This is a genomic window from Pseudomonas sp. B611 (assembly GCF_055407965.1).
The window spans coordinates 450,423-507,963 of the sequence record NZ_JBUZST010000003.1 but is presented as its reverse complement, the minus strand read 5'-3'; the positions used below and the strand labels follow the sequence as shown (position 1 = coordinate 507,963).

Sequence of the window (57,541 nt, the reverse complement as noted above, 5' to 3'; positions counted from 1 at the left end):
CGCTGATCGCCACGCCGTGGGTCTTGGCCTTTTCACGGTCGATGGCGGCATCGACCTGGGGCACGTTGACCGTGTAGCTGGTGAACAGGCCGAACAGTTCCGGCACGTTGTGGCTCTTGGTGATGACGTTCTGCACTTCTTTGTACAGCTCGTCGTAACCCAGGTTGCCACGGTCTTCGATTTGCAGGCGGAAGCCGCCAATCGTACCCAGGCCCTGTACCGGCGGCGGTGGGAAGATCGCCATGTAGGCTTCCTGGATGTCGCTGTACTTGCCGTTCAGCGCGCCGGCAATCGCACCGGCGGACATGCTTGGGTCTTTACGCTCATCGAACGGCTTCAAGGTGACAAACACGATGCCGCTGTTCGGGCTGTTGGTGAAGCCGTTGATCGACAGGCCCGGGAACGCTACGGCCGCTTCCACGCCCGGCTGCTTGAGGGCGATATCGGACATGCGTTTGATCACATCTTCGGTACGGTCCAGGCTGGCGGCGTCCGGCAGTTGGGCGAAGGCCACCAGGTATTGCTTATCCTGGGCCGGTACAAAACCGGTCGGGGTGTGGGCGAAACCGAACCAGGTCAGCACCATCAGGCCGGCGTACAGGAACAGGGCGATGCCGCTGCCGCGAATCACCCGGCGTACGGTGCCGACGTAACCGTGGCTGGCTTTCTCGAAGAAACGGTTGAACGGTTTGAACAACCAGCCGCCCAGCAATGCGTCGAGTACCTTGGAGAAACGGTCTTTCGGTGCGTTATGGCTCTTGAGCAACACGGCGGCGAGGGCCGGCGACAGGGTCAGCGAGTTGAACGCCGAGATCACGGTCGAGATCGCAATGGTCAAGGCGAACTGCTTGTAGAACTGCCCAGTCAAGCCGCTGATAAACGCAGCCGGGATGAACACCGCACACAGCACCAGCGCCGTGGCAATGATCGGGCCGGTCACTTCGCTCATGGCTTTTTCAGTGGCCGGGAACGGTTCCAGGCCCAGCTCGATGTTCCGTTCGACGTTCTCCACCACCACGATGGCGTCGTCCACCACGATACCAATCGCCAGTACCAGGCCGAACAGTGACAGCGCGTTGAGCGAGAAGCCAAACAGGTGCATCACCGCAAACGTACCGATCAACGATACCGGCACCGCCACCAACGGAATGATCGAGGCGCGCCAGGTTTGCAGGAACAGAATCACTACCAGAACAACCAGGATCAGTGCTTCGAACAGCGTGTGCACCACCGCTTCGATGGAGCCACGCACGAAGATGGTCGGGTCATAGACGATGCTGTAGTCCATGCCCTGGGGGAAGCTCTTTTTCAGCTCTTCCATCTTGCCGCGCACTTCGTTGGAGATCTCGATCGCGTTGGAACCCGGGCGCTGGAAGATCGGGATCGCCACCGCCGGCTGATTGTTGAGCAACGAACGCAGGGCGTATTGGCTGGAACCCAGCTCGACCCGTGCGATGTCTTTCAAACGGGTGATCTCACCGTTATCGCCGGAGCGAATGATGATGTTCTCGAACTCTTCTTCCGTCACCAGACGGCCTTGAGTGTTCACCGACAATTGGAAACTGGTGGCATTCGGCGCAGGTTGCGCACCCAAGGCACCGGCTGCAACTTGACGGTTCTGCTCGCGAATCGCCGTGACCACATCCGTCGCCGTCAAGTTGCGCGACGCGGTCTTGTTCGGGTCCAGCCACACACGCAGGGAATAGTCGCCCATGCCGAACAGCTGCACGTCACCCACGCCGCCCAGGCGCGCCAGCTCATCCTTGACGTTGAGCAAGGCATAGTTGGACAGGTAGAGCATGTCGTAGCGCTGATCCGGGGAGGTCAAGTGCACCACCATGGTCAGGTCGGGGGAAGCCTTGTCCACGGTGATACCGATGCGTGTCACTTCCTCAGGCAATTTCGGCTGAGTCCGCGTCACACGGTTTTGCACCTGCACCTGCGCGTTGTCCAGGTCGGTGCCCAGGGCGAAGGTGATGGTCAGGGTCAGCTTGCCGTCGGCAGTGGATTGCGAGGACATGTACAGCATGTTCTCGACGCCAGTGATGGCTTGCTCCAATGGCGCGGCCACGGTTTCACCAATGACCTTGGGGTTGGCGCCGGGGAAGTTGGCGCGCACCACCACGGTCGGCGGTACCACTTCCGGGTATTCGCTGATCGGCAATTGGAACAGAGAGATCGCACCAGCGATCAGGATCAGCAGCGACAGTACCGCTGCGAAGATCGGCCGCGAAATGAAGAACTTGGAAAAATTCATCTTGAGTCGTATCCCTTAACCGCGTGGAGTCGCAACGGCTGCGAGCTTGGGCGCGGTTTTTTCCGGCGCCACTTGCTCCAGGTTGCTGGCTTCAAGCGCTTGTCGTTGTTGGGCCAAGGCGGCGAGGGTTTCCTTGCTGGCCATCGGGATGGTTTCCGGAGCGACCGGCGAGCCTGGGCGCACGCGTTGCAGGCCCTTGACGATAATGGTGTCTTCTTTGTTGAGGCCGCTGCGCACGATGCGCAAACCTTCGATTTTCGGCCCCAGTTCTACCGAGCGATACGCCGGCTTGTCGCCTTCCATCACCAGTACGAATTTCTTGCCCAGGTCAGTGCCGACGGCTTCGTCGTTGATCAACACGGCGGAGTAGGTGCCGCTGCCGACCAGCTTCAAGCGCGCGTACAGGCCCGGGGTGTAGCGGCCGTCAGTGTTGTCGAACACCGCACGCCCACGGATGGTGCCGGTGGCTGGGTTGACCTGGTTGTCGACGAAGTTCATCTGGCCCTGGTGCGGGTTGCCGCTCTCGTTGGACAGGCCCAGGTACACCGGGGTGGTCGCACCGCGACGGCCTTGGCGCGCCAGTTCGGTGTACTTGAGGAACACGCGCTCATCGGCGTCGAAGTAGGCGTAGACCTTGTCGGTGGAGACCACGCTGGTCAGCGCGGTGACGTCGGCGGTCACCAGGTTGCCGGCGGTGATTTCCGCACGGCTGACACGGCCGCTGATCGGCGAGGTAACTCGGGTGAAACTCAGGTTCAGCTTGGCCAGGTCCAACTGCGCCTGAATCCCGGCGACCGCGGCGCGGGCTTCCTGGGCGGCGGTGGTGCGCGAGTCGGCCAGTTCGGCGGAGATCGCATTGCTCTGGCGCAGGCGTTCACCGCGTTGCGCTTCGTTGTCGCTGCGGCTGGCGGCGGCACGGGTTTGTTGCAGCTGGGCTTCGAGGCGGCGCACTTCAGCCTGGAACGGACGCGGGTCGATCTGGAACAGCAGGTCGCCTTTCTTCACCAGGGCACCTTCGATGAAGGCCACCTGATCAATCTGGCCCGACACCCGCGGACGGATCTGCACGGTCTCCGGCGCTTCCAGGCGGCCGGTGAATTCATCCCACTCGTTGACCGGCTGTTCCAGCACCTTGGCCACGCTGACTTTGGCAGCTGGCATGGCGGCCGCTTGTTCCGGGGTCTTGCCGCACGCGCTCATCACCACCACGGCCAGGATCGCCAGGGGGAAGCGCAAATGTTTGAGTGACTGTTCCATGAGGTGCATCCGCCAATGTATTTGAGATGGGCGGATCATGCGCGGCGGGGTGCTATGTCACGAATCGAATGAAGCAAAGGTAACTATCATTCGGAATGATATAAGCGTCGGGAAAGCCCTCTAGGATGGGGGTTTCGTTAGGGTGCTATCAATGTCGTTGATGACAAAGGACTGTTGCAGGGTATGCAGAAGTCTCTGCCGTACTCGGTCAAAACTGTGGGAGCTGGTTTGTGTGGGAGCGGGCTTGCTCGCGAATGCGGTGTGTCAGTGCCAGATTCATTGGCTGACACTACGCATTCGCGAGCAAGCCCGCTCCCACACAAGTCCGCTCCCACATTTGGATCTCCATGTATCAGGTAGGCAGTGGTTTGTGTGCCCCGGCTACAAAGTGCCGAACCCCACCTGCACCGTCAGCGCTCCCTGGTTATCCCCCAGCCCAATCCCATACCTTCCCTCCAGATCATCATTGATACACAGCTGCAATTCCCCCGTCTCACCCGGCGGAACCAGCGCCAAATCCCCCACCAAAAACGGCGTCCCCCCAGTGCCCACACGCCCAATCAACGCGCCTTCATTGGCCCCCGGCAATGTGTAGCCCGCCTTGGCAACCAACCCAGGGCTGCCATTGCCATCCACCATCCCGCCCACCGGGCTCGCCAGCCATTTGCCGCTCACGTAGCGCACCAGGCGTGGGCTCGGCCCGCTGATCTGCACGCCGGTGCCTTGCCACGGCTGGTTGGCCTGCACCTGCACGGTCACGGCCTTGAGGTCGTTGCACAGGGTGTCGCCGGCCTGGATCGACAGCGCGGCGATGGTCAGGCTGGGGTTGGACGTACCGGTGCTGGGGAACACGCCGTCACCCACCAGGAACAGGTTGGCGTGGTCCCAACTGCGCTGGTACTTGTCCACCACCGAGGTTTTTGGATCGGCGCCCATGCGGTAGGTGCCCATCAAATGCCCGGCGCCCTGGAACGAATAGGATTCGCCCTGATAGTCAAACACCCCCGGCGGGATGTCGGCGGTCAGTTCCGTTGCCCCGAGCAGTTCGGTGATGACGTGGCTGGCGAGGATGCGTGCCTGCTTGAAACCCTCCTTGGTGTAGTCCGACAGGTCGTAGTGGATCTCCGGGCGCGGAATGCCCAGGCGGTCCTTGTATTGGCTGGACGGCACGATGTAGCAGTTGGCGTTGTTCGGGTCCTCCTCGACTTGCTCCACGAGGAAGCCCACGCGAAATTGCCGGGTCAGCAAGTTGTTCAACTGTTGCACCAGCGCCGTGCCGAACAGCACCTGCGAGGCGCCGCCCGTGTCTGGCAACGGGTTGGTGCGGCTGACGTTGGTGCCATCGATCAAGTCGGCGACGGTGGTGTAGGGATCGCCAATCGGCCAGTTGAAGCCTTCATTGCCGATCTCGATGCGCCACGCCGCACGCTGGCTGCGAAACGCACCGTCGCGCAGGCTTTCAATGCCGGACGTAGACACCGGCCCCCGGTACGGGAACACCGTCTTGCCTTCGGGCATCAAGCCCCAAGCCAGGTAGATCGGGTGGTCCGCCAGGCTGCGGCCGACCTGGCCGCTGCTATTGGCCACGCCGTTGGGCCAGGCGCTGCTGGTGGAATTGAGCAGCAGCTTCGGCGTCTCGATGGCATGGGCGGCGATGACATAGCGCTGCCCGATGGCCACACCCGTGCCGGTCGCCGGCCCATCGCCCAGTTGATACTGGATGAACTCGATGCCACTGATGGTCTTGTCCGCCGCCACGGTGACCTTGCTCGCCACGGTTTTGTACAAGATGCGCACATTGCCGGTGTTGAGCGCGTTGTTCATCGTCACCGTGGCGTCGTACTTGGCCTGGATCGGGCAGATCGGCGTGCAGTTGGTGTTGCCCGCACACACCCGCCGCCCGGCATACGGCTGCGAATTGCGCCCGGCCGGGGTCGGGCTGACCACCAGCGGCAAGCCCTGGAACGACTGGCCCTGCACCGCGCTGACAAAGCTGCCGTCCACCAGCGACAGCGGGATGCTGGTCATCGGGAACTCATAGTTGGCGGGGAAGGTGATGCCCAGGTAGCCCTGGTCGGCCACGTTGGCCGCCACGCCGATTTCCGCCTCGGCGCGGCAATACGCGCTTTGCAGGTCGTTGTAGCTGATCGGCCAATCCACCCCGACGCCGTACAGCGACTTCAGGCGAAAGTCATTGGGCAACATGCGCAGGCACGTCGCCACCCAATGCCAGGTGGTGCCGCCGCCCACGCGCTCGTAGGTGCTGGTAAACGGCAGCGGGCCTTTCTGCACCAGGTAGCTGACGTCAGGGTTGTTCCAGCCCAGGATCAGGTCGGCGATGGTCGCACGGGGTGCGTTCTGCTCGGCCGGGTTGCGCGCCGGGCTCAGGGTGCTGACGGGCGGGTAGGGCGACTCCGGGGTTTTCAGGGTGGCGGTATAGAACCGCTCCAGGTACTGGTTACGGTTCGCCGGGATTTCCGGGCCGGATTCCAGCACCAGCACCTTCACCCCGGCCAGACCCAGTTGATAGGCAATCAGGCTGCCCGCAAGGCCCGCACCAACGATCACTACATCTGCTTGTTCAGTACTCATGACGAGGCTCCTGGCTGGGTGCTGGCGGCAACGCCGGTGAACTCCTCAAGGCTCGGCGGTGCGCTGTTCCAGTAGCCAAAGAAGAACTCGCTGTAGCCCATCGGGTGCGCCTGGGCGATGCTCCACGCCCAGCTCTGGGTGTAGGCCTCGGCGCTGACCACGGTTTGCTCATTCGCCGGGAATGCGCCTTGGGGATACGGCTGGTACCACACGCCGAGCAGCCACAGCTTCATGATCGCGCGCGCCGCCTGGGCGGTTTGTGTGGTGGCGGGCTGGCCGTTTTGCATGAGGATCGCGGTGCCGATTTGCTGCGGCGTTTGTTGCTCGGCCAGCAGCGACGCGTATTGGCCGAGCAGGGCGCTGAGCACGCTCTGCCCCAGGCGCGGGCCGATGAAGTCGAGGAAGGTGCTGGGCAGGCCGATGGGGTCCACGGAGGGCGCCAGCAGTTCCTGGTCTATCCCGGTGAGCACCACGCTCAGGCCGGTGAAGTTGTCGAGGTCGGTACTCATGGCTGGCTCCCTGTTGCCCCGGTGGATTGGGCGCGTTCGAGCAGGTAGGTGAAGTCGGCGAAACTGGTGCGCGGCGACTGCGTGACGTGGGTCGCGGCATTGCCGTGGCAGGCGATGCAACTGGACGACGCCTGGGGCACGGTGCCCTGGATGTACGTCTCCAGCGTTGCATTGGCGAGGAACGACGGCGCCGGCTTGCCCAGGGGCACGGTGGCCGAGATCTGGCACGGCGGCTGGCCGCTGAGGGTCGGCCACTGGGTGCTGATCAACTGGTAGTTGGCCCATACGCTGTTGGGGTTAACCGTGCGCAGCAAGGTCTGGTAGGTGCTGTTCAGCGCCTTGGTGGCGTCGGTCAGCGGTATCTCGCGCACGATCTGCGACGGCGTCGCTTTCACCGCCGGGTTCCACGGCCGTGGCGGCGGCTGGTTGACGTCGGCCTGGCTGCTGGCGTTGTAGAACAGGTACGGGCCTTTGCGCTCGGCCGGTGGCGTGGTCTTTTCCGGCACATTGTCGACGTGTTCGAAGGTGGACCACACCCACTGCGGCGCGCTGGTGGTCTTGTGCACGATGTGCAGGCCGACCAGGCCCACTGGCTCGGCCGTGCAGGACTCCGCCACCACCGGCCCCTTGCTCGGGTCGCTGTTGCCCGGCGTATACACCAAGGCATCGACGGTGTGGAAACTGCCGGGCTTATCGTTGCCGTCCAGCACCTTCCACGAGGCCTTGACCATGATCGAGCCCACCTCGCTGGTGTTCGGGTTGCCGCAACTGAACGCCACCGCATTGGTCGGGCTGGCGGCAAAAAACGCCTGCTGGCCCTGCACGCTGTACAGGCCGTTGTTGACGATGCCGTCGAACATCGACTGGTTCACCACGATTTCATTGCGCGTGTACACGCCGCTCTGGTCTACCAGCGGGCCGCTTTCAAAGGGTTGGATAAACTCGTCCAGCACATCCGGGACCTTGCCCATCTGTTGCAGCAAGCGCCCGGAGCCCTTGCCCTCACAGGCCGGTGGCACGGCCGCCGGCGCGCGAAACGGCTGCGGCTTCTGCCCCTGGGGCAGGAAGATCTGGTAACTCTCCCGGTAGCTTTCCCACACCGTGGCGGCGTCCTGCTGGCCGATCTGTACGCCGGTATTGGGGTTGCCGTCGGCCAGGGCCGGCCAGTTGAGCGCAATAAACGTCTGCCACGACATATCGTCGAAGTTCTGTTGCAGGCTGGTGAGGGAAAACGGCGGGGTGGCCGTGACATCGAAGGGGATTTGCGTAGACAGCGTGGGGGCCGCGACGACCAGTGGGCTCAGCAATGCGCCGAACAACGCGCAGCCGAACCCAGGCCGGGGGCGATGGGTTTCCTTTCTCATCGTAATCTCCTAGGCATCAGGCGCCAGGAGACAGTGGGTCCGTCATGGACTCTTCAATACGCCTCCTGGCACGTTCCTGAGCGTAGATAAGACGGCGCAGGCCGGTGTATGGGTCGCTAGATTGTTTCGTAATAAGTCCAATTGCTCACTGTGTGACGTACTAGACACGTCAATACCCGCTGGGTATTCATTGAGACCTTATCCATATTGGACGGCCACCCCCCCAGGCGTCAGCCTGCACCCAATAACTATAAAAGAGGCGCAACCATGACCGTGCTATTGAGTGAGCGCAGCCAGATCTTCCAGCGTGCCGATGCCTACGCGGTATCCGACTACGTCAACCAGCATGTGGGCAGCCACTGCATTCGCCTGCCACCGCGCGGGCGCCCGCAGGCGAGCATCAGCCACCGCACCTTTTCCAGCCTGGACCTGTGCCGCATCAGCTACGGCGCGCCCGTGCAGGTCACGTCCGAGGCGCTGCAGACCATCTACCACCTGCAAATCCTCCTGAGCGGCCACTGCCGCTCGAATGCCCGTGGTGTGGAGCAGGTGTTCCAGCCCGGCGAGATCCTGCTGATCAACCCGGATGACCCGGTGGACCTGACCTATTCCGCCGACTGCGAGAAATTCATCATCAAGTTGCCGGTGCGCCTGCTGGAAAACGCCTGCCTGGAACAGCGCTGGACCCTGCCGCAACAGGGCATCCGCTTTGCCACGGCGCGCCATGCCCTGAGTGAGATGAGCGGCTTCCTGCAACTGCTGGGCTTGATCTGCCATGAGGCAGAAAACGCCGCCGAGCCCGAGGTGCAGGGCCTGTACGAGCGCATCGTGGCGAACAAACTGCTGGCGTTGCTGGCCAGCAACGTCTTGCGTGTGGTCCCGCCAGTGGCGCAGGGCGGCGGGTTCGAAGCGGTGCGCCAGTTTATCGAGGAGCACCTGACCGAAGACATCAGCGTCGAACAACTGATGGCCACCGCCAAGGTCAGCGAGCGCTCGCTCTATACCCTGTTTGAGCGCCAGGTCGGCCTGTCGCCGCGTGATTACGTGCGCCAACGCAAGCTGGAGCGTGTGCACGCACGCCTGCAACTGGCCACGGCGCGCAGCGTGACCGAAGTGGCGCTGGATCACGGCTTCGTGCACCTGGGGCGGTTTTCCGAGGCCTATCGCAAGCGCTTTGGCGAGTTGCCGTCGCAGACATGGAGACGCCGCGCGCCCGGTGGATAGCGAATTGCAGCCAGCGGATATTGACGGTTGAAGCGTGCCCCTACAGTGAAGGCGCCTGATACAAGAACAACCGAGGGCCTACCCCATGATCAGCACGCTCGACCGCCTCGCCCGGCAACTCGGCGAATCCGTCCAGGAAGACCCCGCCACCGGGGTATTCCGCTGCCGCCGCGACATCTTCACCGACCCCGACCTGTTCGCCCTGGAGATGAAACACATCTTCGAAGGCGGTTGGATCTACCTGGCGCACGAAAGCCAGGTGCCCGAGATCAACGACTACTTCACCACCTGGATCGGCCGCCAACCGGTGGTCATCACCCGCGACAAGCACGGCACTCTGCACGGCCTGGTCAACGCCTGCGCGCACCGTGGCGCCATGCTCTGCCGACGCAAACAAGGCAACAAAGGCTCGTTTACCTGCCCGTTCCACGGCTGGACCTTCAGCAACGCCGGCAAGCTGCTCAAAGTGAAGGACGCCAAGACCGGCGCCTACCCCGACAGCTTCGACTGCGACGGCTCCCATGACCTCACGCGCCTGGGCCGCTTCGAAAACTACCGCGGCTTCCTGTTTGGCAGCCTCAGCGAGACGGTGCCGGAACTCAGCGATTACCTGGGCGAAACCCGCGTGATCATCGACCAGATGGTCGATCAGGCGCCCCTGGGCCTGGAAGTGCTGCGCGGCAGTTCCTCCTACGTCTACGACGGCAACTGGAAGCTGCAGATCGAAAACGGCGCCGACGGCTACCACGTCAGCTCGGTGCACTGGAACTACTCGGCGACCATGGGCCGGCGCAACTACGAGGCCGAAGGCACCCGCACCGTCGACGCCAATGGCTGGTCGAAAAGCCTGGGCGGGGTCTACGCCTTCGAGCACGGGCATATCCTCCTGTGGACGCGCCTGCTCAACCCCGAAGTGCGCCCGGTCCATGCCCACCGCGCGGCGCTCGCCGAACGCCTGGGCCAGGAACGTGCCGACTTTATCGTCGAGCAGACGCGCAACCTGTGCCTCTACCCCAACGTCTACCTGATGGACCAGTTCTCCACGCAGATCCGCGTGGTGCGCCCGCTCGCGGTGGACAAGACCGAAGTCACCATCTACTGCATGGCGCCCATTGGCGAAAGTGCCGAGGAGCGCGCCACGCGCATCCGCCAGTACGAAGATTTCTTCAACGTCAGCGGCATGGGTACGCCGGATGACCTGGAAGAATTCCGCGCCTGCCAGACCGGCTACCAGGGCGCGACCACCCTGTGGAACGACCTCAGCCGTGGCGCCAAGCAGTGGGTCGAAGGCGCCGATGAAAACGCCCGCGCCATGGGCATGCAGCCGCAGCTCAGCGGGGTCAAGACCGAAGACGAAGGCCTGTTTGTGCGCCAGCACGCCCATTGGGCGCAAAGCCTGCAACGCGCGATCCAGCACGAGCAACAAAACCTGATCGCCAGCGACAAGGCGGTGCTGTCATGAGCACCTCCCGTGACCGTCTGCTCGACTTTCTCTACTACGAAGCGCGCCTGCTGGATGATCGCCAGTGGGACGAATGGCTGGCGTGCTACTCGCCCAAGGTCGAATACTGGATGCCGGCGTGGGATGACCACGACACCCTCACCGAAGACCCCCAGCGTGAAATCTCGCTGATCTACTACCCCAGCCGTGACGGCCTCGAAGACAGGGTGTTCCGCATCAAGACCGAACGCTCCAGCGCCAGCACGCCGGAGCCGCGCACCGCGCACCTGATCACCAACCTCGAAGTGCTGGCCGACGACGGCGCGCAGGTGCACTTGCGGTTCAACTGGCAAACCCTCAGCCACCGCTACAAGACCACGGACACGTACTTCGGCACCTCGTTCTATCACCTCGACCTGCGCGGCGAACAGCCGCTGATCACGCGCAAGAAGGTGGTGCTGAAAAACGACTACATCCATCAGGTCATCGACATCTATCACATCTGAGGACGCCCCAATGACGTACGCCATTGCCCTGAACTTCGAGGACGGGGTGACCCGTTTCATCGACTGCAAGGTGGGTGAGAAGGTCCTCGACGCGGCCTTTCGCCAACGTATCAACCTGCCCATGGACTGCTCGGACGGCGTGTGCGGCACCTGCAAATGCCGCTGCGAAACCGGCGCCTATGAGCTGGGTGACGACTATATCGACGACGCCCTCAGCGCCGACGAAGCCGAGGAACGCCAGGTACTGACCTGCCAGATGGTGCCGCAGTCCGATTGCGTGATCGCCGTGCCGGTGCCGTCCAGCGCGTGCAAGACCGCCACCGCGCAATTTGCCGCGACGCTCGCCAGCATCACCCGCCACGCCGATGCGGCGGTGGAGGTGAGTTTCGAACTGGACCAGGCGCCGGTGTTCCTGCCGGGCCAATACGTGAATATCGGCGTGCCCGGCAGCGGCCAGACCCGCGCCTATTCCTTCAGCAGCCGCCCCGGCGAGCGCCGTGCGAGTTTCCTGATCAAGCAGGTGCCAGGCGGCCTGATGAGTGGCTGGCTGGCCCACGCCCAGCCCGGCGACGCGGTCGCGATGACCGGGCCACTGGGCAGCTTCTACCTGCGCGAGGTGGCGCGGCCGTTGTTGCTGCTGGCCGGTGGCACCGGGCTGGCGCCGTTTCTGTCGATGCTTGAAGTGCTCGCCGAACGCCAGGAGGCGCGAGCGATCACGCTGATCTACGGGGTGACCCGCGACCAGGACCTGGTGATGCTCGAGGCGCTGCACGGGTTTGCCCAGCGCTTGCCCAATCTCACCGTGGTCACTTGCGTCGCCGACCCTCAGACCAGCCACCCACGCCAGGGCTATGTCACCCAGCACATGCCCGGCGACGTCCTCCACGGCGGTAACGTCGACGTGTACCTGTGCGGGCCGCCGCCGATGGTCGATGCCGTGCGCGAGCACTTCAAGCACCAGGGCGTCAGCCCGGCCAGCTTCCACTACGAGAAATTCACCGCCAACGCCATCGTCACCGGCGATGCAGCCTGAGGAGGCCCCCATGACTTCAAGGTTCAACAACAAGGTGGCGCTCGTCACGGGCGCTGCCCAAGGCATCGGCCGGCGCGTGGCCGAGCGTTTGCTGGAGGAGGGGGCCTGGCTGGTCGCCGTCGATCGCTCGGACCTGGTGCATGAGTTGCAGCACGAGCGCGCGCTGATCCTCACCGCCGACCTGGAGCAACACGCCGACTGCGCGCGGGTGATGGCGGCAGCCCAGGCGCGTTTCGGGCGCATCGATATTCTGGTCAACAACGTCGGCGGCACCATCTGGGCCAAGCCCTTCGAGCACTACGCGGCAGCAGAAATCGAAGCCGAAGTGCGCCGCTCGCTGTTCCCCACGTTGTGGTGCTGCCATTGCGTGTTGCCGTACATGCTGGAGCAGGGCAGCGGTGCCATCGTCAACGTGTCGTCGATTGCCACGCGTGGCGTCAACCGCGTGCCGTATGGCGCGGCCAAGGGCGGCGTGAATGCCCTCACCGCGTGCCTGGCCTTTGAAACCGCCGGCAGCGGCATCCGCGTCAACGCCACCGCACCCGGCGGCACCGAAGCACCACCGCGACGCATCCCGCGCAACAGCCAGGCGCAAACCGAACAGGAACGCGTCTGGTACCAACAGATCGTCGACCAGACCCTCGCCAGCAGCCCGATGCAACGCTACGGCAGCATCGACGAGCAGGCCGGCGCGATCCTGTTTCTCGCGTCTGACGAAGCCTCCTACATCACCGGCGTGACCCTGCCCGTGGGAGGCGGCGACCTGGGTTGAGCCTCCTTTGCACTCACAACAACAATAAAGAGAGCACTGCCATGCGTACCCATGACGTTCATTCAATTATCGATAACGCCCGCTTCAGCCGGTTCCACTGGATGGTGGTGGGCCTGTGTGCCTTGCTGCTGATCTTCGACGGCTACGACTTGTTCATCTACGGCGTGGTCCTGCCGTCCATCATGAAAGAGTGGGGGCTCACACCCTTGCAAGCCGGGGCGCTGGGCAGTTATGCGCTGTTCGGCATGATGTTCGGCGCGCTGGTGTTCGGCAGCCTGGCGGACCGCTTTGGGCGCAAGAAAGGCATCGCCGTGTGCTTCGCGTTGTTCAGTGTGGCCACGGTGGTCAACGGCTTTGCCAGCAGCCCCACGGAATTCGGTATCTGCCGGTTTATCGCCGGGCTCGGCTGTGGTGGGCTGATGCCCAATGCAGCGGCGCTGATGAACGAATACGCGCCGAAGAAACTGCGCAGTACCCTGATGGCGGTGATGTTCAGCGGTTATTCCCTGGGCGGCATGCTCGCGGCCAGCGTGGGGATTTTCATGCTGCCCAGTTATGGCTGGTCGTCGATGTTTTTCGCGGCGGCTGTGCCGTTGTTGCTGTTGCCGATCATCGTGTATTGGCTGCCGGAATCCATCGGCTTCCTGGTGCGCCAGGGCCGCCACGAACAGGCGCGGGGCTTGCTGATGCGCCTGTCGCCGGGCACGCAGATCGAGGCGGGCGATGAGCTGGTGCTCAACGATGTGAAAGCCAAGGGCGCCTCGGTGGTGGAGCTGTTCCGCCACGGGCTGGGCGTGCGCACGGCAATGGTCTGGGTCGCGTTTTTCTGCTGCCTGCTGATGGTCTACGCGCTGAGTTCGTGGCTGCCCAAGCTGATGGCGGGCGCCGGTTACAGCCTCGGTTCCAGCCTGTCGTTCCTCGTGGCCCTAAACCTTGGCGGCATGGCCGGGGCGCTGGTGGGTGGCTGGTTGGGTGACCGCTTGAACCTGATCAAAGTCATGATTGCGTTCTTCCTCACCGGCGTGGTGTCCATCAGTCTGCTGGGCATCAACAGCCCGATGCCGGTCCTGTACCTGCTGATCTTCCTCGCGGGCGCCACCACCATCGGCACGCAAATCCTGTTGTATGCCGCTGCCGCACAGCTCTACGGCTTGTCCATTCGCGCCACCGGCCTGGGCTGGGCGTCCGGCATCGGCCGCAATGGCGCAATCGTCGGGCCGTTGCTGGGGGGCGCGTTGATGTCGGCGGAGCTGCCGTTGCAACTCAACTTCCTGGTCTTTGCCATTCCCGGCGCGATTGCGGCGCTGGCGATGCTGACCTACGCGCTGAATGTGCGCCGGCCGCGCGAACGCCTGGAGGCGGCTGGCGCGCGTTGAATTCCCCATCGTCGATAACAACAATTAAAAGAGCAACGACATGAATCAGCAGACCACCCAGCGACTCTGGCTGTCTCTACTTGGCATGCCCCTCGCCGCCACGGCGGCCGAGGGCGGCTTTTTCGAAGGCTCCAGTGCCACCTTGCAAGCGCGCAACTATTACTTCAGCCGCGACTTCTCCGACATCGTCGGCGCGAATAAACAGTCCAAGGCCGAAGAGTGGGGCCAGGGTTTTATCCTCACCTACAAATCCGGCTATACCCCGGGGCCTGTCGGCTTTGGCCTGGATGCCTTGGGCACCCTGGGCCTCAAGCTCGACAGCAGCCCGGACCGGGTCAATACAGGCTTGTTGCCGGTCAAGGACGATGGCCGCGCGGCAGACGACTACAGCCGCCTGGGCCTGACCTTCAAGGCGCGGCTGTCAGAGACCGAATTGAAGGTCGGCGAATTGCAGCCCAACCTGCCGGTACTGGCCTTCAGCGACATTCGTCTGCTGCCACCGAGTTATCAAGGGGTGAATATCAGCTCCAGTGAGATCAAAGGCCTCACGCTACAGGCCGGCCACCTGACCACCACCAGCCTGCGCAATGAAGCCGGTGACGAGAAGATGCTCGCCATGCTCGGCCACGTGCCGCAGCGCAGTGCCGACAGCGATGCCTTCGATTATGTGGGCGGTGACTACGCCTTCAACGCCAACCGCACCAGCGTCAGCCTGTGGCGTGGCGAACTGCAAGACATCTACGCGCAGAACTTCCTTGGCCTCAAGCACAGCCAGCCGCTGGGCAATTGGCTGCTGGGCGCCAACCTCGGTTACTACACGGCGCGGGAAGACGGCGAAAAACGCCTGGGCAAGATCGACAACCGCGCGTTTTTCTCGCTGCTGTCGGCCCGGCACGGCGGCCACACGGTCTATGTGGGCTATCAGGCCATGTACGGCGACACTGCGTTCCCCCGGGTGTTTGCCAACGTCACGCCGCTGGGCAACGAGGTGCCCACCTACGAGTTCGCCTACACCGACGAACGCTCCTGGCAGGCGCGGTATGACTACGACTTCGCCGCGCTCGGCGTGCCCGGGTTGACCACCACGCTGCGTTATATCAGCGGCGACAACGTGACCACCGGCGCGGGATTCGAAGGCAAGGACCGTGAGCGCGACCTCGACATCGGCTACGCCGTGCAAAGCGGCGTGTTACGCGGCCTGGGCATTCGCGTGCGCAATGTCATGGCGCGTTCGAACTACCGCAGTGATATCGACGAGAACCGGCTGATCCTCAGCTACACCTGGACCCTGCTTTAAACGCCGCCCTGGCACGTGCCCATCACCAGGTAATCGACGGTGTGCTGCACGCCCTGGCTGTCGAGATACACCAGGGTGGCCAGCGCCACCTGGCAACCGCCAGGCACGGCGGTGACGGAAACCACACGCTGCACATCCGGCACGCTGTCGGCGGCGAAAGCGCCGCTGGCGGCGAAGAGCAGGATAAGGCTGCAAAACTTGATGTTCATGGGATGACCCTCTGTCAGTAGGCTTCAGTTTAGCCAGCACAGCGCAGGGTTAAAGACAGGAGCGGGTAAATGACTCATACGTTTTACGTAGCAATCGCGGGGCCGCGCTGATGGACCTGCTCCACGGCATGCAGGTGTTCGCCCGGGTGGTGGACAGTGGCAGCTTTGCGGGCGCCGCCGAGTGCCTGGACCTGTCCGGCGCACAGGTATCGCGGCTGGTATCCGACCTGGAGAAACACCTGCAGACGCGCCTGTTGCAACGCACCACACGACGCCTGTGCCTCACCGAATCCGGCGAGCGCTTTCTGCTGCGTTGTCGCGATATTCTGGAAGACGTCCGCGAGGCCACGGCGGAGGCCCACGGCGCCCATCGCAACCCGCGCGGGCGTTTGCGCGTGCATTGCATGAGCGGGCTCGGCGTCCTGATCACACCCTTGATCGCGCGTTACAGCGAGCGTTACCCCGACGTGTGCATCGAGCTGAGCCTGTCCCAGCACAACCCGGACCCGCTGGAGGAAGGCCACGACGTGGTGATCTCGATTGCCCGCTCACTGCCCGACTCGGCATTGGTCAGCCAGACCCTCGGCCAGTTGTTCAGCGTGCCCTGCGCCGCGCCCCGGTACCTGCTTCAGCACGGCGTGCCCGAACAGCCGGAGCACCTGATGCAACACCGGCGCCTGCACCTGCAAGACTTCCAGGAAGATGCCTGGCTGTTTAAAGGCCCAGCGGGCGACCTGGCCATTGCCCCGGGCGACACCTTCAGGACCAACGTGGCCGACGCCATGGTCAAGGCCACCGAGGAAGGCATGGGCATCAGCCTGCTGCCGTTTTTCAGTGTGCACCAGGCGTTGCAGGACGGCTCGCTGGTGCGCCTGTTGCCGGATCACCGCCTGCGTGAACGCAGCATCTTCGCGCTGTATCCGTCCCGGCGCTTCCTGGACGCCAAGGTGCGCACCTGGGTGGAGTTCCTGCAAGCGCAGCTGCCCGTGCTGCTGGCCGAGCATGTGCGGGTGATTGACGACCCGGCGTATTCGCGACCCACGGGTCAGGCCGGCTTTTCCTCGGTGCTCAGCGATTCGGCTCGGATGTAGCTGCGAAAGATATGGTCCCAGAGCGGGGACGACACCCCGAAGTTTTTCTCGATGCCCTTGCGGTGATGCAGGTCGTGGTTGGCCACCAAACCGGGAATGTAGCGGTAAGCCCAGTGCTCGGGGCGATGCATCACGTAGTGCAGGGAAATGTAGAAGAAGTAACCGGTGACCGCGCCGATAAACACCGAGGTCAACCCGGTGTACCAGGCAAACAGCAGCAGGGCGGCGAAGGTGGAACTGGTCTTCCAGCTCGACACGCCGATATAGGCCAGCACATCGACATGGTGGGTCCAGTGTTCGCGGCGGTACAGCGAGTGGAACAGGAAGCGGTGCGTCGAATATTCCACCAGCGTCCAGGTCAGCAGGCCCAGCAGCGCCAGGCCGACGTCAAATGGCGCGAGGTAAAGGGCCAGGGCGATAAACAGCGGGACGGTGAAAAAGTCGAGGTAATAAGCGACTGATGACATCAGCCATTTATTGGAAGCAGCCATGTGCGCAATATCCTTGTAGTGCCGATGGTTGGGACGAGTTGGCGGCGATTGGATCACACATTGGCGCTTCCTTGCAGCTACCGGAGTCGCAACCCGTCTTGCGACCCTGTTCGCCCTTGGTGAGGATGACGATGGTTGAGCAGGTGAATCAAGGACGGTGAAGACACGTCTGGACGATCTCAAAGGTTTCCTGGAGGCCTGGCTATTAACCCGTGAGGCCGAACCTCTTAGGCTGGTTCTAACGATTTGAACCCGCCTGAGAGGGAAGTGAAGATGAAAAAGCTGCAGAAGAAAATCGCATTGGTCACCGGTGCCTCCAAGGGCATTGGCGCGGCGATTGCCAAGCAATTGGCCAAGGAGGGCGCCACCGTTATCGTCAACTACGCTAACAGTCGCGAGGATGCCGACCGTGTGGTTTCAGAGATCCTGCAAGCCGGCGCCAGGGCTCACGCGATCCAGGCGGACGTGTCCAACAGCCTCGACGTCAAGGCGCTGTTCAAGGCGATTGTGCATGAACACGGGCATCTGGATATCTTGGTCAACAACGCGGGGGTCTATGCCACTGGCCCGCTGGCGCAGATTACCGAGCAGGAGTTTCACCGTCAGTTCAACCTGAATGTGCTGGGTCTGATCCAGTGCACTCAGGCGGCAGTTGCGGTGTTTAATCCGGCTGGCGGCAGCATCATCAATATCAGCTCCAGCGTGACCGCATTCACGCCGGCCAACTCGACGGTTTATACCGCCTCAAAGGGCGCCGTGGATGCGATCACCCGCACGCTGGCCAATGAGTTGGGGCCCAGGAACATCCGCGTGAACTCGGTCAACCCGGGCTTGGTCGTGACTGAAGGCGTGCACGCCAGCGGTTTTTTCGAGGACGCGTTCCGCCAGCAGATCGAGGCCATTACGCCGTTGGGACGTATCGGCGAACCGCAGGATATCGCGCCTGCGGTAGCGTTCCTGGCGTCGGCAGACGCGGGCTGGATCACCGGCGAGGTGTTGGTGATCGGGGGCGGCCTGCACTAAGCGACGGGGCCGCGCAGGTACTGACGCGGCGATTGGGACATGACGCGCTTGAAGGCGGTGCTGAACGCACTCTCTGATTCGTAACCCAGCGAAAACGCGATGGTCGAGACCGAATCATCCGTGTTCTGCAAGCGGTCACTGGCCAGCAACATGCGCCAATGGGTGAGGTACTCCATGGGTGCTGTGCCGACCACCTGCTTGAAGCGCAGGGCGAACGCCGAGCGTGACATGTTGGCCCGTTGCGCCAGTGCCTGCACGGTCCAGCGGTGAGCCGGCTGGTCATGCAGCGCGCTCAGGGCGAGGTTGAGGTTGCGGTCGGCGAGGGCGAAAAACCAGCCGATCCCGTGACTGCCCAGTGTCGCCAGATGGGTGCGAAGGACTTCAACCAACATGATGTGTGCCAGGTGTTCATTCATCAGCGATCGGCCAGGGCGTTGGTGCTGCAGCTCACCGATAAAACGCTCGAGTGCCCAGCGCAGGATCGACGCCTGCGGCTCGTTGCCTGGCACATGCACCACCGAGGGCAGGGTGCCGAGCAGCAACTGGGCAGGCGTGCCGGTGAAGTCAAAGCGGCCACCGACCAGTTGCACATCGTCGCCGCCATAGTGCAGGGAAAGTTCGTTGGCAGCGAGTGTTTGAACGTGCGCGTCGGCGTCCAGAACGCGCTGCGACTCGTCGCTGTAGAGGGTGAAAGGCAGGCCTCGGGTCATCAGGAAGCAATCGCCTTGCTGGAGTTGCTGTGGCAGTTGCTCGCCCTCTACGTGCAGCCAGCAACTGCCTTTGGCCACGGCAGTGAACTTGATGCCTTCCCTACGCGGAAAATGGAACGCCCACGCACCGCCCAAGGTGAGCGAGGCGCTGTGATAGTTGCGAATTCTCAATAAGGACAACACTTCGGACAGCGGGTCCATGCATCACCTGTGGGACGGTCAGTAAAGTCCGCACGAGTCTACACCTCTGGCGGCCTAACGCCTCGGGGGTAACAACAGGGGGTTATCGTCACCGATACAGGGTGAACCTAGACTGGCCGCACGTTCTTCACTCGACGATTGAGAGTAAAAACATGCGTTTACGAGATCTGGGCATCACTATCGGCGACGGCAAGCCGGGGGCGTTCAACGCCATCACTGACGTTCCCGGCGTGCGCGTCGGCCATCACACCCTCAATGCCGAGCACGCCGACCGTTCCATGCACACCGGTGTGACCGTCATCGAGCCGCGTGCGGTTGCCGCGCACCTGGCGCCGTGTTTTGCCGGTGTGCACGTGCTCAATGGCAACGGCGACGCCACGGGCCTGGAGTGGATTCGCGAAGCCGGCCTGTTGACCACGCCCATCGCCTACACCAATACCCACAGCGTCGGCGTGGTGCGTGATGCGCTGGTCGCCGCCGAGCGTGAAATGGGCCAGCAGCACACCTACTGGTGCATGCCCGTGGTGCTGGAAACCTATGACGGCATCCTCAGTGATATCTGGGACCAGCATGTGACGGCCGAGCATGTCCACGCGGCGCTGCGTGACGCCCGTAGCGGCCCGGTCACGGAAGGTTGCGTGGGCGGTGGCACCGGCATGATCTGCCATGAGTTCAAGGGCGGTATCGGTACGTCGTCACGGGTCCTGAGCGAGGAGGAGGGCGGTTGGACCGTCGGCGTGCTGGTGCAGGCCAACTACGGCGCGCGCGGCGCATTGCGGGTGGCGGGTTACCCGGTTGGCAGCGTGTTGCGCGAGGTGCCTTCGCCCTACGACGGCCCGGTGAATGTCGGCGTGCCGGGCATGGGTTCCATCGTGATTACCCTGGCGACGGATGCGCCGTTGTTGCCGCACCAATGCACACGCCTGGCCCAGCGCGCGAGCATCGGCTTGGCACGGGTGGGTGGCGGCACCGAAGACGACAGTGGCGATATTTTCATCGCGTTCTCGGTGGGCAACAGCGGGTTGCCGGTGGCCAACCTGGGGCAGCCAGGGCCGCCGACGACGGCGCTGCAGATGGTCAACAACGATTATATCTCGGCGTTGTTTGTCGCGGCGGCGGACGCGGTTGAAGAAGCGATCCTCAACGCCATGCTCGCCGCCAACGACTTGCACGGCCGGGGCAAGACCGCCCTGGCCCTCAAGCCCGAGCAACTGCTGGCGGCGCTGAAACAGGTTGGCTGGGCGCCTCACTCCTGAGCTTGCAGGAACAGCAGGAACAGTTCGGACTGGGACTTGATCCCCAACTTGTTGTACAGGTGCCGACGGTGCACCTTCACCGTCTCGGCCGAGATCGCCAGCTTGCGGGCGATCTCTTTGTTCGAGCAGCCACTGAGCATTAGCTGGGCCACCTCGGTTTCGCGGCTGGTCAAGGTGGAGCTGATGTGCAGCCCGGGGGAGTCCACGCGTTCCTGCCAGTCTGTGGCGGGTTCTGGCGTGCGCTTGAACCCGTGTTCAAAGGCGCAACGCTGGCGCATCAGCCCGGCGACCCAGGGTTGGATCAACCCGAGCAACGCGAAGTGCTCGTGGCTGAAGCGTGTGCTGCTGCCCAGGGACAGGCTCAGGGTGCGTTCCGCATCGAGTTGCACATTGAAATGGATCTCGTCGGCGACGATATTGAGGCGGAAGTAGCGCTGGTAATAATCGGTCTGCTCAAAGCATTCCGGTGCGACGTCATCCAACTGGAACAAGCCGCTTCGCGGCGATTCGCGATTGGCCAGGTAAAACGGGTCGAGCAAGTACAAGCCCTTGAGATAGTCCTGGAACAGCGAGTCGCTGGCGCTTTCCTGCGCCGGTGACTCGGCCAGCAACTGCGGGCGCCCTGCGCTGAATATCAACACCACCCAGTTGTCCATCGGCACATAACGCCCGAGCAGGCGCGTGAGTGACGTCCAGAAGTTCGGCCGGTCCAGCGTCTCGATCAGCCGGCCTACGGCGTCATGCCAGGCCAGGTCCTGCAAGGTCAGGTGCATCTCGCTACCCATTCGGGGTTACCCCATCGAAGTGATTTTGTGCCATGGGGGTACGGCCCATACTCGTTGCCAGCTTACTGTGCACAAGGATCCACGATGAAGATCGAACTCATGCAACTGGCCGGCCGCGACGGCGACACTGCTTATAACCTGCGACGCGCCCTGGAAGCCATCGCCACGTGTGGCGCGGACACCGACTTGCTGGTGTTTCCCGAAACCCATTTGATGGGCTTTGTCGCCGGCGAACAATTGGCCGAGGTGGCGCAGCCCCTTGACGGCCCGGCGTTGCGTACCATCCAACAGGCCGCCCGCGAGCGTGATGTGGCGGTGGTCATTGGTCTGGTCGAGAGCGATGCCGGCGTGCACTACAACACCTCGGTACTGGTCACGCCCGAGGGCATTGCATTGCATTATCGCAAGACCCATCTGTGGCCTTCCGAGCGCGGCGACATCACCCCCGGCGACCGTTTTGTCACGGCGCTGTGGAAGGGCATCCGCGTCGGCATCCTCATTTGCTACGACATCGAACTGCCGGAAACCGCCCGCGCCCTGGCCCAGTTGGGGGCCGAGCTGATCATCGTCACCAACGGCAATATGGACCCCTATGGCCCGGTGCATCGCACCGCGATCATGGCCCGCGCCCAGGAAAACCAGCTATTCAGCGTGATGGTCAACCGCGTCGGCGAGGGCGACGACGGCCTGGTATTTGCCGGTGGCAGCGCTGCCATCGACCCGTTCGGCCGCCCGTTGTACGAGGCCGGACGCGACGAAACCCGGCAGGTCGTGACCCTGGACCTGTCGCAGCTCCACGCCGCCCGCGCGGACTATCACTACCTCAATGATCGTCGCCTGCACCTGAGCGGCGAGAGCGTGCAGCACGCCGATGGACGCCGCGAACTGCTGCTGCGCTGATCGATCTTGCCCAACCCAAACAATAATCGGGCGGCAACGCCCAGGAGTGCTCGATGATCCTGACTCGATACGTACGATGGGCCCTGGCGTGCGCGTTCAGTGGCGCGGTGACCTGCGCCCAGGCACAAGAACCGCAGGTCAATATCTACAACTGGTACGACTTCATCGCCCCCGACACGCTGAAAACCTTCCAGGCGCAGACGGGCATACACAGCGCCTACGACGTGTTCGACAACAGTGAAGTCATGCAGAGCAAACTCATGGCCGGGCGCAGTGGCTACGACGTGGTGGTGGCCACCGGCGACCTGCTGCCCAACCTGATCAAGGCCGGCGTGCTCAAGGAACTGGACCGCGCGCAGTTGCCCAACGCAACCCACCTTGACCCGGCCATCCTGGCCAAGGTACAGAGCAACGACCCCGGCAATCGCTACGCCGTGCCGTACCTGTGGGGCACCACGGGCATCGGCTACGACGTGGAAAAAGTCCGCGCCATCCTCGGCGCCGACGCACCGGTCAACTCCTGGGAGCTGATTTTCAACGAAGACAACCTCGCCAAGCTCGACACCTGCGGCGTGGCCATGCTCGATGCGCCAGGCGAAATCATCCCCATCGCCCTGCATTACCTGGGGTTGCCCTACAACAGCCAGAACCCGGACGACTACCAGAAAGCCCAGGCACTGCTGCTGAAACTGCGCCCGCATATCCGCTATTTCGACTCATCGCGGTTCATCACCGACTTGGCCAATGGCAACATCTGCGCCGTCGTCGGCTGGGCCGGCGGCGTGATGGACGCCAAGAAAGCCGCCGATGCAGCGGGCAGTGGCCGCCACATCCAATACAGCATCCCCAAGGAAGGCGCGCCGGTGTGGGTCGAAAGCCTGGTGCTACTCAACGATGCGCCGAATCCTCAGCAGGGCATGGCGTTCATCGACTATATGCTGCGCCCGCAAGTGATTGCGCAGACGTCCAATTACCTGAGTTATGCCAATGCGAACAAGGACGCCACTGCGCTGTTGGATGAGCGGGTGCGGGACAATCCTGGGGTGTATCCGGCGAAAGTGGTGTTGGACACGCTGTTTCCGCTGGAGCCGTTGCCGCTCAAGTTGGAGCGGGTGCGCACGCGGGTTTGGAGCAAGGTGAAGAGTGGGACTTGAGGTGTGGGGGGGCGCAATTGATGGCTGCCGGCGCGACGTTTCGAGTGCGTTTGTTTCTATCATGAGCTAGCGTTCATGCGTGCACCTTTCTGATAACTCGCTGGACACCGCCCCTATGAGAGACTTGCCGCCCACCGCGACTTTGCGCGCATTTGAAGCTGCCACCCGGCACTCGACCTTTACCTCAGCCGCGCAGGAGCTGCATGTTACCCAAAGCGCGGTCAGTCACCAGCTCAAGCATCTTGAGGCGCTTTGGGGCGTGCAGTTGTTCGAGCGTAGCAAGGCGTTACGCCTCACGGCAGCGGGGGCAGCGTTGGCGCCCATCGTGCGGGAGTTTTTCATCAGCCTGGAGGCGACGTTGGGTGATTTGCGCGAGCAAAAAGACAGGGTTCGACTCAGCGTCAGCACCACCTATTCCTTCGCTCTCAAATGGCTGCTGCCACGCTTGCCGCGTCTCGCTCGTCAGCACCCCGAGTTGTTGGTCGCGCTGGACACCACGGATAAAATAATCCACTTCTCTCACGGCCAGGCTGATGTTGCGATCAGGCTGGGCAAGGGCAATTACCCCGGTCTGCATTCTGAGTTCCTGTTTGGGGAGCAGGTATTTCCTGTGGCCAGCCCCGAGCTGTTGCGGCGCGTCGGGACTCCGCAGAGCCCCGCCGAACTGTTGCATTTCCCGCTGCTAACGCGTGATGGTGCCGAGTTGGTGCCTAAGTGGGAAGTGTGGTTTCAAGCCGTCGGGCTGGCCTATTTGCCGCTCAAGGAGAGCGTCAGATTTGGCGATACCAACATGACGGTTGAGGCAGCCTTGCTCGGCCAGGGCGTTGCATTGGTGCGCAGCGGGCATGTCGAGAACGAAATCAGCGATGGCCGTTTGGTGCGGCTGTTTGATGTGCCACTGCCATCGCCATTGGCTTACTACTTCGTCTGCCCCAAGGGCATTGAATCGCAACCGCACATCGCCAGCTTTCGCCAATGGCTGGTCAGCGAGGCACTGAAAGTCCAACGACTGGATGATTGAATTATTAGTATCCGTTCATGCTGCGATGAGGAGACTTCGCTTTAGTCCTCGCGCCGTGTTGCCTAAAGTGGCGTATGCCTACTCATATCATCTTCCTTGTGCTTTTCGCCGCGCTCCTGCATGCCAGCTGGAATGCGCTGCTGCGTAGCGGTGCCGATCGGTTGTGGTCCATGACGGTGATGTGCATTGCCATCGCCATTACCAGTGTCGTCGCCGCAGTGTTCGTGGTGCCCCCCGCGATTGAGAGCTGGGGCTACGCGGTGCTCTCAGGATTGCTGCATGTGGGCTACAACTTGTTTTTGGTGCGCAGTTACCGGGTGGGCGACCTAGGGCAGATCTATCCGATTTCACGTGGTTCGTCGCCGGTGCTGGTTACCGTGGGGGCAGCCGTTTTTGCCGGAGAAAGCATCACGCCTGGAGAATTGTTCGGCATTGCGCTGGTATCAGGCGGGATTATTTCGTTGGCCTTCAGAGGGCGCAGTCTGTCGGTTCCCAGCTTGCCCTATGCGCTGGGTACGGGCGCCTTTATCGCGGCCTACAGCGTGGTCGACGGCATCGGCGCCAGGCTCTCCGGCGCGCCGCTTGGCTACACGGTGTGGATGTGCGCCCTGTGGGGCGTACTGATGCCAGTGGTCTACATCGGCCTGCGCGACACCCGCAGCTTGTTCTCCGTCCGCAGTGGCACAGTGACTGCGTTGGTCGGCGGGCTGGTGTCTTTGCTTGCGTATGGAATGGTCATCTACGCCATGAACGAAGCGCCCCTGGGCGCTGTATCGGCATTGCGCGAAACCAGCGTGCTGTTTGCGGCGTTGATCGGCTATGTGTTTCTCGGCGAGACGCTCACCACGCGCCGGATACTGGCGTGCGTCGTGATCGCCAGCGGCACCTTCATCATCGGCTGATACAGCCAACGGCTCAGGAGTCATGTTCAATGGTCAACGTCTCGCAGGCACCGCTGATTCTGGTCACGGGTGGAAGTCGTGGCGTGGGGGCAGCAACGGCCCGGCTGGCGGCCGCTAGAGGTTATGACGTGGCGATCAGCTACGTTGCCAACGAGTCCGCAGCGCTGGCGGTGGTTGCGGATGTAGAAGCGTTGGGGCGTAGGGCCTTGGCGATGCGGGCCGACAGTGCGGCCCCCCAAGAGGTGGCCGCTTTGTTCGTGGCCATCGACCGCACGTTCGGACGCATTGACGTCCTGGTCAATAACGCCGGGATGCTGGCGCATCAGTCCCGTCTGGAAGACCTCGGCTTCGAGCGGATGCAGCGCATCTTTGCGGTCAATGCCATTGGGCCAATTCTCTGTGCCCAACAGGCGGTGAAGCGCATGTCTTACCGTCACAACGGCCCGGGCGGCGTGGTGATCAATGTCTCATCGGCCTCCGCACGCCTTGGCAGCCCCAATGAGTACGTCGACTATGCGGCGTCAAAGGGGGCGCTGGAGACGTTCACCATTGGCTTTGCAAAGGAGGTGGCTCGGGAAGGCATACGCGTTAACTGTATTCGCCCCGGACATATTTATACCGACATGCATGCCAGTGGTGGTGAACCGGGGCGGGTCGATCGTGTCAAGGACTCGATCCCCATGGGGCGGGGCGGACAGCCTGAGGAAGTGGCTCGCGCGATTCTATGGTTGGCTAGCGCGGAGGCATCGTTTGTTACCGGTACATTCCTGGACGTAACGGGCGGTAAATAAGTCAGAGGCATGGATCTTCGGTCACTTGCGCTCGGTTTCAAGTCACAGCGGCCTGCCTCACCTTACGACTCAACCCTGGTGTCTTACCCGTAATGCGCTTGAATGCACGGCTGAAAGCGGCCTGCGATGTATAGCCCAAACGCTGCGCCACCTCTTCAATCGGCAGCCTTTCGAGGGTCAGCCACTGGCTCGCCAGCCGCATGCGCAGTTCGGTGACATAGCGCAGCGGGGTCATGCCAATCGTCACTTGGAAGCGGTCGGCGAAGACCGAGCGTGAGGTATTGCAGTGCGCTGCCAGCTGCGCAACGGTCCAGTCGCGGCCCGGTTGCTGATGGAGCGCAAGCAGGGCACCGGCCAAGCGTGGATCGCGCAAGGCGGCGACCAGGCCTGAGGCATTGCCGCAGGCACACTCCACCCAGCCGCGAACGACCATGGCCGCCACCACATCGGCCAAACGCGCGAGGATACCGGCGTAGCCGATACGTGCGGCGCTGACCTCGCGTTCCATGGTGGTCAGGATCGGCACCAGGCCGGGGTAACGCTGGCCGCCGGCATCAATCAGCATCAGCCCCGGCATCAGCTTGCCCAGGCCATGGATACTGCCCAGTTCAAACTCCATGCAACCACTGAACACAATAGTGCTCGGCGTGGCGCTGGCATCGGCGCCGGTCGCCACTGCGCTGACGGTGTCACCAAGCGGGGCGCCGTCCAGACGGTTGATGTCCAGAACAGCCGCGTCTGGATGTGAAAGGAGTTGATGGGCCGCGCCATGGGAGATGAACACGGCGTTGCCGGCAGACAGTTCGTAGGTGGCGCCATCTTCCATGCGCAGCAGCGCATTGCCGACGGCGATGAAGTGGAACCAGGCGTGCCCGGGTTTTTCCGTGAAGCCCAAGCCGAAGGTAGGGCCGGCCTCGATACGCCGGTATTCGACACCGCGCAGGCGCATGCCGCGCAACAGCTCGTTGATGAGGTCCGAGGAGAGAGCAAACTGATCTGCAGGCATCGTTCAGGTGTTTTAGTCAAAAAGTAGAGATTTTCAATCATAGATCATCCGGATAGCGGCGCCTAGACTTCGGTTCGTCATGAAGATTGGGAGATCCGTACGATGACCGACTGTGTCTGTAATGCCGTACCCGACCACCATCCTGGCGTTGGTTTGGATGTAGAACCTGCGACCCCCGCGTGGATGGCCGTGTTTTCGTTGGCAATGGGGGTGTTCGGGTTACTGACCGCCGAGTACCTTCCGGCCAGTTTGCTAACGCTGATGGCGACTGACCTGGGCGTGTCCGAAGCGCTGGCTGGCCAGGCGGTGACGGTGACGGCAGTCGTCGCGCTGTTCGCCGGCTTGTTGGTGCCAGGCCTGACCCGTGGCATCGACCGGCGTTGGGTGTTGCTGGGGTTTTCCACGTTGATGGTTGCTTCCAATCTATTGGTCGCCGTTTCTTCCAGCTTCGCGGTGCTGTTGTTGATGCGCATCTTGCTGGGTATTGCCCTTGGCGGGTTCTGGAGCATGGCGGCGGCGGTCGCGATGCGGCTGGTGCCGAGTGCTCTGTTGCCCCGGGCGCTGTCGATCATTTTTAGCGGCATTGCCATCGGCACGGTCGTTGCCGTGCCGCTGGGCAGCTACCTGGGCGGGCTGTACGGCTGGCGCAGCGCGTTTTTTGCAGCGGCGGCGGTAGGCATGGTGACCCTGGCGTTTCAGTCATTCACGCTGCCGCGCCTCGCGCCGCGTCGGCCGGCAAGGCTGCGCACTGTTCTAGAGGTGTTGCAGCGCCCAGGCATCGCCATGGGGATGTTTGGTTGTGTGCTGGTGCACAGCGGGCACTTCGCGATGTTCACCTATGTTCGGCCATTCCTTGAAGGGACGACCGGCATTGGCGCGCAAGGGCTGTCACTGATGTTGCTGGGGTTCGGCGTGGCCAACTTCGTCGGTACGCTGCTGGCCGGCAGGCTGCTGGAGCACCATCCCCTGGCCACGCTGGTGTTGATGCCCGCACTGGTCGGCGTTGCCGCACTGGCGTTGGTGCTGTTGCCGGCATCGTTGCCGGGGCAGGCGGTACTCCTGGCGATCTGGGGCCTGGCCTTTGGTGGGGTGCCGGTGGCGTGGTCGAACTGGGTGGCCAGTGCGGTACCCGATCAGGCCGAAAGCGCCGGAGGCATGGTGGTGGCCTCGGTGCAGTCCGCCATCGCAACCGGCGCCGCCGCTGGCGGTGCCGTGTTCAGCTTCGGTGGCAGCGCAGGCGTATTCGTCGCAGCGGCGGTGCTGATGCTGTTGGCCGCGCTGCTGATTGCGCTGCGGGTCCGCGTCCCTTCTGCCCCTGGCGCTCGCCAGCCCAAACCCGCGTTGCACCTTTGATCCGGTTTGCCAACTCGCTTCGATCCCATCCGTTATCAGGAACTGACCATGAACAATACGACGTCTCACCAAGGACGCCTCAAATCGTTGCGCGCGGCCGGTATCGGCAATGCGCTCGAATGGTTTGACTGGACCCTGTACGCAACCTTTTCGGTGTACCTGGCAAGCAATCTGTTCGACAAGAGCGATGCGCGCTCGGCGATGCTCGCGACCCTGGCGGTGTTTGCGGGTGGCTTTGTCGCTCGCCCTATTGGCGGATGGTTGTTTGGCCGACTGAGCGACCGGTTGGGGCGTCGGACCATCATGGTGCTCACCATGCTGCTGCTTGCGCTCAGCAGTATGGGCATCGCGCTTATTCCGGACTACTCGAGCATCGGCCTGTATGCATCCGGCGCGCTGCTGTTTTTCCGGCTGATGCAGGGGCTCGCCCATGGCGGCGAGACAGGGGTCTCCTACACCTATGTCGCCGAGATCGCCCCAAGCAAACACCGTGGCTTATGGTCGAGTTCGGTGTATGTGGGGGTGACGCTCGGGGTGATGGCGGCGACGGCCGTGGCGGCGACACTCACCTGGCTGCTGGGCGCGCAAGCCATGGGTGACTACGGCTGGCGGATAGGCTTCGCCCTGGGTGGCGTGCTGGGTATTTACGCGCTGTTCTTGCGCCGCGGTGCTCAGGAATCCCATGTGTTTGTCGCGCAGCAGGGGCAAGCGCGGCCGCCGCGCAAGCTGTCCACGGGGGAGATGCTGCGCGTGGCGCGTAACATCGTCATGCTTGCTGCGGCCGCCAATGTCACTTACTACGCCTGGGTCACGTTCGGCGCGTCGACGGCGATTGCCCAAGGCATGGACCCTACGGGTGCCTATGTCGCCAGTCTTCTCGCGCAGATCCTTTGTGTGTGCTGGTTGCCGGTCTGCGGGATGTTGTCCGATCGGGTAGGGCGCCGACCCATGGTCATCGCTTGGGGCCTGGGCGTGATCGTGTTGACCTATCCCCTCTCGATCATGGTGACCACTGAGCCCTACACGCTGTTCCTGGCCCAGTTGCTGGGGCTAGGCGCCTGGTCGTTGATCGCGGCGATTTTCCCCGCGGTGCTCTCCGAGCAGGTACCCACCCAGGCACGGGCCCAGGGCGTCGGCTTGGTCTCGTCGGTGTCAGTGGCGATCTTTGGCGGCACGGCCCCCTATCTGCACAACTACCTGAGCGGCGCCGACCTTGGCTACCTGTACGTCAGCTATGTCATCGGGTTGGGCGTAGTCACCGTCCTGGCCGGGTTGCTGATCGACGAAACGGCGGGCATCGACCTCGCGCACATCGAGGCCCCTGGCGCTCGAGTCAGCGTCAATACCCTGGCTGGCCGATCCGTCGAATAAAGGAGTACGAATCCATGAATTCCACAGACCTCAAAAACTCCGCTGCACGCGGTGAACGACCCGGCGCGAGCGTGACCGTCAGCCAAACGTCAGGGCCACGTCAGGCCGCACGCGAGACCTGGGTTGAAGTCCCTTCAGCATCAGGCCCGGCGGCTGCCTGGTGTTATTCGGATCGACGCGCCTATCGCCCGGGTGATTCGGTTTGCCTGTATCTGTCGTCGAACTGCCCGCAAGTGCGGCTCAGGATCTATCGCGATGGCGCCACTGCCCGCACGCTGCATACCACCGGCAACCTTGATGCAAGCTTCCACCCCCTGCCTGAGCGTGCCTATGAGCATGGCTGCCAATGGCCCGTCTTCATGCAATGGTCAATCCCGACGGATGCCGAGCAGGGTGGTTATATCGTCGAAGTACAGGACGGCGCTGGCAGCGTCCTCGGGCATCATCTGTTTATCGTCAAGGCGCTGCGCAAGCGTGCCGATGCCTTGGTACTCGTCGCGGCCACCTCGACGTGGGCCGCGTACAACGACTGGGGCGGTGCCAATCATTACTTTGGCCTTCACCCCGGCACGCCGCGTGGCCGCTCACCGTTGCTGTCGGCACAGCGCCCCTGGGCGCGAGGGCAGGTGTGGCTGCCGGACGATGCGCCACGTTGTGTCAACGCGACCCGGCCCCGCCAGCCAGGGCCGGCGCGCTATGAGTTCATCGAATGGGCTGGCCTTAACGGTTACGCCAAGTACTACGCACTGGCGGGGTGGGCTTCTTTCGAGAGACCCTTTGTGGTCTGGGCCGAACAGCAAGGTTATACGGTGCATATCCTGACCCAGGACGATTTGCATCACGACCCGCACGCGCTGGAGGGCTACGCCTGCGCCGTCTTCGTCGGGCACGACGAGTACTGGACGCGGGAAATGCGTGACCATGTCGACGCCTTTGTCGAGGAGGGCGGCAAGGTCGCGCGATTCGCCGGCAATTTTATGTGGCAGATTCGCCTGGAGGACGAGGGGCGGCGGCAGGTGGCCTACAAGTACGATGCCGGCGCGCTCGATCCCGTGGCGGCTACCGAGCCTCAGCGGCTCACGGGGGCCTGGGAAGATCCGCGGGTAAATCACCCCGGGGCATCGACGTTCGGGGTGAATGCGCTGCGCGGGATATACGCGAGCTTTGGCGCAATGGCACCGCGCAACCCACGTGGATATACGGTGTTCAGGCCTGAGCACTGGGCATTTACGGGGACGGGCCTTGGCTACGCGGACATGTTCGGAGACGAAGCCAATATCTTTGGCTATGAAGTGGACGGCCTCGACTACACGTTCGTCGACGGCCTTCCAGAACCGCTCGGCACCGACGGCGCGCCCAGCGGATTGCACATTCTCGCTATGGGCTGGGCGACCAATGCCGAGCACGGCCGGCCCGAGGATGCCTATTCATTCATGCTCGGCGACGGTGATGCGCGGTTTCGTGCGTCCATCCTGGCGCCCGACCTCAGCGAAGCCAGCATCGCTTTGCACAGCCGTGGGGCCGGCATGGTGGTGCACTTCCATAAAGGTCGCGGTGAGGTTTTTACTGCCGCCACGTGCGAATGGGTGCATGGGCTCATGCAGGCAGATTTTTACACTGTGATGATCACAAAAAATGTACTAGAGCGTTTTTTGGGCAATACCTGGGTTCGCTGATTTCGTTAAAAAGAGGTTGTGTTAAAAGCATTGGAATCAGCTGGAATCTGACGGAATGCCATAAACTAAAAACCCCGCCAAGTGGCGGGTTTTAAAGGGTTCCATGGGCGTTATAGACGCTTCGGCGCCTAGACTCAGTAGACACGGTCGCCACCTCCTCGTTTTTGGACTGATGAGAAAATCTCATGAACCCTTGCTGATTTAACCGTCTAGTTCCCATCCATTAGCTCGCTTACTGTTCTCCCAACGCCAAATGTCGGGAGATCCAAATGCACAAGCGCACACTCGGAAACAGCACACTCGAAGTGTCAGCCCTGGGCTTGGGCTGCATGGGCTTGAGCCATGGCTACGGGCCGGCGACTGACACCCAACAAGCGATTGCGTTGATCCGTCGCGCAGTGGATCGAGGTGTCACCTTCTTCGATACCGCCGAGGTTTACGGGCCTTACCTAAACGAGCACGTGGTGGGTGAGGCACTGGCACCGGTTCGCGATGAAGTGGTGATCGCCACCAAGTTCGGCTTTACCTTCGGTGACGACAATAAGCAGCAGATTCTCAACAGCCGCCCCGAGCACATCCGGGTTGCTGTCGAGGGTTCGTTGCGTCGACTGAAAACCGATTACATCGATTTGCTCTACCAGCACCGTGTCGACCCGGACGTGCCGATCGAGGACGTAGCCGGGGCGGTGAAAGACCTGATCAGCGAAGGCAAGGTCAAGCACTTCGGCCTGTCGGAGGCTGGTGCGCAGACCATTCGCCGTGCGCACGCGGTGCAGCCGGTCACCGCACTGCAAAGCGAATACTCGCTGTGGTGGCGTGAGCCCGAGGAGGAGATCCTGCCGACCCTTTGGGAGCTGGGCATCGGCTTCGTACCGTTCAGCCCGCTGGGTAAAGGCTTTCTCACCGGCACCGTATCGGCCGAGACCACTTACGGCAGCGACGATTTTCGCAGCATCGTCCCTCGTTTCAGTCAGTCGGCGCTGCAGGCCAATCAGGGGCTGGTGGTATTGATCCGCCAGATCGCCGCGCAGAAACACGCGACGCCGGCCCAGATCGCGCTCGCCTGGCTACTCGCGCAGGCACCTTGGATTGTGCCGATTCCGGGCACGACCAAACTGCATCGCCTGGAAGAAAACCTCGGCGGCGCGGACATCACGCTGGATGCCGCCGAGTTGAAAGCCATTGATACAGCGCTGGCGCAAATCCGCATCGAAGGCGAGCGCTATCCCGAGGCGCTCAAGGCACGGGTCGGTCGATGAGCAACGATCACGATCTGCTGCGGCGCACGGTGATCGCCGCACTGGCCAGCGCCCCGTTGCTGTCGCTCGCCGACACGCAGAGCGCCAATGAACCCCCGCGTTCAGGTTCGCGGATTCTGGTCGCGTATTTCTCTCGCTCGGGCAATACCCGCGTGGTTGCCGGGATGATCCAACGTGGGCTGGGTGCCGATCTGTTCGAGATTCGCCCGGCCCACGCCTACCCCGAGGACTACCTGCAAAACGTGGAGCAGGCGCGTCAGGAGCGTGACAGCGGCTTCGAGCCTGAGCTGCAAAACAAGGTTCACGCCCTCAGCGCCTACGACACGATCTACCTTGGCTTTCCGATCTGGGGGGAAACCGCTCCGCCGATCGTGCGCGCGTTTCTCAGCGCCCACGACCTGACCGGTAAGACCCTCGTTCCCTTCAACACCCACGGCGGTTATGGCTTGGGCAACAGCCGCAGCGTGCTGGTCAAGCACGCGCCGAAGGCCAAAGTGCTGGAAGGTTTTGTGATGGAGGGTGAGCAGGAGCGCAAGACCATGGAACGCGTGAACGGCTGGTTGAACGATCACCCCCTCACGCGCTAATCGAATTCTGTAAGGAGTGACATCATGAAAGTTCGCAGGTTGGGCAATGGCCTGGAAGTGTCCGCACTGGGCCTTGGCTGCATGAGCATGACCTCGGCCTATGGGCCGGCTGCCGACAAGGCCAGCATGATCAAGCTGATTCGTTCGGCCCACGAGCAAGGCATTACGTTGTTCGACACCGCCGAAGCGTATGGCCCGTTCGCCAATGAAGAACTGCTGGGCGACGCCTTGCAGCCCATCCGTGAGCACGTCGTCATCGCCACCAAGTTCGGCTTCGATATCGACTTGATAACCGGCGAACGCGCAGGCGGCACCAACAGCCGCCCGGAGCATATCCGCGCCGTGGCCGAGGCGTCGTTGAAGCGTCTGCGCACCGATCGCATCGACCTGTTTTATCAGCACCGCGTTGATCCGCAGGTGCCCATTGAAGACGTCGCCGGCACCGTCAAGGAGCTGATCGCCGAGGGCAAGGTCAAGCATTTCGGTCTTTCTGAAGCGGGTGTGGAAACCATTCGCCGAGCGCACGCGGTGCAACCGGTCACGGCGGTGCAAAGCGAATACTCGCTGTTCTGGCGCGGCCCTGAGCTGGAACTACTGGCAGTGCTGGAAGAACTGGGGATCGGCTTCGTACCGTTCAGCCCGCTGGGGGCCGGTTTCCTCACCGGTCAGATCGACGAGCACACGCAGTTCGACGCGAGCGATTTCCGCAATGCCGTCCCGCGCTTTTCCCCGCAAGCGCGCAAGGCCAATCGGGCGGTGGTCGACGTAGTGAAAGCCGTCGCGCAACGCAAACACGCCACGCCGGCGCAAGTGGCACTGGCCTGGCTGCTCGCACAGAAACCGTGGATTGTGCCGATCCCAGGCACGACCAAACAGCATCGCCTGGAAGAAAACCTGGGCGCGGTCGAGCTGCAATTGGCCGACGACGAACTGCGCGTGATCAACGAGCAGGTGACGCAGATCCAGGTGCAGGGTGAACGTCTGCCGGAATCTGCACTGAAAATGACCGGGCTCTGAGTCTGCCCAACGCGGCGCCATGTGCGGCGTCGCTTTCCCTGTCTGAACGGAGAGCTGATCCGATGAACCGATTGATTGCACCACTGGTTGCTTTGTCACTGATGGGGGCGGAGTCCCAAGCCGCCAGCGAAATCCGCATAACGCCAAACGGCTCGGAGCCCTCGGTCAAGGGCGCGGCGCAAAACTTTACCGGCACGGTGCGCGTTGATGGCTTGTTCAAAGGCGATGCGCCCGCACGCATCGGCGGCGGCACGGTGACCTTCGAGCCGGGCGCACGCACGGCGTGGCACACCCATCCGCTAGGGCAAACGCTGATCGTCACTGCCGGCGTCGGCTATGTGCAGCAAGAAGGTGGCGCGCGTCAGGAAATCCGTCCGGGCGACAGTGTCTGGATTCCACCGAACACCCGTCACTGGCACGGCGCCACGGCCAGCAACGGCATGACCCACATCGCCATCGCTGAAGCCGAGGAGGGCAAGACCGTCACATGGGCGGAGCAGGTCTCGGAGGCGCAATACGCCGGCCATTAAAGTTACGGAATGTGTCGAGGTGGCTCGGCGGGCACGCTCGCGGTAAACCGCCACGCAACCTCAAGCCCCCGGACCAACAGGCCCGCACCGCGATTCCAGCGGTTGTTGCAACGTCGCCTCATGAGTTCTGCTCAGGAGTCCATGCGCAATTTCGGGGTTAATCGCCACAACCATCCTCCTTACGATCCAGCGACACCGCAGCGCCTCGCAATGGATGGAGTCGTTCACGATGATCACTGACACCCGCAACAGTACTGCTATGCCCACACTTATGGCGCTCTGCCTGAGCGTCGGGACGATGTTCAGCGCTACCACTCAAGCAGCCGAGGCCTCGCCCATCATGACCCGCACATCCGCCAGCGCAGCCAGCTTGTCGAGCCAACAACAAGCCATTCCACTGATCGCGGCGTTCATGGCGACCAGCGACATGCCCAACCTCAACACGGCGCTCAACCAAGGGCTCGACGCCGGTCTGAGCAAAGGATGGCCACGAACTCAAGGCCCGCGTCGAAGGCCAATGGACATTTAACAGCAGCGTGCCAATTATGCGTGCGGCCGTGGCGGGATGTGGCTTGGGTTTCCTGCCGGAGGACATGGTGGCGAAGGAGCTTGCCGACGGTAGCCTTGTACGGGTGCTGGAAGATTGGTGCCAACCCTTTGCCGGTTACCACCTCTACTACCCCAATCGCCGGGAACAGTCATCAGCGTTTGGCGTTGTCGTTGAAGCATTGCTCTACAAGCCCTGAGTCCTGGACGTTCAAAGCGCCTAGATGCACGGTTTCCTTGCCGCGTTTGGGCGGCGGTAAGTTCCTCTCGGGCCAAATAGGATTAGGCAAGGGTTGCAGATGATCTGGCATAGGTCGCGGGACGTCGGCTCACTACTATGGTCGTCTTTCAACCCAAAGGAACCGCATCATGAATCTTCCCAAAACCTTGTTCATCACCGGTATCAGCAGCGGCTTCGGCAAAGCCCTGGCCCTTGAGGCGCTCGCCTCAGGGCATCGTGTTATTGGCACCGCACGCAATCAGGAAGCGTTGCAGACGTTCGAGGCGCTCTCGGATGAACGTGCCCATGGTGTGATCCTCGACGTTACCGACTTTGCGCGCATCGACAGCGTTGTTGCCGGTGTGGAAAGCCGCCATGGTCCGGTGGATGTTCTGCTCAACAATGCGGGCTATGGCCATGAAGGCATTTTCGAAGAGTCGCCGCTTGAAGAGATGCGCCGTCAGTTCGACGTCAACGTGTTCGGTGCCGTCGCAGTGACCAAGGCGTTCGTACCGTATTTTCGTCAGCGTCGCAGCGGCCACATCATCAACATTACTTCCATGGGTGGCACCATCACGATGCCGGGTATCGCCTATTATTGCGCTAGCAAGTTCGCCCTGGAAGGCATCTCCGATACGCTGAGCAAAGAGCTCGCGCCGTTCAACATCTTCGTCACTGCTGTAGCGCCGGGATCGTTTCGCACCGACTGGGCTGGCCGTTCGATGCAGCGTACGCCACGCAGCATTGCCGACTATGATGCCAGCTTCGACCCGGTGCGCCAGGCACGTGAAAAGAAGAATGGCAAGCAGTTGGGCGACCCGCAAAAAGCCGCGCGAGCGATGCTGCAACTCATCGACAGCGCCCATCCGCCAGCCCATCTTTTGCTTGGCAGTGATGCGCTGGGGTTGGTCCGTGGCAAGCTTGAGCAGTCGCTCAAAGCAATCGAACAGTGGGAAGCCTTGACCCGCTCGACCGACGGCTGACCCCAGCGTCCAGGAGAATTGAACATGATCCATGATGCACAAGTCACTCAGCGCATGGTCCGGTTGATGGAGCAACTGGCACCACTGGAAGGCTATAACCTGAGCCCCCTGGACGACATACGCTTTTTGCGTTCGAACCGCCCGCTGACACTTACGCCAGTGCTCTATGAGCCTGGCATCGTGATCTTGTGCCAGGGATGCAAACGCGGTTATCTGGGCGACGATGTGTACATTTACGACGCCCAGCATTATCTGGTGGTATCGGTGCCGGTACCGTTCACGATGGAAACCGACGCCAGCGAAGATGAACCCATGTTTGCGGTGTATATGAGGCTGGATTTCAAGCTGGCAGGCGAGCTGATTCTGGAAATTGATGAGAGATTCGGGCCGACGGTAGCCCCCCCAAAAGGCATGTACTCTTCACCGATGGACGATACGTTGCGTGAGTCTACCTTGCGCTTTCTTGCGGCCATGAGCCATCCAGTCGATGCGCAAATCCTGGGCTCGTCACTGGTACGCGAGATTTACTATCGCATCATCGCTGGCGAGCAGGGCGGCTCCATGCGCGCCGCACTGAGCAAACAAGGACATTTCGGCAAAGTCACCCGCGCCATCCGTAAAATTCACAATTCTTATCAGGAGCCATTGAACGTGGAAGCACTGGCCCAGGAGGCCAGTATGAGCGTCCCCAATTTCCACCTGCATTTCAGGACGGTTACTGACTCCTCTCCTATGCAGTATCTGAAATCGACTCGGCTGCACCAGGCGCGTTTGCTGATGTTGCGTAACGATATCTCGGCAGCAGCGGCGGCATACGATGTGGGCTACGAAAGCCCTTCCCAATTCAGCCGGGAGTTCAAGCGCTTTTTTGGTCGAACGCCCCATGCGGAGGTTGCGTGGATGAAAGCGACCTATGCATTACCTGAGTCCAGTACACCTTCGATCTTCGTCTCTTCGCATTAGGGGGGCGGTCAGACACGGCTCTTCGGTACTTGATTCATCAGTGTCCGTATGACACAGCTACCGGATTTTATTGATTAACGAGGGTTAACCTGAGTGGACTCCACGACCATGACTGAGCGTCAGATCATTGTTCCAGACAGCATGAAATTGCTGTGCGAGCGTGCTGGTTATGCACCCGCTGTAAAGGTAGGAAAAACGCTCTACTGCGCGGGTCAGGTAGGGCGGACACCGGACTTGTCCGTTATTGAGGACCCTGAACAACAGTTTTTGGCAGCATGGGAAAATCTCCGGCTCGTGCTGGAAGCCGGTGGCTGTGAATTTAAAGATGTCGTCGAAATGACAACCTATCACGTCGATATGCACCAGAACATGCCGATGTTCAGGCGCGTCAAGGATGAAGTTTTTCCCAGGAACACCTGTGCGTGGACATGCGTAGGCGTCGTTGAACTGGCTCACCCTGGGCTTCTTGTGGAGATCAAATGCATCGCCGTAGAGCGATAATTTCTCTGATAGGCCCCCGAATGTGCAGACCTTGAATGGTTGCCCCTCTAGGCGGCAGTGGATCGGAAATTCAACACGCCCGCTGCCTCAGCGGGCGTGGGATTCCTGCTTGCCCAAGCCGATATCCTCCCGCGGTGAGCGACCAAAATAGGCTTTGTAAGCCCGACAGAAAGAGGCTTCTGATTCATAGCCAATCGCAAACCCAACCTCACCAATGCGTGTGTTGGGTTTTGCGAGCATTGTTTTGGCCAGCCTCAGCCGCCACTCATTCTGGTATCGCAGCGGTGATCGCCCCACCAGTTTGGTGAAGTGTTCGCTGAAGCTTGACCTGGACATCCCCGCAATAGTCGCGAGGGAATCGACGCGCCATTGCTGCGCGGGTGTTTCGTGTATGGCCCTAAGCGCGCGAGCAATGCGTTCGTCAGACAATCCTCCAAGCCAGCCCGAGGCCATGCCTCGCTGAACCCAGGTTCGCAGGATTCGAATGACCGTCAGATCGATAAGGCGCGAAATCATCAAGGCGCCGCCGGGCTGCGAGTCATGGGTTTCGACCAGCATGTAATGCAGGATGCCTTCGGACCATGCCGCGGCTTCGGCGTGTTTGATATGGATCAACCGGGGCAGGGCGAACAACATGGCCTGGACGGTACTGGCGTCAAACCAGAACTGACAGATCACTAGGGTGACTGGGCCGTGCGATGCGACCCAAGGCATCGATGCCGAGTCGTGAGCCAGCAGCAGAATATCGCCTTGTTCGACGGTGATGGATTCCATGTCAGCGTGCCCACCCTCAAGGCACAGCGTACCTTTTTGCAGTGCGCAAACGTGCGAGCTCTTGTGCTCCAGCTCGAGGCGCTCGCCTTCATCCAGCGTCTTGGAATAAACACGGTTACCGGTCATTCGGATCTGCGCGAGTATCTGTGATAACAGATCGCCGGAGGCGAATCCTTCAAGCTGCATTTGCGGAGGAATGGTCAAGTTTTCGAGAGAATCCGTCATGTCGTTCCAGTCGAGTGTTCAATAGCCTAGATATCGAAATTATGACGCTTATCTCAGACAGGTTTTAAGAGCCTGGCATCGTGCGGTAAGCATTGTTTAGTTCTGATTATCAACGAGGTGACACCATGTTCGGGATTTCAGCCCTTGGCTGGCTACATACAATCGGCAGCCTGCCTGCTATTCCACTCGCCGCGTATATGTTCATCAAGCATGGGCGCATCACTCCTCGTTCGAGAGCGGGTATCGCCTATTTCATCTCCATGATGATCGGTGGTCTTACTGTATTTCTGGTGGCCAAACAACCCGTTAGCCCGATAATCGGTGCAGTGACCATTTTGCTGTTGCTGGCCGGCTATGGCGTCGGTCGCGTTGGCTGGTTTGGCCGGGCAGGTATCTATTTTGAAACGATCCTTTTGAGCCTGACTGCGTTTCTGCTGATGGTGCCATCCGTTTCGGAAACGCTGCGCCGGGTTCCCGATGGGCACCCGATTGTCACCGACCCGCAATCGCCACTCCTGAAAGCAGCCTTGGGTTTGCTTGCACTGATACTCGTGGTCGGTGTTATAGCTCAGATGGTCTATCTGCGGAAGAAGGCGCGCGAAGCACTTCCCCGGGCGGCCTGAAAGCTGAATCAAGCGGGCAAAGCATGAGGCGTCATCGGGGCCGCTACCTAATCGAGGTCAAGCCGTACGCTATCGCTGCCAGACAGACAATGCCTATGCCTCCAGCCATCAACCAGCGCCCTTCAAGTGCGTGGTGGTGGGCTTTTTCAGCAGGATGACGCCTGAAATCAGGATAAGAGCCAGACCGGCCGCGGTCCGGCCATTGAGCACTTCATTGAACAGCAACGCCCCCCAGGCAATCGCGAAGATCAGGTAGGTGTAATCAAATGCACCGATGATCGAGGTCTCGCCGATTTGATAGGCCCGGGCGATGCCGGTACTGACCAATACCATTAGAATCGCCAGCACGACCATCACGCCCCAGTCGCTGATCGCCATCTGCGACCAGCCGCCTACCAGAAATCGCAGGCCCTCGTCGGCCGGCAGGTGAGGGCCGGTCTGTGCGACTACAATGCTGCCGACTACCCCCATCAACAACAGGACAATGTTCAACGCCAGGGCCAGGTGCATCGGCACCTCATTGGCGCACTTGCCCTTGGTCACGACCGCGGCGAGGGCATAGAAAATCGCCGCGAGCACGGGCAGCAGTGTCCATAGGTTGAAATCAGCCTGACTGGGCGCGAGCGTGACCAGCACCCCGGCGAACCCCACCAGAATGGCCAGCCATTTTCGCGGCGTGACATGCTCGTCCAAGGTGACGGCCGAGAACAAAGCGATAAACAAAGGTGTCGTGTAGATTGCCAATGCGGCTATGGTCAGGCTGATGAAGGGCAGGGCACTGTAAAAGGCGACCCACATCAGGGCGAGCAGCAGGCTTCTTGTCCCTATCCACAAGGGGGAAAGCGGCCGTTGCTGCGTTGTGCCGCGACGGTACATCAACAAGGCGACGAGCATGCCGATGGCCAGGATCGAGCGAATCACGTAGAGCTGCCACATCGATGTCTCGGCGCTGGTGGCCTTGATGAGAGCGTCTGACACTGACAACAGGAACACCGAACCTACGACGATGAGGATGCTTTGTCGGTTTGCAGCGGCGGTAACGGTTGTGGTGGCAGACATGATGGATCCTGATGTGATCGACCTGGAGGATTCTGGTTGAGCTTGTATTGCATTTAAAGTGACTTATGGTTACGCAGGAGGAATGAACATTATGGATAATTTCAAACGCTCACTGCCCCCACTTTCCAGCCTGGTTCCCTTTGAAGCCGCGGCGCGTCTGGAAAGTTTTACCAAAGCCTCGGATGAGTTGCATCTCACCCTTGCGCTGGAGCTCTCGGTTGCTCACACGCTTGGACGGAGGAGAGCATCTTATCGGGCTACCTGCATTCTGTAGTGGTCTAATGAAACCGGACACCCATTTAGGCGAGAATGCTCGCCAGATCGAGGTGTCAGATGACCAAACAACGCCGTTCCTTTTCTGCTGAATTCAAACGCGAGGCTGCCGACCTCGTGCTCAAGCAAAACTACAGCTACATGGAAGCCAGCCGTTCACTCGGTATTGGCGAGTCAGCGTTGCGCCGCTGGGTTGACCAGGTTCAGAAAGAGCGCCAAGGCGTCACTCCGCAGAGCAAGGCGCTGACCCCAGAACAGCAGAAAATTCAGGAGCTGGAAGCCCGGATCGCCCGGCTTGAACGGGAAAAATCGATATTAAAAAAGGCTACCGCGCTCTTGATGTCGGAAGATCACGAGCGTACGCGCTGATCAATCAGCTGAGCGTCCATGAGCCAGTTGATTGGCTGTGCAAGGTGTTTGAAGTGACTCGTTCGTGCTACTACGCCCAGCGCCTTAGGCGCCGCACGCCCGATGTTGAACGGCTTAGGTTGCGCAGCCGGGTGAGCGAGTTGTTCACGCAAAGTCGTAGCGCTGCAGGGAGCCGCAGCATCCTGTCGCTGATGCGTGAAGACGGTGAGCAGCTCGGTCGATTCAAAGTACGCAGCTTGATGCGCGAGCTTGATTTAGTCAGTAAACAACCCGGCTCACATACCTACAAACGAGCGACAGTAGAAAGACTCGATATCCCGAATACCTTGAACCGTGAGTTTGATGTGCCAGCCCCGAATCAAGTCTGGTGCGGCGACATCACCTACATTTGGGCCCAGGGGAAATGGCATTACTTGGCGGTCGTGCTGGATCTTTGCACGCGCCGGGTAGTGGGCTGGGCGTTGTCGGAAAAGCCGGACGCTGAACTGGTGATCAAGGCCCTTGATATGGCTTACGAGCAGCGTGGCAGGCCTTCGGGTCTGCTGTTTCACTCGGATCAGGGGGCGCAATACGCAAGCCGGCTATTTCGTCAGCGATTGTGGCGTTATCGCATGCGCCAGAGCATGAGTCGCCGAGGAAATTGCTGGGACAATGCGCCAATGGAGCGCGTGTTCCGCAGCTTGAAAACCGAGTGGATACCGACCACGGGCTACAGAACGGCTCAAGAAGCCCAGCGCGATATCAGCCACTTCTTGATGCATCGGTACAACTGGGTTCGACCCCTCCAATTCAACGGTGGGTTGGCGCCAGCCCGGGCCGAAGAAAAACTTAACGTCGTGTCCGGGATTAGTTGACCACTACATTCAGCGGTGTTTGCGAAGAGCAATGGGAAAGTTTTCGAAAGGGAACTGTTGAGCGTGAGGTTGGGGGCATCATTTTTAAATCCTCTAAAGGATGCCCTCAAATATGCCCTTGACCATAATCATTCACTGGAAGTGGATGGACTTCCACGGTCTATCAAAAAGCAGAAATGATCAGGTTGAACAGGCTTCGTGACGACGCTTAGAGACTCTCAGGGTCGCCGAAAAACATTTTGACTGGGCTCTAGGGCGGTAGTTACAGCCTGAAAAAATAGAATTGTGCCCCCAGTTTTGCCCCCGTTCGCACCGGGTGTACAAGCGATCGCGAACGGCGATTTCCAACGGCCTCAAGTCTGGCAGTGCCTGGATCAGTGTATTTCGTTTGGGCTTCGGTGTGGGCTTGAGGTTTCTTCGCGTAAATAAGTCTAGGGTTGTTTGAGATGAAGGTTTGATCGGCCACTTCCATAGCGGCCAGCGGTGCGGTGGCGCCCAATGCCTGTGCTCGAGCATAACCTCGGGCATCACGCCAATCCGCAAGATGCGCAACCACTGTGTGCCGATGGGGCTTGGGGGACAGCTGGGCTTTCAACAATGACGCCGGCATGAGCGGTGAGGTGCACCAAGCCTAATCGGAGCAGGTCGGTTTCGGCCCCTATGCGATAACTGCGTGCGAAGCACAGGAATTTGGCAACCTGGGCCGCGCCAAGGATCTCAACTCTTAGAGTATTTCCGCCTTGGCCCCGTGCATATCTGCCTACCCCAGGTATGGGGTGCTAGGGGTCGAGTGTTCGAATCACTCCGTCCCGACCATATTATTCAATGACTTAGCCCAATCTGAAAAGGTTGGGCTTTTTCATGCCTGAAAAATACTCCCACATTTACTCCCACGGATATCTTGGATCTTAATAGCTTTACCATTTGAGAGGCTTGGTTGTGTTCGAGTCTCGTCCGCTGCGCCATATTTGCTTCCACTAAGGCCCACTTAACGCCTGGAAGCTACGGAAATAGCGGCCTTGAGCCGCTTTTAAGTGGGAGTTTTTGGCGAAGTAGCTTGATCAGGCTGCTTTTGAGCTCAACGACAGGACAGTAGTTGACCGAATCCAACAGTTTCTCAGCGATTGCGAGGTTAGCTGGCTTGTTGTCAAACTGAGTGAGCCAAAGTTTAGCCTTTTCCTGCTCCTTGAACTGTGGCATCGCGGTAATATCTATTGACTGTAAAGCGCCTAGTTTCGCCCCGTCTTCACCAATGGGTGCTGCCTAGGGCACAGAATAGTGAAATCAGGCGGGCGTTGCTTGCCCGAAAATTTCAATGCAAGCAGCCAGTGGTGTATGAGCGCCAAGGCCGCCGATCAGGGTAATGGGTCATCAGGCACGACCTGCGAGAAGCATTGGGCTCGTCCCTGGTGAACCTTGGTGATTTGGTATGCGTCCGGGCCTCCGTCTTGCGTAACTAAGCCGGTTACCATCTGTGCGGTAGCAACTCGGAAATATCACTCGCCCGCTACGTCGGTAGGCGCGTGAGTGCATCCTTCAGATGGCATACGGGTCATGCCCGTTGAACCGTGCCGGTTGGATCAGACTCATGAGCGCTACCGCTCGTTTGTCGCTGGGCAGTGAGCCGTCAAGTGGCCAATTCTTGCGACTCCGCGCCCACGGCCGGATCTGATTGTCGGGTTGTCAGGCACGGTTACCCTCATCCAACCCCCTAAGAACCGTGCATGCGAGTTTCCCAGCACACGGCTGAAGCCTCCACAAAAGCAATATTAACTAAGCGGGGTGCGGGGGGTCTTCCTAAAGGAGCATGTGTTCTGCTAAAACGAATAGCGATGGTAAAAGGCCATGACTTGGCCGTGTTCCCATATTGGGAATATAAATTGACGATGGCCGCTTTCCGACGTATTCTAATCCCAAATTGGGAACACATTTATGTATCTTTTTGGTAGGGACAAGCTCGAAAGCCTTAGGGGGCGAGAGAGGGCTACAGATCTTTGGGTGTCAGCCTGGCTTTCAGAGGTGTGCCATGCGGCGTGGGCCGGACCTGGGGATGTCTTGACGCAATTCCCAAAGGCACTAGAAATAGGCTCTGGTAAATACCGTTTTTCAGTGTCTTCAGGGCTGCATGTTATAGAGGTGTTTGTGAGCTTTCCGCAAAAAGTCGTTTTGATCACCGGTTTGGTAAATATAGAAGATGCAAATGGATACTAGGGTAATTCGCACAGAAGAGCAGCATAGAGCTTACTTGGATGAACTCCATAAGCTCATGACTCTTATGCCGACCCCTGGATCTGAAAACAGTGAGCGTCTTGAGTTACTTATCGTGCTGATAGAGGCATATGAGAGCAAACGCTATCCCGTGGAGCTACCTGATCCCGTTGATGCCATTATTTTTCGTATGCAAGAGAAAGGGTATAAACAGGCCGATCTTATACCCTATTTTGGAACGCGAAGTAGAGTTTCAGAGATATTGTCGAGGAAAAGACCATTAACTGTCCCGATGATCAGAGCCATCTCAATCGGGTTAGGTATTTCAGCAGAAACACTTATAGGTGTGGGTGATTCTGAAAGCCAAAAAACAAAAAATGACATTGATTGGTCCAGATTTCCCGTTAAGGAGATGATTGCAAGGGGGTGGATCCAAAAGTTTGCTGGAAAAGTATCGCGCTCAACTGAGGATATTGTTCAAGAGTTTATATCTCAAATTGGATGGCAGTTCGGGGATACGGCTTTCAAACGCTCACTTGCTGGGGATGCTTATTCACCCACAACTAAATATGCTCTTTATGCATGGCTTGTAAGGGTGATTCAGAAGTCTCGTGAAAAAAAATCTTCAATCGGTGTTTTTAGTGAAAGTGTCATGTCAGCTTCTTTTTTACAAGAAGTTGCTCGCTTAAGCTGGTTTGATAATGGGCCTTTGCTGGCGGTAGAGTTTTTGCAAAAAAGTGGTATCGCCCTGATAGTGGAGCCTCATTTGAAGGGCACATTGTTGGATGGGGCAGCTTTAAAGGATGTAGATGGACAACCTATAATTGGTATGACATTACGTCATGATAGGCTGGATAATTTTTGGTTTACGCTGTTGCATGAGCTTGCTCATTTGTGGAAGCACGTAGGAAAAAATGAAACCTTTCTCGATGATTTGGATGCTACATCTGAAGATAAGAGAGAAGCCGAAGCGAACCGCCTTGCTAGAGAGGCGTTTATTCCCCGTATTTTATGGCGGCGTAGCGAGGCATGCCTTGCTCCAAGTCGTGAAAATATAGATAAGCTATCAAGGGAGCTTAAAATTCATCCTTCTATTATCGCGGGTAGGATAAGAAGGGAGACGGAAAATTATCAGTTGTACAATGACCTGATCGGGCATGGGGATGTAAGACGTTTGTTTTTTAATACTTCAGAAGGTGAATGAAAATGCAATCAACTTATATTCCAATACTCAAGGCTAAAGAAGGAGAGTTAGACGCGTTAGGCTGCCTTTTTGAGAGCACAAGGAACAATCTTAAGCCTTGGTTTGACGTACCTCAGATTACAGACAAAGACAAGGAAAAGTTTAAAGGAAAGAATGTCTCAGTTGTAGAAGCGTTTCTTACAAATATTGCTCATGCCATCTCTAAAGTATGGAAGCACAGGGATGCTTATGTAGATTTGCCTCTATGGGCGCCTAACGCCCAGACTGAAGGTGGTGAACATGTAATCCAGTTTTTTTGTAAGCAAGCAGAACATTTTGGAGTGAGAGTTACTCCCGTTGTGGATTGTATGCGTTGGGATGATCCGATATATGTATACGCATTCAAAGGATTAACTCACAAGGCAGATAAGGAGGTCATTCTTAGGCTTGTGATGAATGTTGACTCTGCGGAAGAGATGGCCGAGGAAGATGAGTTTTTAGCCAGGCTGGAAGATATTGCAGCTACTCTTAACTATGATCCTCGTGCGACAGCAGTTATGATCGATTTTGGTGATGTCACATCCGCAAAGTATGAGATCCCAAAAATAACCACGCAGGCCGAGCGTGTAATTGAAATTTTTAGGCGTGCTGGGCATCAAAAATTTGTCGTCTCGGGTTGTTCAATAGGTGCTTATATTTCCTCGGTTGTTCCATTACCGAGCACAGAGAAAACAGTTCCTCGCAAAGAAATGCTTGCATGGAAAAGTATTGTTTCTCTGCAAGGCTTTAAAGATGTAGGTTTTTCCGATTATGGTGTGAGGGGTCCTGGCTCTCTAGTATCGGGTGGGGCAGGCAATCAGAACGGTAAAATTAGATATACCATTCAGGATGGCTACTTTATCGCCCGAGGCTATCAATTAAAAACTGGTGAGAAGGGTGGTCAATACTATGGCCTTGCCCAGAAAATTATCGATTCTGGATATTATGAAGGGCCGGAATTTAGCTGGGGTGACAAAGAACTCCTAGATTGTAGCCACTGGGCGTTTAGAGGGTTGGCATCAAAGTGGATTGCTATTGATACTACTCACCATGTTGAGTATGTTTTGAAGGAAGTTGAAGAGTTTAAAAGGCAGCGTGTTATTGTTGAGGCTAGATCAGTTGCTGGTGTTTGATTTGAGTTTTTTAAGGCGTTCTAATATTAATAATAAATTTAGAGGTGCTGAGTTTCTTGCTCAAACGGAGCATCTTTAGGGGGGCTTCTGCGATTATATCTGGATTTGCGTGTGATGGCTAAAGTACAAGACGGCTTCATAGCTTCCAACGGCAACACCAGTATGCCTGAACGAAGCCAATGTCTATTGGCTCAACAAGGCCTGGAATGATTTTCAGCGGTCTGAGTTGAGTATTTACCGATTAATCGATCGATCTATCGGTACCGCACTTGACCATCAAGCGACTACACCAAACAATCGAGACTCCAAGTCTGGAGGTCGTATAGATATGTTCATTGAGCGGCTCAATCTGATCAATTTCCGATGCTTCGGTCCTGAGGCGTTGACGATTGATCTCACGCCCGGTCTCACGGCATTCATAGGCGTCAATGGTGCAGGCAAGACCGCGGTGATGCAGGCGCTTCAGCGGCTCTTCGGCATCACCGGGGAGCATCGGCGTCTGAGGCTCCATGACTTTCATATTCCCGCCGATGAGACTGCTGCGCCGGTCCAGCGTACCTTTGTGCTTGAGGCAATCATCGCTTTTCCCGAACTGGAAAATGGAGGTGATGGGGTAGCTATTCCGGAGTTCTTCAACCAGATGGCCGCCGACGAAGCAGGCCGGCTGAAATGTCGACTTAGGCTTGAAGCAACCTGGACAGATGACGGATCACTTGACGGGTTCATTGAGCAGAAATATCGCGCAGTTCGTAACCTCGGAGAATTCAACGAGGCTGATTGCATTGAGCTGAAGGCTATCGACCGCAATCGCATCCAGATGATCTATGTGCCCGCATCGCGCGATGGCGCATCCCAAGTAACGGCCTTTCTGCGTGGACGTTTATGGCGTGCAATCAACTGGTCTCAGGGTGTTCGGGACACATTCTCCGAAGCCGGTGCCACACTGAATGGCGCCTTCGCCGGTGAGCCTGCTGTCGACCTCGTTGCAGCCGCTGTGCAGCGACGTTGGCAAGAGGTCCATAACGCAGGTACTGAAACGACTCCACTGTTTCGGCCAGTCGACCTGCGTTTTCAGGAGTTCATCCGAAAGGTCGAAGTAGTTTTCCATCCCGATATAGCAGGCCGTGAGCGCGCGCTCGACGAGCTGAGCGATGGACAGCGTTCGCTGTTTCATTTAGCGATGACGGCAGCAACGCTGGATGTCGAGGGCGGTATCGCCGATGACCCGGAGGCGGCTGGATTCCAGCCTGGCGGAGTGCCTCTGCCTGCATTGACGCTCATCGCGGTCGAGGAACCGGAGAACAATCTCGCTCCTTTCTACCTTTCACGCATCGTTCGGCAAATCGAAGATTTAACGAGCGGGAATCGAGCTCAGGCGGTTATTTCTAGTCATTCAGCGAGCATTCTTGCGCGAGTTGATCCGTCGCAAGTCAGGCATTTCCGTCTCGACCCAGCCAGCCGAACTGCCCGGGTTAGGGCTATTAAGTTACCGATCGGTCAGGAGGAAGCATCGAAATTTGTGCGAGAGGCCGTCCGCACCTACCCTGAGCTTTACTTCGCCCGCTTTGCGGTGCTTGGGGAGGGCGCCACCGAAGAAGTGGTGCTGCCACGCCTCGCCGAGGCGATGGGCTTCGACATAGATCGTTCCTTCGTTGCCGTCGTTCCCCTCGGTGGGCGGCACGTCAATCATCTGTGGCGTCTCCTGGCTGATCTCGACATCCCCTACGCGACGCTCCTCGATCTTGATTGGGGGCGTGACGGCGGCGGATGGGGCCGCATCAAGACAGCATGCGCCCAACTTTTAGAAAATGGTGTTTCGCCGCAGGCAATCTTCGCACAGCCAGACCCTGCGGGGCCTGCATCAAATCTGGCTGTCTTTGATACGCACCTAATAACAGACTTCGTCGGTTTGACTAACTGGGCCACTTCATTGCGACGATTCAACGTGTTTTTCTGCTCTCCTCTGGATCTTGATTATTCGATGATGCGTGCCTTTCCTGCTGCGTACCAGGTTCTTGAGCCCGGTCGACTGGGGCCGTCGCAACGGGGTGACCCACGTACGGCGGTGCTGGGCGACGAAGGTCAAGGCTACCTCTATGGTGCAGACCAAGATCAACTCTTGCGATGGTATCGCTATCTTTTCCTTGGGCGTGGTAAGCCCAGCACGCACGTCCGTGTTCTTAGTGCGCAGACATCCCAGGATTTAACAGCAGGCGCTCCAGAGGAGTTGCGGGCGATTCTGACATCCATTGCTGCCCGTCTAGCGCCACCTGTACCACCCGCACCGCCAGTGCTTTGATCATGCCAATCATCCGATCACAAGATTGGCGACCACGAGGTATAGATGACCTTGAGCCTGACGCGTGGCGCGCATTGCGCCAAGCCGGCTCGACCTGCGTTATAGCCGGTCCGGGCGCAGGAAAGACCGAGTTTCTCGCACAACGCGCCGTTTACCTACTCGAAACGGGGTTATGCCCAGCGCCTTATCGCGTCCTGGCAATCTCCTTCAAGAGCGATGCGGCAGAAAATCTCGCCACACGGGTTCGCAAGCGGTGTCCGGCTGAACTGGCTAACCGCTTTACTTCGCTCACCTTCGACGCCTTCGCCAAAGGCTTGGTTGATCGGTTCTTGTCAGCTATTCCCGCTCACTGGTGTCCGACCCGTCCATACGACCTCGTATTCCCCACTCGTCGGCAGAAAGAGGGGTTCTTGAACCTTTCCAGCAACACTGCTCCCCCGCAATGGCGGACTGAGATCGCGGGCTTTCACGCTGAAAGTTTTGAAGCTCGCCATGTCGGTGCCTACCGTCTCCCTATCACGCAACAAGCGCCGCAATCGGGTGCGGAGTTCATCATCCAGCGCTGGTTGGCAGGACAGCTAGCAACGCAGCCCCGGTCCACCCTCACATTTGTAATCATCAATCGATTAGCTGAATTGCTCTTGCGTTCCTGCCCGCACATACGGCGCGCACTCCAGTTGACCTATCCGTTCGTCTTTGTGGATGAATTTCAGGACACAACCTTCGCGCAGTACGACTTCCTGCTCTCGGCATTTAGCGGCGGCGAAATTGCTGTGACGGCGGTCGGAGATGACAAACAACGCATAATGACTTGGGCTGGTGCACGAACCGATGCCTTTGAGCGGTTTGCGATAGATTTTGCTGCTACTCGCATTCAGCTACTTTTCAATTTCCGATCCTCGCCAGATCTCGTCCGAATCCAGCATGTCGTCGCAAGAGCGCTAGATCCCCATAGCGCGCTCACTGTGGCCCAGGCTGTGCGGCAGGTCGACGGCGATGTCGCCCAGGTTTGGAATATTCCGACGATTTCGCGCGAAGCCGAATACCTTGCGCGGTGGCTCGCGACCGATATGGCAACGCGCGGCCGTGCACCTCGAGATTACGCAATCTTGGTCAAGCAAAAGTCCGACGATGTCGAGGCCGATCTTGCTGCGACGTTTGCCCAAGCGGGCCTACGACTGCGAAATGAAAGCCACTCACTCGGACGTACGACTCTGCAGGATCTACTCTCAGATGAGTTCGCTAGAATTGCGATCGGCTTATTTCGACTCGGTTCAACGCAGCGCGCTCCGGACGCATGGCAAATATGCTCTGCTGCACTCTCGGCAGTGCGAGCGTTAGCGGACGGTGACGACATCACCGAAGCACGCACTGACGCCGAGCTCACAGCCTTCTTGGCGACGATGCGAGCGGAGATGAGAAACACTCCCCCGACGGAGGTGAGTGTCACGACCCTCGTAAACCGAGTACTGGCATTCCTGGATCTCTCAGCAGTAGCGCGAACCTACCTTGAATATTCATCAGGCGATCTGCTCGCAATCATGGTCGAAGCCTTCCAGTTGCATCTCGCCGCTTCGGCGAGGGGGGCTGCGAACTGGACGATCTGTCTGGATGCCTTTGAGGGCCTCGAGCAAATTCCACTGATGACCGTCCACAAGAGCAAGGGACTCGAATACGACACCATTGTCTTCGTCGGCCTTGATGATCATGCTTGGTGGGCACACACACCGGGTAACGCCGAAGGCCTTGCAACTTTTTTCGTGGCACTCACACGCGCCAAGCAGCGCGCGATCTTTGCTTTCTGTCGAGAGCGCGGCCAGCGGCGTCGTGTGGCCGAGCTGTATCAGCTTCTGAGCGACGCTGCCGTTCCCGAGATCACTACAGACTAGTGCCGCGCCTCAAATGGTAGGCGTCATGGTCCAATCCAATCAGTTGGGGGCCAAGGTGCGTAAGTTTGCGTGCGCAACTGGGTGGCATTGTTGATTGCCTGATGCCGTCGTTGTTCTAGAAGTGCCAATAACTCCGGGCTGGTGATACCTAAGGTGGTGAACCGCCTCTGCAGGATGGAGTAAGTATCGGCGAACTGTCCGTTCCATTTGTCGATACAGATCTCAAGGATGGAGGCGAGATGCGGACCATGAAGGTCGATGCCGGGCATACCTTCTTTTAATGCTGCTGTGAATCTCAACAAGGCCCCATCTTCCTTGAACACCTCCCAGAATCCTCGTTGATCCTGTTTCTCTACTAGCCAATCGTCCAACTCGCTAAGATCCCGCAGGATCACCGGCCCCAACACCAGTACTTTTTTCAGCCAACGTTCTCGCGTCTGTGGATCGGGCGCCCGACCCAATAGCAGCTTCCAGCTCTGTGGCAGAGGGTTCCCTGAGCGCGAAGTGACCCGAATCAGAATGTCGAGAATTCGTTCGCTGTCAGAGGTGGCATTTGCCCGGATCAGACGTGTCACGACTTGGTCTGTCTCATGCCAACCTTCGCTGGCCAAATGCTCCCACATGTCATTGAATAAGGCATGCTCTGGTAGGCTCGCAATCAGTTCGAAAACAGGCATCCAAATGTGCGAATTGGCTCTACCGATACCGAGCTGACCCAAAGGACCTCTGACGCCGTAAAATATGTCCATCACCGCCTCAAGTAGTGGCAGTGGCAGCTGTTCTACAAGCTGTTTTGGTGAGGAATCGACCGTCAATCCCGAAGGAAGAATCTGGTGCAGTACAGAAGACGGGGTTTGACTTAGCATCAGCAACGCCGCAGATATCCATCGGCTGTCCGGGCGTGGTTCGAGACAAACTTTCATAAGCTTCTGATGCTCAACATCTGTCAGCTGCTCAACGTGGTGTATCAAGTCTGCAGTGAACGCCAGTACCGCTCCCGAGTCCTTGAAGGCGAGCAGGTGTTCAATGCGCGACTTTCTCAGCTCTGGATGCATCCTTGTGGCATGCATCAAAATCTCGACAACACCTAGGGCAAAGTCTGCAGGAATACGCTGATCGTGAAGCATGCGCTCGAGCCAACCGGTCCAGGCATCGCAGATGTCGATCATCTCGGCAGGTTGCAGATATTTTGTTGACTGAAGACAAACATCGTGGAGCCGAGCGTCAACGATTGGTGCGTTGTGTGGGAGCGAGCTCAATGCAATCGGCATCAGCGTGGCAAAGATCCGCCAGGGAGTCTGCTTTCCCGTGTGCTCCACACGACCGAATAGCAGCAACTTCGCGATGACGACTGTTGCTGCGCTGGGGACGCCAACTTGTCTTGCCAAGCCTTCCAGAATTAGCGTTCGCCGCGGTTCTGTCCATTGGTTCCAGCCTTTAACCGTTCCTTTAAGAGCTGCAAGCGCTACCAGTGGATGGTCCTCGCGGAAAATGCGCAGTATGACCTCGTCGTCGTCCGCTCGCGGAAACTGCAGCCACAGTTCGACTGCTTCCGCGCGAATTACGGCCTCATTGAAACTAAGCAAACGGCCCATGCTGCCTAAGGTCATGGTTTCCAGGTTGTCTTTGTAATAACTGAGCACTCGAGCTGCCTGCTCAGGCGTTGGTAACGGGCTGTCCTTAGCTCCCCATAGGTCTAGCTCTCCCTCGTCCAGTGACGGCTTCGCTCCCCAGTTCCCAAGGTTACGAAACCCCTGTCCGGCCTCGTCTGACAGGCGCGCCTCACCGTTACGCCATTCCATGTCATCGAGGGTCAAGTAACTGACTGCTGACACCCACTGAGGTAGCCGATGGCGTACATCAGCCTGAAGTACGCTCAGGTGGCGAAGTAGAAAGTTGAAACAAAGGTCACGAGTCGAAGGAAAGACCGATTTCAATCCACGCTCGGCGTAGTCGACTATTTGCTGGCGAGCCTCAGGCAGTTGAACGAGGCTCTGGAAAACCCAATCGAGGTTACGTGCAGTGGCGCGAGATGTGCTTGGTATCCAACAGAATAAGCCTTGGGCAATCACTTTGGTGACCCGGTCGACGTTGAACGAATTGACGTCGTCGAGACTAGCCTCTGCAGCCGAGCGATAAAACGGGTGACTGAACGCAATATTTTTTTGTGCAACTACCTCAATGATCCTCTTACTGGCCAGCGAGGCGAGTTGTGCCTCTTTGTCCCTGTCTTGAGGAATGGATGGCATTGCAAGTTGCTCTAACGGAATACCGAAAAGATCATCGAACAGTGAACCTGCGGCTAAGATCGCGGCTTCTGAGTCCTCGTTTTGTTTGTCCACCAAAACGGCCAGCATCTGTGACGAAATCGGCTCGCTGACACTGGAGGCGACAGACATTCCCAATAGGATGCTGCTAAACCCTTGCTCCGTGAGAGCGTGTCCGAGGCTAGCTGCATCGACCCTCGCGAAACGGTATAGGTTGTCCAGGTCACAGCCTCCCTCATACTCGTAATGGTGGCTGGCCAAGTGGAGCAAGCAACCGGGCTCTAAATCCAAGGCCCCTTGGTCAACAGCATTTTGCACGTATGAGCGAATGGGATCGGGGACTTGCTCCGTAGATGCAAACTGACTCCACAGCTGTCCCTTGAAAAGGCTGCCGGACTGGCCCAGATCCCACCATTGGTGACCTGCCGTTTTCAGAAGATTCAAGTTCGCTTTGCGACTGGCGGTCAGCAGATGGTTTTCCACTTGGGCGACGATCAGTTTTCGCCGAGTTCCTCGGCTTAACTCGATTGTCAGTTGCTCGAGTCGACGAAGGACCCTTACCGGCTCGACCACCGAATGCGTTCCACCGAGAGGGTCGTCCAATACCACCAACCGACTCGCTGTACCTGGTTGCGATAGAAATCGTTCTGCGTCGTCGATATCAGAGTACCGTCGTACTTCATACCCGAGCTGCTCGAACTCTGCAGCGACCCAGCGCGCAGAAGAGGTTTTACCGACTCGTGGCAAGCCCGAAAGCAGCAGTACGCCATGACGAGACAAGTGAGTGAACCATGCCTGCTCCTGGCCACGTGCGACATAGTCCGTGGGGCGGATGCTCAGGGGAGCAATGGTGTTGAGCAATGCGCGTACTTTTGGGAATGAGTCGATCAGGTGGGTAAGGCTTTTCGATGCGCTAACGATCTCCCGTAGCTCAAGAATAACCTGGTCAATTCGATCATCAGGGACACGCCAAGACCGCCTCAAATGTTCGGAGCAGCTCGCTAGCAAAGAGTTGTTGCTCACCCGTTCAAGGATGATCAGCCGTTGAAAGGCATCGCGTATTTCCGATGTTGAAAGCTTCCCGGCCAGCGTCAGGCAGTGATTCTTGCGCTTGATTGCCAAGTCCTTATCGTCCTCATGGGGCGAAGAACAGCTGGACCATACATCAATGAATGCCTGGGCATCCGTCACCTTGATCGGCTTTCCGTGACTGGCGCCCAACCAATCAGGTGCCACGGAATAAAGCGCCGTCTGATCATCGCAACGACCGGAGACTATGAACAGCACGGTAAGCTCTGGGTCGTCCAATAAACGCTCGAGCAAGGTGTCGTTACTTTTCCGTGGTGGGCAATGAGCCAGATATTTGGCAATGTCCAACAGCTTGACCGGTAGCTCCGACCCTTTGATTTGGATTTCTACCCGGCGGCCTGTTGCTGTGCCATCAAATCGGATCTCCCCGTCCTCTCCACCCAGAGGTTCGACGTAAAAGTTCGCTTGAGTTTTGTTTTCGAAGCGCAACATCATTTCCAGGCAGGCCAAATCCTGAAAGTTGAACTTCTCGGGTGCAGTGATGGCGATGGTCATGGAGATGGTTTACCGACGAAAAGTCTGAACAGTGACAACGTCACGGTTGTCGCGGGAGCGATTTTGATCGCTACAGAGCATACAAGTCGGTGGGCGGACTTGAAACCCGAGATGGGGTCTCTTCCTGCAAAACATTTAGGTCGTCTGTCAAGATCATCATATCTCTTCTAACGATTGCTCTTGCCGTGCCGGTGATCTGCATCCTGACGTGGTACCTCACCAAGAGTACTTCCGGATTTATCACCCAGCGTCTTGGATAACGAAGGCGTCGATGAGGCAGTCTCGCGCTTCGACCCGAAATGAGATCCTTGGGGGATTTAAGCTTTCTCAATTTTAAGAAAGGGATTATCGGGTGGTATCCATTCAAAAAATAGCTTCGGTTCCTCAATCAGATATCCCTTCAAAGTGGCTGTTTTCCTGGGGCCGTGCACTTGGCACGTCCAGATATTCAGACCGTCCTCACGCTTCCTGTGGATCTTCAGTTTTTCAAACTGCTTCTGTACCCAGCGCCATTTTTCAGTTTCTTGATCGGCCCCCTGTGAGATACCAGGAAACTCCTGCGCGTAGCGTTGGAAGAGGCCAGGTGTGACCAGTAATACGCTGCCACTCACCGTGTGGATTTTGGCCTTGCTGTCATTGATGATCAGCTTATGGCTGAGGATGCCTTCCTTGAGCCAATTCAGGAATGCCTGACCAGGGTTGTCCGATGGGGGATTTGAGATTTCGAGGGTGCCTGCTGACGATGCGTTGCTGGCCTCAGGCTCTTCCAGCTCGAACATATCCAACAACGTTCCGAGATAGTCAGCGTCTTCTATCGCCCTGGGATCTGCCAGCGAAGAGCTTTGACGCGATCCTGTACTGACAGTCTCGGGCGCTGCTGGTGATGCCGGAGTGTCAGTCGGGTGGTCATCGAGTGCCACGCTCACCGTTCCGCTGAAAGTTTCGGGGCGGTCTTCGCTTCCCCAGATTAATGCCGGCTGAAGCCTTAGAAAGGTGAAGCTCTGCTGCCAGTTTCCCTGTGCCACGAGCGCGGTCCAGATGGCTTTGCCTTCGGGGGTAGACTCGACCAGCCCATGCGATTGTAGTTCGTCGAACACCGCGATGTTGGATGAGGGAATGCCCTCTATCGCTTGCGACAGCAGATAGGCTCGCAGCTTGTCCGTGACCGTCTTGCTGACCAGCCAGAGTGCGTCCTGGGTCAGCCATCCCGCGGCACCCGGCTGGTTGAGTTTCAGCTCGTGCTGAACCAGATGACGCAGTCCGCTGATCAAGTGATGTTGCAGCGAATGAATCGGCGCTTGCAGCGCCTTGCTCGGGTTACCACCGATGTTCTGTGCGGTGGAAACTCGGTCGGCCTGCATCACCAACTCACCGAGCACGCCGGCACGTTCGTACTGGCCCGCCAGGACATACAGCAGACTGGCCCACAGTGGCGGAAATCCACTGAGCCAATCGAGGATTGGGCGGTCGAGAATTTGGGTGTAGAGCAAGCCTGCGGCGGCGCCGTGCAGGTGGTAGTCACGACCCTTGATGTAACGAAAACGGTAGGGCTGATCCAGGGAGCCCTGCCAAGGATGCCAAACACGGCCATCCTGGCGTTCGACCAGCAGGTCCACGGCGATCTTGCCGATGTCATGCAGCAGGGCGCCATAGGCGATGCCAGCCGACCAGGCATCGGTCTGGGCGGCTTGGTCTTCGGGCGCGGCGCCGGTGGGAAGCAGATACGACTGACGCAGTTTCAAACTGCAAGCGACCAGCTCCAGGCCATGGTCGAGCATGCCACCGAGATACGCATGGTGGTGCGTCTCGCTGGCCGGGAGTTGCTGGACCTGTTCGGCGTAGCGATGGATCGGATTTAAGTAGAGCTGGGTGAATTGGACGTGGGAGAGGGCGGTGTATTGCCAGATGCGATCGAGTAACTGACGGCGGTGCTCCACTGCTAAGAGGGTATGGGCTGACTCGATGGACAGGTAACCTTCGGCGACGTTGACGGTCGGTGGCGGAGGGGGCTTCTGCCTTTTGTGGCGAAACAGACTGAGCATCGTGACCTCCGGAAGTGGCTGGGTCATCGGCCTTTTAGCCTTTTCGGATAGCGCTCTTACCCTTGAGTGCCCATTCCCTTCCAACCCTTACCCGTCCTTTTGGCTCGTGTCCCTTTCTGCGGCAATCGGAATATTGATACTGCTGGATATCGTTTTGTTGGGGGCTAGTACGGCAAAGAAAAGAGTCGGTACACTGCGGTGCATATTTTTTGGGCCTTACCATGAACCTCACTGACGCTACGCTCGTGCTGCTGCTCGCGGCACGTATCCATGGGACCGACGAAGCCGTCAGGGCCTCGGCGAAGAGCGTGGTCAAGAAGTTGCCGCGCAGTAAGCGCGATCTGATCTACAAGGTGATCGACAGCCAGAGTCCCCTCGAGCTGGTGGATTTTCTGGCGCAGAACCTGGATGCGGATTGACATGCTGCGGGTGTGCGCCCCTCTCTTGTTCATTGCGTGAGGGGCCCAAGGCGTGATGCCTTCTGTTTTCTGGAAACAGAAAAAAGGGCTCAACTCGCGTTGGGCCCTGTGAAGCGATTGCAGCGGT

46 protein-coding genes and 4 pseudogenes (1 of these 50 running past the window's edge) are annotated in these 57,541 nt (G+C 59.3%); 35 read left to right on the top strand and 15 right to left on the bottom strand.

The window, feature by feature from the left end; all coding sequences use genetic code 11:
* The 5 genes from ACZRMO_RS10575 to ACZRMO_RS10555 all read right to left on the bottom strand — a co-directional run.
* Positions 1-2,257: the 5' portion of an efflux RND transporter permease subunit gene (locus ACZRMO_RS10575; RefSeq protein ID WP_124524494.1), read on the bottom strand. 923 nt of this gene lie to the left of the window's left edge; the window shows 2,257 of its 3,180 coding nt (coding positions 1-2,257); its start codon is at positions 2,255-2,257; the stop codon falls past the left edge of the window.
* Between the two features lie 15 nt (positions 2,258-2,272).
* Positions 2,273-3,514, bottom strand: a complete 1,242-nt coding sequence (gene mexE, locus ACZRMO_RS10570) for a multidrug efflux RND transporter periplasmic adaptor subunit MexE (protein ID WP_463972799.1) — start codon at positions 3,512-3,514, stop codon at positions 2,273-2,275.
* Between the two features lie 381 nt (positions 3,515-3,895).
* Complete coding sequence (locus ACZRMO_RS10565; protein WP_463972798.1) at positions 3,896-6,106, bottom strand: GMC family oxidoreductase; 2,211 nt, start codon at positions 6,104-6,106, stop codon at positions 3,896-3,898.
* The gene (locus ACZRMO_RS10560; RefSeq protein WP_463972797.1) at positions 6,103-6,615 is read right to left on the bottom strand and encodes a sorbitol dehydrogenase; all 513 of its coding nucleotides are present in this window, start codon (positions 6,613-6,615) and stop codon (positions 6,103-6,105) included. Before ACZRMO_RS10560 ends, ACZRMO_RS10565 begins: the two co-directional genes overlap by 4 nt.
* Entirely contained in the window at positions 6,612-7,979 is a 1,368-nt protein-coding gene (locus ACZRMO_RS10555; RefSeq protein WP_463972796.1) for a cytochrome C, read from the bottom strand. The genes ACZRMO_RS10560 and ACZRMO_RS10555 overlap by 4 nt, the downstream gene beginning before the upstream one ends.
* A gap of 267 nt (positions 7,980-8,246) precedes the next feature.
* On the opposite strand from ACZRMO_RS10555, the gene ACZRMO_RS10550 reads away from it, so the two are divergent.
* The 7 genes from ACZRMO_RS10550 (at position 8,247) to ACZRMO_RS10520 (ending at position 15,628) form a co-directional block, all read left to right on the top strand.
* Positions 8,247-9,203 carry an AraC-like ligand-binding domain-containing protein gene (locus tag ACZRMO_RS10550; protein ID WP_463972795.1) on the top strand — a complete coding sequence of 319 codons (957 nt, stop codon included), beginning with the start codon at positions 8,247-8,249 and terminating at the stop codon, positions 9,201-9,203.
* A gap of 85 nt (positions 9,204-9,288) precedes the next feature.
* On the top strand, positions 9,289-10,665 hold the full coding sequence (locus ACZRMO_RS10545; RefSeq protein WP_463972794.1) for a Rieske 2Fe-2S domain-containing protein: 1,377 nt from the start codon (positions 9,289-9,291) through the stop codon (positions 10,663-10,665).
* A complete protein-coding gene (benB, locus tag ACZRMO_RS10540) occupies positions 10,662-11,150 on the top strand; it encodes a benzoate 1,2-dioxygenase small subunit (protein ID WP_463972793.1) in 489 nt (162 codons plus the stop codon). Before ACZRMO_RS10545 ends, benB begins: the two co-directional genes overlap by 4 nt.
* A 10-nt stretch (positions 11,151-11,160) precedes the next feature.
* Positions 11,161-12,183 (top strand): benzoate 1,2-dioxygenase electron transfer component BenC, encoded by a 1,023-nt coding sequence (gene benC / locus ACZRMO_RS10535; RefSeq protein WP_463972792.1) that lies wholly within the window; start codon positions 11,161-11,163, stop codon positions 12,181-12,183.
* Positions 12,184-12,193: 10 nt separating this feature from the next.
* Positions 12,194-12,955, top strand: coding sequence for a 1,6-dihydroxycyclohexa-2,4-diene-1-carboxylate dehydrogenase (locus tag ACZRMO_RS10530; protein ID WP_463972791.1), 762 nt, complete (start codon positions 12,194-12,196; stop codon positions 12,953-12,955).
* A gap of 41 nt (positions 12,956-12,996) precedes the next feature.
* Positions 12,997-14,331, top strand: coding sequence for an MFS transporter (locus tag ACZRMO_RS10525; RefSeq protein WP_463972790.1), 1,335 nt, complete (start codon positions 12,997-12,999; stop codon positions 14,329-14,331).
* Positions 14,332-14,371: 40 nt separating this feature from the next.
* Positions 14,372-15,628 (top strand): OprD family porin, encoded by a 1,257-nt coding sequence (locus tag ACZRMO_RS10520; RefSeq protein ID WP_463972789.1) that lies wholly within the window; start codon positions 14,372-14,374, stop codon positions 15,626-15,628.
* Here ACZRMO_RS10520 and ACZRMO_RS10515 read toward each other — a convergent pair.
* Complete coding sequence (locus ACZRMO_RS10515; RefSeq protein ID WP_463972788.1) at positions 15,625-15,837, bottom strand: DUF2790 domain-containing protein; 213 nt, start codon at positions 15,835-15,837, stop codon at positions 15,625-15,627. The two genes, ACZRMO_RS10520 and ACZRMO_RS10515, sit on opposite strands and share 4 nt — an antisense overlap.
* 110 nt (positions 15,838-15,947) lie before the next feature.
* On the opposite strand from ACZRMO_RS10515, the gene ACZRMO_RS10510 reads away from it, so the two are divergent.
* Positions 15,948-16,928: a LysR family transcriptional regulator gene (locus ACZRMO_RS10510; protein WP_463972787.1), complete on the top strand. Its 981-nt coding sequence runs from the start codon at positions 15,948-15,950 to the stop codon at positions 16,926-16,928.
* Here ACZRMO_RS10510 and ACZRMO_RS10505 read toward each other — a convergent pair.
* Entirely contained in the window at positions 16,883-17,419 is a 537-nt protein-coding gene (locus ACZRMO_RS10505; protein WP_463972786.1) for a sterol desaturase family protein, read from the bottom strand. The genes ACZRMO_RS10510 and ACZRMO_RS10505 overlap by 46 nt on opposite strands.
* A 273-nt stretch (positions 17,420-17,692) precedes the next feature.
* Between ACZRMO_RS10505 and ACZRMO_RS10500 the strand changes: the two genes are divergently transcribed.
* Positions 17,693-18,442, top strand: a complete 750-nt coding sequence (locus ACZRMO_RS10500) for an SDR family NAD(P)-dependent oxidoreductase (protein ID WP_463972785.1) — start codon at positions 17,693-17,695, stop codon at positions 18,440-18,442.
* Here the strand turns inward: ACZRMO_RS10500 and ACZRMO_RS10495 are convergent.
* Positions 18,439-19,353, bottom strand: a complete 915-nt coding sequence (locus tag ACZRMO_RS10495) for an AraC family transcriptional regulator (protein WP_463972784.1) — start codon at positions 19,351-19,353, stop codon at positions 18,439-18,441. The genes ACZRMO_RS10500 and ACZRMO_RS10495 overlap by 4 nt on opposite strands.
* 152 nt (positions 19,354-19,505) lie before the next feature.
* On the opposite strand from ACZRMO_RS10495, the gene ACZRMO_RS10490 reads away from it, so the two are divergent.
* Positions 19,506-20,609 (top strand): DmpA family aminopeptidase, encoded by a 1,104-nt coding sequence (locus tag ACZRMO_RS10490; RefSeq protein ID WP_463972783.1) that lies wholly within the window; start codon positions 19,506-19,508, stop codon positions 20,607-20,609.
* On the opposite strand, the gene ACZRMO_RS10485 is transcribed toward ACZRMO_RS10490, so the two are convergent.
* On the bottom strand, positions 20,600-21,382 hold the full coding sequence (locus ACZRMO_RS10485; protein WP_463972848.1) for a helix-turn-helix transcriptional regulator: 783 nt from the start codon (positions 21,380-21,382) through the stop codon (positions 20,600-20,602). The genes ACZRMO_RS10490 and ACZRMO_RS10485 overlap by 10 nt on opposite strands.
* Before the next feature lie 96 nt (positions 21,383-21,478).
* Between ACZRMO_RS10485 and ACZRMO_RS10480 the strand changes: the two genes are divergently transcribed.
* The 5 genes from ACZRMO_RS10480 to ACZRMO_RS10460 all read left to right on the top strand — a co-directional run bounded on the left by ACZRMO_RS10480 (position 21,479) and on the right by ACZRMO_RS10460 (position 26,162).
* The gene (locus tag ACZRMO_RS10480) at positions 21,479-22,294 is read left to right on the top strand and encodes a carbon-nitrogen hydrolase family protein (protein WP_463972782.1); all 816 of its coding nucleotides are present in this window, start codon (positions 21,479-21,481) and stop codon (positions 22,292-22,294) included.
* Between the two features lie 53 nt (positions 22,295-22,347).
* Positions 22,348-23,448 (top strand): extracellular solute-binding protein, encoded by a 1,101-nt coding sequence (locus ACZRMO_RS10475; protein ID WP_463972781.1) that lies wholly within the window; start codon positions 22,348-22,350, stop codon positions 23,446-23,448.
* Positions 23,449-23,563: 115 nt separating this feature from the next.
* Complete coding sequence (gcvA, locus tag ACZRMO_RS10470) at positions 23,564-24,469, top strand: transcriptional regulator GcvA (RefSeq protein WP_463972780.1); 906 nt, start codon at positions 23,564-23,566, stop codon at positions 24,467-24,469.
* A gap of 74 nt (positions 24,470-24,543) precedes the next feature.
* Positions 24,544-25,371, top strand: coding sequence for an EamA family transporter (locus tag ACZRMO_RS10465; RefSeq protein WP_463972779.1), 828 nt, complete (start codon positions 24,544-24,546; stop codon positions 25,369-25,371).
* Positions 25,372-25,400: 29 nt separating this feature from the next.
* The gene (locus ACZRMO_RS10460; protein WP_463972778.1) at positions 25,401-26,162 is read left to right on the top strand and encodes an SDR family oxidoreductase; all 762 of its coding nucleotides are present in this window, start codon (positions 25,401-25,403) and stop codon (positions 26,160-26,162) included.
* 37 nt (positions 26,163-26,199) lie between these two features.
* Here ACZRMO_RS10460 and ACZRMO_RS10455 read toward each other — a convergent pair whose 3' ends face one another.
* The gene (locus ACZRMO_RS10455; protein ID WP_463972777.1) at positions 26,200-27,168 is read right to left on the bottom strand and encodes an AraC family transcriptional regulator; all 969 of its coding nucleotides are present in this window, start codon (positions 27,166-27,168) and stop codon (positions 26,200-26,202) included.
* Between the two features lie 102 nt (positions 27,169-27,270).
* Here ACZRMO_RS10455 and ACZRMO_RS10450 point away from each other — a divergent pair, with 102 nt between their 5' ends.
* The 12 genes and pseudogenes from ACZRMO_RS10450 to ACZRMO_RS10395 all read left to right on the top strand — a co-directional run bounded on the left by ACZRMO_RS10450 (position 27,271) and on the right by ACZRMO_RS10395 (position 38,174).
* Entirely contained in the window at positions 27,271-28,521 is a 1,251-nt protein-coding gene (locus ACZRMO_RS10450) for an MFS transporter (protein ID WP_463972776.1), read from the top strand.
* A gap of 48 nt (positions 28,522-28,569) precedes the next feature.
* Positions 28,570-29,892 (top strand): MFS transporter, encoded by a 1,323-nt coding sequence (locus ACZRMO_RS10445; protein WP_463972775.1) that lies wholly within the window; start codon positions 28,570-28,572, stop codon positions 29,890-29,892.
* 14 nt (positions 29,893-29,906) lie between these two features.
* Positions 29,907-31,568 (top strand): N,N-dimethylformamidase beta subunit family domain-containing protein, encoded by a 1,662-nt coding sequence (locus ACZRMO_RS10440; RefSeq protein WP_463972774.1) that lies wholly within the window; start codon positions 29,907-29,909, stop codon positions 31,566-31,568.
* A 269-nt stretch (positions 31,569-31,837) separates the two neighbouring features.
* Positions 31,838-32,827 carry an aldo/keto reductase gene (locus ACZRMO_RS10435; protein ID WP_463972773.1) on the top strand — a complete coding sequence of 330 codons (990 nt, stop codon included), beginning with the start codon at positions 31,838-31,840 and terminating at the stop codon, positions 32,825-32,827.
* Positions 32,824-33,414, top strand: a complete 591-nt coding sequence (locus ACZRMO_RS10430) for a flavodoxin (protein ID WP_463972772.1) — start codon at positions 32,824-32,826, stop codon at positions 33,412-33,414. The genes ACZRMO_RS10435 and ACZRMO_RS10430 overlap by 4 nt, the downstream gene beginning before the upstream one ends.
* 24 nt (positions 33,415-33,438) lie before the next feature.
* Positions 33,439-34,431, top strand: a complete 993-nt coding sequence (locus ACZRMO_RS10425; protein WP_463972771.1) for an aldo/keto reductase — start codon at positions 33,439-33,441, stop codon at positions 34,429-34,431.
* A gap of 62 nt (positions 34,432-34,493) precedes the next feature.
* Positions 34,494-34,961, top strand: a complete 468-nt coding sequence (locus ACZRMO_RS10420; RefSeq protein ID WP_463972770.1) for a (R)-mandelonitrile lyase — start codon at positions 34,494-34,496, stop codon at positions 34,959-34,961.
* A 229-nt stretch (positions 34,962-35,190) separates the two neighbouring features.
* Positions 35,191-35,439, top strand: a pseudogene (locus tag ACZRMO_RS10415) (carboxymuconolactone decarboxylase family protein); the annotation flags it as partial.
* Between the two features lies 1 nt (position 35,440).
* Positions 35,441-35,707: pseudogene (locus ACZRMO_RS10410) on the top strand (LysR substrate-binding domain-containing protein); the annotation flags it as partial.
* Positions 35,708-35,876: 169 nt separating this feature from the next.
* Positions 35,877-36,710: an oxidoreductase gene (locus ACZRMO_RS10405; RefSeq protein ID WP_463972769.1), complete on the top strand. Its 834-nt coding sequence runs from the start codon at positions 35,877-35,879 to the stop codon at positions 36,708-36,710.
* 24 nt (positions 36,711-36,734) lie between these two features.
* The gene (locus ACZRMO_RS10400) at positions 36,735-37,673 is read left to right on the top strand and encodes an AraC family transcriptional regulator (RefSeq protein WP_463972768.1); all 939 of its coding nucleotides are present in this window, start codon (positions 36,735-36,737) and stop codon (positions 37,671-37,673) included.
* A gap of 108 nt (positions 37,674-37,781) precedes the next feature.
* Positions 37,782-38,174, top strand: a complete 393-nt coding sequence (locus ACZRMO_RS10395; protein ID WP_463972767.1) for a RidA family protein — start codon at positions 37,782-37,784, stop codon at positions 38,172-38,174.
* An 87-nt stretch (positions 38,175-38,261) separates the two neighbouring features.
* On the opposite strand, the gene ACZRMO_RS10390 is transcribed toward ACZRMO_RS10395, so the two are convergent.
* Positions 38,262-39,173 carry an AraC family transcriptional regulator gene (locus ACZRMO_RS10390; protein ID WP_463972766.1) on the bottom strand — a complete coding sequence of 304 codons (912 nt, stop codon included), beginning with the start codon at positions 39,171-39,173 and terminating at the stop codon, positions 38,262-38,264.
* 125 nt (positions 39,174-39,298) lie between these two features.
* Between ACZRMO_RS10390 and ACZRMO_RS10385 the strand changes: the two genes are divergently transcribed.
* Positions 39,299-39,796, top strand: a complete 498-nt coding sequence (locus tag ACZRMO_RS10385) for a hypothetical protein (RefSeq protein ID WP_463972765.1) — start codon at positions 39,299-39,301, stop codon at positions 39,794-39,796.
* A 108-nt stretch (positions 39,797-39,904) separates the two neighbouring features.
* Here the strand turns inward: ACZRMO_RS10385 and ACZRMO_RS10380 are convergent, their stop codons facing one another.
* Positions 39,905-40,855 (bottom strand): DMT family transporter, encoded by a 951-nt coding sequence (locus ACZRMO_RS10380; protein ID WP_463972764.1) that lies wholly within the window; start codon positions 40,853-40,855, stop codon positions 39,905-39,907.
* A 91-nt stretch (positions 40,856-40,946) separates the two neighbouring features.
* On the opposite strand from ACZRMO_RS10380, the pseudogene ACZRMO_RS10375 reads away from it, so the two are divergent.
* Both ACZRMO_RS10375 and ACZRMO_RS10370 read left to right on the top strand, forming a co-directional pair.
* Positions 40,947-41,060 (top strand): annotated as a pseudogene (locus ACZRMO_RS10375) (LysR family transcriptional regulator); the annotation flags it as partial.
* Between the two features lie 128 nt (positions 41,061-41,188).
* Positions 41,189-42,351 (top strand): IS3 family transposase gene (locus tag ACZRMO_RS10370; RefSeq protein ID WP_463972763.1). Its coding sequence is split into 2 segments (ribosomal slippage): positions 41,189-41,444 and positions 41,444-42,351, totalling 1,164 coding nucleotides; the frame shifts between segments, so codons are not numbered across the junction.
* A 1,507-nt stretch (positions 42,352-43,858) separates the two neighbouring features.
* On the opposite strand, the pseudogene ACZRMO_RS10365 reads toward ACZRMO_RS10370, so the two are convergent.
* Positions 43,859-44,028 (bottom strand): annotated as a pseudogene (locus ACZRMO_RS10365) (IS66 family transposase); the annotation flags it as partial.
* 523 nt (positions 44,029-44,551) lie between these two features.
* Between ACZRMO_RS10365 and ACZRMO_RS10360 the strand changes: the two are divergent.
* The 4 genes from ACZRMO_RS10360 to ACZRMO_RS10345 all read left to right on the top strand — a co-directional run bounded on the left by ACZRMO_RS10360 (position 44,552) and on the right by ACZRMO_RS10345 (position 51,102).
* Positions 44,552-45,763: an ImmA/IrrE family metallo-endopeptidase gene (locus ACZRMO_RS10360; RefSeq protein ID WP_102879539.1), complete on the top strand. Its 1,212-nt coding sequence runs from the start codon at positions 44,552-44,554 to the stop codon at positions 45,761-45,763.
* Between the two features lie 2 nt (positions 45,764-45,765).
* The gene (locus tag ACZRMO_RS10355; protein WP_157815126.1) at positions 45,766-46,914 is read left to right on the top strand and encodes a beta family protein; all 1,149 of its coding nucleotides are present in this window, start codon (positions 45,766-45,768) and stop codon (positions 46,912-46,914) included.
* A 328-nt stretch (positions 46,915-47,242) separates the two neighbouring features.
* A complete protein-coding gene (locus tag ACZRMO_RS10350) occupies positions 47,243-49,213 on the top strand; it encodes an ATP-dependent nuclease (RefSeq protein ID WP_102879538.1) in 1,971 nt (656 codons plus the stop codon).
* 2 nt (positions 49,214-49,215) lie between these two features.
* A complete protein-coding gene (locus ACZRMO_RS10345) occupies positions 49,216-51,102 on the top strand; it encodes a UvrD-helicase domain-containing protein (protein ID WP_102879537.1) in 1,887 nt (628 codons plus the stop codon).
* A gap of 23 nt (positions 51,103-51,125) precedes the next feature.
* On the opposite strand, the gene ACZRMO_RS10340 is transcribed toward ACZRMO_RS10345, so the two are convergent.
* Positions 51,126-54,953: an nSTAND3 domain-containing NTPase gene (locus ACZRMO_RS10340; protein WP_463972762.1), complete on the bottom strand. Its 3,828-nt coding sequence runs from the start codon at positions 54,951-54,953 to the stop codon at positions 51,126-51,128.
* Between the two features lie 317 nt (positions 54,954-55,270).
* Positions 55,271-56,995, bottom strand: a complete 1,725-nt coding sequence (gene mobH / locus ACZRMO_RS10335) for a MobH family relaxase (protein WP_102880071.1) — start codon at positions 56,993-56,995, stop codon at positions 55,271-55,273.
* A gap of 221 nt (positions 56,996-57,216) precedes the next feature.
* On the opposite strand from mobH, the gene ACZRMO_RS10330 reads away from it, so the two are divergent.
* A complete protein-coding gene (locus ACZRMO_RS10330; RefSeq protein WP_102880070.1) occupies positions 57,217-57,414 on the top strand; it encodes a DUF7740 domain-containing protein in 198 nt (65 codons plus the stop codon).
* The last annotated feature ends 127 nt before the right edge of the window (positions 57,415-57,541 follow it).

What these genes read in the sequence shown, in the direction of transcription:
- ACZRMO_RS10530 (WP_463972791.1), top strand. Translation starts at nt 12,194, where the DNA reads ATGACTTCAAGGTTCAACAACAAGGTGGCGCTCGTCACGGGCGCTGCC.
- ACZRMO_RS10420 (WP_463972770.1), top strand. Translation starts at nt 34,494, where the DNA reads ATGAACCGATTGATTGCACCACTGGTTGCTTTGTCACTGATGGGGGCG.
- ACZRMO_RS10450 (WP_463972776.1), top strand. Translation starts at nt 27,271, where the DNA reads ATGACCGACTGTGTCTGTAATGCCGTACCCGACCACCATCCTGGCGTT.
- gcvA (WP_463972780.1), top strand. Translation starts at nt 23,564, where the DNA reads ATGAGAGACTTGCCGCCCACCGCGACTTTGCGCGCATTTGAAGCTGCC.
- ACZRMO_RS10460 (WP_463972778.1), top strand. Translation starts at nt 25,401, where the DNA reads ATGGTCAACGTCTCGCAGGCACCGCTGATTCTGGTCACGGGTGGAAGT.
- ACZRMO_RS10380 (WP_463972764.1), bottom strand. Translation starts at nt 40,855, where the DNA reads ATGTCTGCCACCACAACCGTTACCGCCGCTGCAAACCGACAAAGCATC.
- benC (WP_463972792.1), top strand. Translation starts at nt 11,161, where the DNA reads ATGACGTACGCCATTGCCCTGAACTTCGAGGACGGGGTGACCCGTTTC.
- ACZRMO_RS10360 (WP_102879539.1), top strand. Translation starts at nt 44,552, where the DNA reads ATGGATACTAGGGTAATTCGCACAGAAGAGCAGCATAGAGCTTACTTG.
- ACZRMO_RS10475 (WP_463972781.1), top strand. Translation starts at nt 22,348, where the DNA reads ATGATCCTGACTCGATACGTACGATGGGCCCTGGCGTGCGCGTTCAGT.
- mexE (WP_463972799.1), bottom strand. Translation starts at nt 3,514, where the DNA reads ATGGAACAGTCACTCAAACATTTGCGCTTCCCCCTGGCGATCCTGGCC.
- ACZRMO_RS10505 (WP_463972786.1), bottom strand. Translation starts at nt 17,419, where the DNA reads ATGGCTGCTTCCAATAAATGGCTGATGTCATCAGTCGCTTATTACCTC.
- ACZRMO_RS10485 (WP_463972848.1), bottom strand. Translation starts at nt 21,382, where the DNA reads ATGCACCTGACCTTGCAGGACCTGGCCTGGCATGACGCCGTAGGCCGG.
- ACZRMO_RS10560 (WP_463972797.1), bottom strand. Translation starts at nt 6,615, where the DNA reads ATGAGTACCGACCTCGACAACTTCACCGGCCTGAGCGTGGTGCTCACC.
- ACZRMO_RS10500 (WP_463972785.1), top strand. Translation starts at nt 17,693, where the DNA reads ATGAAAAAGCTGCAGAAGAAAATCGCATTGGTCACCGGTGCCTCCAAG.
- ACZRMO_RS10345 (WP_102879537.1), top strand. Translation starts at nt 49,216, where the DNA reads ATGCCAATCATCCGATCACAAGATTGGCGACCACGAGGTATAGATGAC.
- ACZRMO_RS10525 (WP_463972790.1), top strand. Translation starts at nt 12,997, where the DNA reads ATGCGTACCCATGACGTTCATTCAATTATCGATAACGCCCGCTTCAGC.
- ACZRMO_RS10425 (WP_463972771.1), top strand. Translation starts at nt 33,439, where the DNA reads ATGAAAGTTCGCAGGTTGGGCAATGGCCTGGAAGTGTCCGCACTGGGC.
- ACZRMO_RS10355 (WP_157815126.1), top strand. Translation starts at nt 45,766, where the DNA reads ATGCAATCAACTTATATTCCAATACTCAAGGCTAAAGAAGGAGAGTTA.
- benB (WP_463972793.1), top strand. Translation starts at nt 10,662, where the DNA reads ATGAGCACCTCCCGTGACCGTCTGCTCGACTTTCTCTACTACGAAGCG.
- ACZRMO_RS10340 (WP_463972762.1), bottom strand. Translation starts at nt 54,953, where the DNA reads ATGACCATCGCCATCACTGCACCCGAGAAGTTCAACTTTCAGGATTTG.
- ACZRMO_RS10395 (WP_463972767.1), top strand. Translation starts at nt 37,782, where the DNA reads ATGACTGAGCGTCAGATCATTGTTCCAGACAGCATGAAATTGCTGTGC.
- ACZRMO_RS10350 (WP_102879538.1), top strand. Translation starts at nt 47,243, where the DNA reads ATGTTCATTGAGCGGCTCAATCTGATCAATTTCCGATGCTTCGGTCCT.
- ACZRMO_RS10465 (WP_463972779.1), top strand. Translation starts at nt 24,544, where the DNA reads ATGCCTACTCATATCATCTTCCTTGTGCTTTTCGCCGCGCTCCTGCAT.
- ACZRMO_RS10385 (WP_463972765.1), top strand. Translation starts at nt 39,299, where the DNA reads ATGTTCGGGATTTCAGCCCTTGGCTGGCTACATACAATCGGCAGCCTG.
- ACZRMO_RS10440 (WP_463972774.1), top strand. Translation starts at nt 29,907, where the DNA reads ATGAATTCCACAGACCTCAAAAACTCCGCTGCACGCGGTGAACGACCC.
- ACZRMO_RS10390 (WP_463972766.1), bottom strand. Translation starts at nt 39,173, where the DNA reads ATGACGGATTCTCTCGAAAACTTGACCATTCCTCCGCAAATGCAGCTT.
- ACZRMO_RS10490 (WP_463972783.1), top strand. Translation starts at nt 19,506, where the DNA reads ATGCGTTTACGAGATCTGGGCATCACTATCGGCGACGGCAAGCCGGGG.
- ACZRMO_RS10520 (WP_463972789.1), top strand. Translation starts at nt 14,372, where the DNA reads ATGAATCAGCAGACCACCCAGCGACTCTGGCTGTCTCTACTTGGCATG.
- ACZRMO_RS10555 (WP_463972796.1), bottom strand. Translation starts at nt 7,979, where the DNA reads ATGAGAAAGGAAACCCATCGCCCCCGGCCTGGGTTCGGCTGCGCGTTG.
- ACZRMO_RS10400 (WP_463972768.1), top strand. Translation starts at nt 36,735, where the DNA reads ATGATCCATGATGCACAAGTCACTCAGCGCATGGTCCGGTTGATGGAG.
- ACZRMO_RS10330 (WP_102880070.1), top strand. Translation starts at nt 57,217, where the DNA reads ATGAACCTCACTGACGCTACGCTCGTGCTGCTGCTCGCGGCACGTATC.
- ACZRMO_RS10510 (WP_463972787.1), top strand. Translation starts at nt 15,948, where the DNA reads ATGGACCTGCTCCACGGCATGCAGGTGTTCGCCCGGGTGGTGGACAGT.
- ACZRMO_RS10430 (WP_463972772.1), top strand. Translation starts at nt 32,824, where the DNA reads ATGAGCAACGATCACGATCTGCTGCGGCGCACGGTGATCGCCGCACTG.
- ACZRMO_RS10445 (WP_463972775.1), top strand. Translation starts at nt 28,570, where the DNA reads ATGAACAATACGACGTCTCACCAAGGACGCCTCAAATCGTTGCGCGCG.
- ACZRMO_RS10515 (WP_463972788.1), bottom strand. Translation starts at nt 15,837, where the DNA reads ATGAACATCAAGTTTTGCAGCCTTATCCTGCTCTTCGCCGCCAGCGGC.
- ACZRMO_RS10545 (WP_463972794.1), top strand. Translation starts at nt 9,289, where the DNA reads ATGATCAGCACGCTCGACCGCCTCGCCCGGCAACTCGGCGAATCCGTC.
- ACZRMO_RS10550 (WP_463972795.1), top strand. Translation starts at nt 8,247, where the DNA reads ATGACCGTGCTATTGAGTGAGCGCAGCCAGATCTTCCAGCGTGCCGAT.
- ACZRMO_RS10565 (WP_463972798.1), bottom strand. Translation starts at nt 6,106, where the DNA reads ATGAGTACTGAACAAGCAGATGTAGTGATCGTTGGTGCGGGCCTTGCG.
- ACZRMO_RS10455 (WP_463972777.1), bottom strand. Translation starts at nt 27,168, where the DNA reads ATGCCTGCAGATCAGTTTGCTCTCTCCTCGGACCTCATCAACGAGCTG.
- ACZRMO_RS10480 (WP_463972782.1), top strand. Translation starts at nt 21,479, where the DNA reads ATGAAGATCGAACTCATGCAACTGGCCGGCCGCGACGGCGACACTGCT.
- ACZRMO_RS10405 (WP_463972769.1), top strand. Translation starts at nt 35,877, where the DNA reads ATGAATCTTCCCAAAACCTTGTTCATCACCGGTATCAGCAGCGGCTTC.
- ACZRMO_RS10495 (WP_463972784.1), bottom strand. Translation starts at nt 19,353, where the DNA reads ATGGACCCGCTGTCCGAAGTGTTGTCCTTATTGAGAATTCGCAACTAT.
- ACZRMO_RS10435 (WP_463972773.1), top strand. Translation starts at nt 31,838, where the DNA reads ATGCACAAGCGCACACTCGGAAACAGCACACTCGAAGTGTCAGCCCTG.
- mobH (WP_102880071.1), bottom strand. Translation starts at nt 56,995, where the DNA reads ATGCTCAGTCTGTTTCGCCACAAAAGGCAGAAGCCCCCTCCGCCACCG.